Here is a 57,671-nt window from a genome sequence, read left to right as displayed (position 1 = left end):
AAGACACCGTATTTTTTTCGGTAAAAATCGTTTCCGATACCATACCGAGCAAAGTGATTTATGTTGAACTCATTTCGCCCGACCACAGCCTATTTGCCGAAAAAGTTTTGAAAAACGACGAAAACGTAGAAAGTTTTTTTGTCCTCCCTGCCGACAGCGGCACATTCACATTGCGGGCGTACACGAACTACTTGGCTGCTTTTGGAAGCAAAGCTATTTTTCATAAAAGCATCAAAGTTGTTAGCACAAAAAACGCTTTGCCTGAAGAATATCCAAAAATCGAAATCGGCGTAGAGAGTGGTATGTTGGTAGATAAATTGCCTGCAAAGGTTATTGTCAGCACCGAAAAAATGCACCAAAAAGGAAAATTGATTGATGAGGCGAATAACAAAATAGCAGATTTTGAAACAAATAAGGCAGGGTTAGCTGAAATCCCCTTTGTGCCGATGCAAAATCGTAATTACCGAATTTTGTTAAATTTTGCCGAAAACGATGTACGATATTTTGCCTTGCCCGAAGTGAAAAGTTTCGGAACTACGATGAATGTTTTTCAAAAAGACTCTTTGATTATAACCAAAATTTATAGTAGTCAAACTAATGCCGACAGTCTTTTGCTGGTGATTCGGTTAGGCGACCGCATTTTTGATTCTCGTTTTTTCAAAAAAAATGTGGTCAATACCATTAATTTCCCAATAAAACTTTTGCCAAAAACTCTTTTGACTTTTGAGGTTTTTAATGACCAAAATCAACGACTGGCCGAAAGACTTTTTGCGAATTTTGATACTGAAACTTTAAATTTTGATGCTGAAAAACACTTTTTTGATTTAGATTTTTATTTGAATCAGAAAGTTTCGCCATCAATTTTAACAAAAAGTGATTTGAATAATTACTTGGTTTTACGAACTGCCAAGAGTTTTGATATCAAAACATCTTGTAATAAAGAAATGAGTTTAGCAAGAACAGGTGTAGCTCTTGATGAAAATAAGATTTTGCTAAGAAAAACAGACTTGGTGGTAATAGGAAACTCAAAAACCTTTGGGATTCGTACTTTGAAAACCGACTCTTTGGGGCATTTTACCATTACAAATATTGAAGATGAGGGGATTTTGGAATTAAAAATTCAAACTTTTGACAATAAACTAATTAACGTACATTGGTTGCCAAGACCAATTCCACCTTTTCAGAATGATATAGCTCTGAAAAATTCAGATATTAGCAATTCAGGAATCGAAATGCCCTTTATTGATGGCAAGCTACTGGATGAATTGATTGTTAAGGGAAGAAGGAATTACGAAAAAGCCCAAAGACGGGCAGGAATTACATATCCTTATCCTGAACGCACCATTCTTGGCAATCAAATTATGGAATTAGCAGCGGCATCAGGCGATGTTTTAGATGCTGTTCAAGGTAGTTATGCAGGAATTTCATTTAGATATGACTTCCAAACAGGTATTAAAACAGCTTACAGAAGAGGTGATGTTATTGCAATTTTTGTTGATGGCATTAAAAAGGAATTTGGCTTACCAAACATTGAAATGGTTGAAAAAATTGATATTTTAAAGACTGCTATTCATATTTATACAAAGTCGTTCTTTGAGGTTTTTGGAGAGAATAATGGTAAAAAAGCTTTTGATGGAAATGCCATATTAAAGGGATTTGATAAAAAAGAGCTATGAAAATCGAAGTATGACAATTTGAAACATTGTCCTAATTTGAATTTTTGGCATAAGATTTGACTTATTTCGAGAAATTCTTGTAGCTTTGCGTTCCTAAAATGAAAAATTACTCCTACATATCACGTGCTTTTGGACTTTTGATGTTCACGATGGTGATGCTGACTAGCGTTTTCGGCAAGCAGCTACCCCAACAAAAACATGATAAGCCCAATAAACCAAAGCAAGAGAAGTCTGACAAAAAGCAACAATCTGAAAACCAAACAGTTGTTAGCGAGTTGTCGTTGGAGGTGGTTGTACCCAGCCATGCGTTCGACTTCAACCACGACGCCCTCATTTTACCTACTCCGCAAGTTATTTATCTGAATATCGAAAAAAAGGCTAAAGTTTTCACCAAGCCTATTTTCATACTTTCTTATTTCGAGAATCTCTACGAGCATTTTATTGCTCCCAACGCCCCATAAACCTTTCGCTTCGAGAGAAAACGCTTTTTTCTTTCTTAATTTTTCTGTCAAAATCATGACTCACTCATGATTCCATGTATTATTTTCTATTAAATTTTATTATTACAAACATTTCCCTAAAATGAGAAACAAAGGTGGTGTAGTCGCTCTATTGGTGGCTTTTTTAGCAATTAGTATTTATTTCTTGGCCCGTACTTGGAAAGCCAACGATATTAGAAAAGACGCAGAAGCGTATGCAACAGATAAATCTGGCAAAGTAGATTATACAAAAAAACAACGCTACTTGGATTCACTTTGGAAACAACCTGTTTTCTTAGGAATGACTACTACCGAAGACCTAATGAAACAAGAATTAGGCTTAGGTCTTGACCTTCAAGGTGGTATGAGTGTAATTTTGGAGGTTTCTCCTACCGAAATCGTTCGTGCATTGGCTGGCTCACGTGACCCTAAAGTAGCTGCGGCTATCTCGAAAGCACAAGAAAGAGCAGCAACAAGCAGCACAAACTTTGTTGATTTGTTTGCTGAAGAGTTCAAAAAAGTTGCTCCAGATACAAAATTGGCGAGCATTTTCTCAAATAGCTCTAACCGTGGTGTATTGAGCTTAGAGTCTTCAGATAGTCAAGTTGTTAGCTACATCAAAAAAGAAGTTGATGGTGCTTTCGACCGTGCGTTCCGTATTATCCAAACTCGTGTTGATAAATTTGGTGTTGCTAACCCTAACTTACAACGTTTGTCGGGTACTAACCGTATCCAAGTTGAATTACCAGGTGTTGACAATCCACAACGTGTGCGTAAATTACTTTCTGGTGCTGCGAAATTGGAGTTCTGCGAAGTTTATACAATGCAAGAAATCGCTCCAGCATTTGATGGTTTGGCGGCTATTTTATTACAAATGGATGCTGAGGCTAAAGCAGCAGATAAGTCAAATTTAAGCAAAATTGCAGGAAAAAGTGATAATTCAGCAACTGCATCTAACGATACTTCAAAAAACAGCTTAGCAGCTAAATTGGCTGGTGGAAGCAAAACGGATACTTCAAAGAAAGATTCGGCAGCTTTGGCACAACGCCAAACAAACGCATTCAGTAACTTATTTATCGGAACTGGCTACGGTGTGGCTGTACGTGTAAAAGATACTTCACGTGTGAACCAAATCATGCGTCGCCCTGATGTTCAGACACTTTTCCCTGCCAATGCAAGTGCAGTATATGATGTTAAGCCTCGTGCAAACGGTACAAACGTTAACGAAGAAATCGTTGATATGTACTTTGTAAAAGACTTAGGTAAAGCTCCGTTGGAAGGTGATGTTGTAACTAACGCAACACAAGATTTTGACGAAAGAGGCAAGCCAGCAGTTGAAATGCAAATGAATGCAGAAGGTGCAAGAAAATGGAAAGCGTTGACAGGTGCAAATATCGGCCGTCCGATTGCTATCATTCTTGATAACTTCGTTTATTCTGCTCCAAACGTAAACGGTGAAATTGGTGGTGGACGCTCAAGCATCAGTGGTAACTTTACTGTTGAAGAAGCCCTTGACCTTGCCAACGTATTGAAAGCTGGTAAACTTCCTGCTCCAACAAACGTAATCTCTGAAGATATCGTAGGTGCAACTGTAGGTTCGGAAGCGGCTCGTGCGGGTATCCTTTCTTCTGTAATTGGTGTATTGTTTGTATTGGCTTTCGTAATGATTTACTACAACAAAGCTGGTTTAATTGCAAATGTAGCTCTTATCGTTAACTTATTCTTGTTGTTAGGTGTAATGGCATCATTTGGTGCAACACTTACATTGCCAGGTATCGCAGGTTTAGTATTATCGGTTGGTATGTCGGTCGATGCGAACGTTTTGATTTACGAGCGTATCAAAGAAGAATTATTGTTGGGTAAAACATTCCCAGTTGCGGTGCGTGATGGTTTCCAAAATGCGATGTCATCAATCATTGACTCAAACGTTACGACTTTAATCACAGGTGCGGTATTATTCATCTTTGGTTCGGGCTTGATTCTTGGTTTTGCAACTACGCTTTTGATTGGTATTTTTACTTCGTTATTCTCGGCGATTTTTGTTTCAAGATTATTCTTCGAATACTATATCAGCAAAGGAAAAACTGTTTCTTTCTTCACTAAATGGACAGAAAAATTATTCAAAGATTCAAACTTTGATTTTGTATCGAAACGTAAATTGTACTACACAATTTCAAGTGCGATTATCATTGCGGGTATCGTTTCTATCTTCTTCAAAGGATTTGGTTTGGGGGTTGACTTCTTAGGTGGTCGTACGTATGTAGCGAAATTCGAGAAGACTGTAAACACAGAAGAAATCGACAATGCTTTGAAAGCAACTTTTGAAGGACAAGCAACTGAGGTAAAAACTTTTGGAGGTTTCGACCAAGTAAAAATCACAACTCCTTACAAAATCGAAAACACAAATCCAGAAGTTGAAAAACAAATCGAAACGAGTGTTAATGCTGCTTTAGCTAACGTAAACGGCAATAAAGGTAAAGTAACAAGCTCATCGAAAGTTGGTCCAACGATTGCAAATGATGCCATTGGCGGTGCTTTCAAAGCGGTTTTACTCTCAATTGTATTAGTATTCGTTTATATCTATGTTCGTTTCCGTCGATTAGCGTTTGGTTATGGTGCATTGGTTGCCTTATTCCACGACGTGGCTATTATCCTCGGTATTTTCTCAATCTTCCGTGGATGGTTACCATTCTCACTTGATGTTGACCAAGCTTTTGTAGGTGCGGTACTGACAATCATGGGTTATTCAATGAACGATACGGTCGTTGTATTTGACCGTGTGCGTGAATACTTGACCGAAAAACGTGGCGTAAAAGAAGATATTCCAACGGTTATCAACAATGCCTTGAACAGCACATTGAGCCGTACGGCCGTGACTGGTTTCTCTACATTGGTAGTACTCTTAGTATTATTGATTTTCGGTGGTGAAACTATCCGTGGTTTCGTATTTGCGATGTTCGTAGGGGTAATCGTGGGTACTTACTCATCATTATTCGTAGCAACTCCAATCGTTGTTGATGGAATGCAACGTGATATGAAAAGAGAAGATGCGAAATTGGCAGCAGTTCCAGTTGTAGCAACGGAAGAAGTTAAGAAAGGTGGTAAAAAAGCCTAATATCTTTTTTTCATAGCGTAGGGTTTGCAAACCCTACGCTATGAAAAAACAAAAAAGCCTCTTACTTAATTGTGAGAGGCTTTTTTGTTTAAAACCAATGATTTTGCCGCCCGAGTTTTATGGCTTCAAATTTTGTATGAACTTGCAGTTTTTCGTAGATATGTTCGATGTGTTTTCTCACGGTTTTGGCACTTATAAACAACTTATCGCCAATTTGTTGATAAGTAATACCTTCTGCAATTTTCTCTAAGATTTCAAACTCTCGTTTTGATAAATTAAACGATTCGGGAGAAGCAACCGAATCAAGGTTTTGGATAGTTTTTTCGCCAACCACTACTTGCTGACGTAGTATCTGGAGAGTTTTTAGGGCAATTGTGGGCGACATTGGAGCTCCACCCTCAACTGCTTCTTCGATGGCCGCTATAATTCTTGACGGTTTTTCATCTTTCATCAAATAGCCTGATGCTCCTGCTTTAATGGCTTCAAAAATTTTATCATCACGGTCAAAAACCGTCACCATGATTATTTTTATGTTCGGAAACTTCGCTTTTATGAGCCGAGTGGCTTCAATGCCGTCCATATCTGGCATTTCTATATCCATCAAAATCACTTCGGGTTGTTCGGTTTCGGTAAGCGAAACGGCGTCACGCCCATTCATAGCCTTAAAGACGAGCGTAACTTCTTCAAAATTTGAAAGATTCTGAGAAATACTTCGCAATAAATTGATGTTATCGTCTATGATGGCTATTCTGATTGGCATTTATTCTAATTTAGTGGTGTTTTGATTTTACAAAACTCAACAATCAATGAACAAAATTCAATACGTCATTTATCGTATTTAGAGAATCACTTCGATTTTTGTTCCTTCCCCAATTTTTGATTTTATAGTTAATTCTCCACCAATCTCATTCACTCTTTTTTGCATATTTAGCAAACCATAATGCGGGTCTTCTTTAGTTTTTTCTACATCAAAGCCCTTTCCGTTATCAACGATTTCTAAGCAAATTTGCTCTTTGAATATCTCTAAGTTTACCGAGATTAGTGTCGAGTTGGCATATTTTACGGCATTATTGAGGGCTTCTTGAATGATTCGAAAAAGGTTAAGCGTTTTTGTAGAATTCAGTGTTTTTTCGGTTTCATCGAAACTTACTATGATTTGACAAGTTTCAGACTGATAATATTTATGAATATATTGCTGCACTCTCGCCCGAAACTCAGCCAATGAAAAAGTTTCTTGATTAGTTGCCCAAATAGTATCTCTCAAACTTTGAATCGCTTCACGCACAAACTCATTGACGCTTTCTACTTTTTCGGAAGTTAGTTTTTGTTTTTCGGCTAAAAAACCGATGTTATCTAAACTTGATGAAATGACCGAGAGCTGAGAACCCACGTTATCGTGTAGGTCACGGGAAATATTAGCTCTTTCTTGAAGCAATTTTAGTTGGCCTTCATAAACGAGTTTTTGTTGGTATTCTTTTTCGTCTCGAAGTTTTTTATAGCGTATTCCCAAACCTATCGACAGAACCACGATTTCAAAAAGGTAAAATAACATGATTCCTTCGGTTTCGAGAAGCCAGTGATTGGGGAAAAGTCCGTAGTTGCGAGGAATCGAAAAAGTTGACAAAACAACCAATGGTGTAATACCAATGAGATAGATTTGGCTTCCTAAAACTTCTATTTTTTTGTATAAATTATAAAAAACTAAGAAAAAACTAAAAATAATTGGCAACAAAAAAGCAATCGGAAATAACACTCTTGCTGATGTTGGGATGAAAATATTATGTTCACCAGCGTATTTTTCATACCATAGCATGGGTATCGCAATGAGATTCAGAAAAATGCAAAACCTAAAACCAACAAGTATCAAGGGTGGGAATTTGTAATTGCCGTATAGGTAAGACCTAATAAAAAACAAAATAAAAAGCACTTGTAGGTTCAGAAATAACTGCCTAACGTTTTTACCGTAGATACCCCAAAAACCATTTTGATAATACTCCAAAAACAAGCCTTTGTTTAAAAAGATATAAAGCAACGACATCAGTACATAGAGGGAATAAAAAAGATATGTTTTTTGATGTAAAGCAGCGAAAAGTATTAAACCAAGTAATGTTGCAAAAGCTAAGATTCCTCCAAAACCACCCCAAAAGAACTTACGTTTAATTTCGTTTTCATAAAAATCTGCTTCGTTCCAAACTTTTATCGGAGCAATCATTGAAAGGGAATGTCGATAAATACGTAAATAGACTATTTGAGTACTTTTGGCTTCAATACTGATAGGAAAAACAGGATTATAGTGTTTGAAGATACGTTTATGATAAGGAAATGCCCAGCCAAGGGTATCTGATTCGTAGATTATTTGGTCATTTTTAAGCAAAAAAAGATTTACTTCATCTAAATACGCATAGTCAACTTCGAGTAGTTTCTTTTGGGCAACCGAATCTTCATTTTTTATAGCAACCTTAAACCAAAAAGGCACATTATCGTGCCCGAAACTATGCTCAACTTTTGGAAGAAAACTAAAATCTTTGTTTTTCTTTAAGAGGCTATCAATCGTAAAGTTTGAACGAGCATCTTTTAGATACCAAACTGAGTTTTTTTGCTCTTTTTGGGCTGAAACGAATTGGCAACCGAGTAAATATAAAATACAGAGTACAACAGTTATTTTCATGGAAAAGGACAAAATACGTTATTTGTCGTATTGAAGTCGAATGGTGAATTTATGAATTTTGTTGCATTAATCAAAATTCGTAAAACCATGAAAAAACAAATTACCCTTTATGTAACTTTCTCGATACTGCTTTTTGCTGCTGCTTGTAAGAAAGCCACAGAACCTACTCCTCCAACCCGTACTGAAATGCTTACAAGTAGTCCTTGGAAATGGGTGGCTGGGACGGTTACTCCTGCTTATGATATTTTTGGCGATGGAAAACCAATCAACGGTGATTATTTTACTAAAGCCCCCAAATGCTGGCAAGATGATATTTATACGTTTACTTCTGCCAATAAATTTACTCACGATGAGGGTGCCTCTAAATGCGACCCATCCGACCCGCAAATATACTCGCAAGGCACTTGGGCATTTGAAACAAGTGAGAGTGTAATTAGAATTAAGACAAGTTCTAATTCAAGCGATGATTCGATTTGGCAAATAAATGAGCTGACTTCTACCTCGCTAAAAGTTATTGAAACTTATGTAGAAAATGGCAAAACTTACACATTTGGTTATAATTTTAGTCGTTAATGAAATAAAACCAGCAATGTCAATATTAAATGACATTGCTGGTTTTGCTTAAAATTCCATAAAACTCTCGTTCAAAACCTGTGTCAAAACCTCCAGCATGTAATCGGCATTGGCTTTTGAAAAACACATGGGTGGCTTAATTTTAAGTACATTGTGCTGCGGGCCATCTACACTCATCAGAATCTTAAAATCTTTCATGCGGTTGGCCAAATAATTGGTTTCATCGGGTAATGGCGTTTTGTTTTCATCCACCAATTCTATTCCCAAAAACAAACCTTCGCCTCTCACATCTGCTATAATCGGATAGCTTTGTTGTAGGTTTTTAAGCTGCTTTTTTAGGTATTCGCCAACTTCTAAGGCATTTTCTTGGAGTTTGTCTTCTTTGATTACCTGCAAAACTTGTCGCCCGATAGCACACGAAACAGGATTTCCGCCAAAAGTATTGAAATATTCCATGCCATTGGCAAAAGCATCGGCCACCGCTCTTGTGCAGACAACAGCCGCCAGTGGGTGTCCGTTGCCGATTGGTTTTCCCATCGTAACGATGTCAGGCACTACACCTTGCAACTGAAAGCCCCAAAAGGCTTTGCCAACTCGCCCAAAACCAACTTGAACCTCATCGGCAATACAAACGCCGCCCGCCTCACGTACGTAGCGGTAAGCCTCTTTTAGATAGCCTTCGGGCAAATCAATTTGACCACCACAACTCACGATGCTCTCGGCAATAAAAGCCGCTACATTTCTATTTTTTGATTGTACTTTCAGAATCGCCTCTTCGACGTGTTTGGTGTATTTTTCTCCCGTGTTTTCGCCTTGATAGATTCCTCGGAAAGCATCGGGCAGCGGTACGATATGCGTATTTTCGGGGCAACCTTTACCGCCTTTTCCATCAAATTTATACGAACTGATGTCTATGCACCCCTGCGTGTTTCCGTGATAGCCAATTTCTAAGGCAATTATGTCTTTTTCGCCAGTCATGGCTTTGGCCATACGGAGAGCCAGTTCGTTGGCTTCGCTACCCGAATTTACAAAATGCAGCACCGATAATTCTTCGGGAAAAGTAGCGAGTAATTCTTCGGCAAACGCCAGTATTTCATCATTTAGATAACGAGTATTGGTATTCAAAACCGCCATTTGTTGCTGCCCAGCCTCTACAACTTTTGGATGTTCGTGACCCGCATGAGCTACGTTATTGACAGTATCGAGGTATTTTTGTCCAAATTCATCAATTAAATATTGCATTTCGCCTCTGACAATTTTCAGCGGTTTGTCATAAGATAAACTCAGACTTTTACCCAAATGCTGTTTTCGATAATTGATTTGGTCGAGCTGGTCGATGCGTTTTTTTGAATTAAGTAATGGCGTTTTGAAAAGAAGATTCGGGTCAGGACAAATACTCGAAAAAATCGGCCAATTACTCGGACTCGAAACGCCAATAAAGTCATTTTCATGCCCCAACATATCTAAAATTATCTGAAAATGTAAATGCGGTGACCACGCTCCATTCTCGGCTTCAACGCCAATTTGGGCTATTTTTTCGCCTTTTTTGATGGCTTTTCCTATAAATTTATCAGCTAAACTTTCTTTTGTCAGATGCCCATAAAGCGTATAAAACACCAAATCGTTGAGTTGATGTCTCAGAATAAGTGTTGGGCCGTAATCTTTTGGGTGGTCATTATTGTGGCAGCTAAAAACTTCACCATCTTCCAAAGCATGTACGGCCGTATGAGCTAACGTCCAAAAATCAACACCGATATGAATCGTGCGATGCTCGTAGCCTTCGTTGGTTTTTATCTTGAAAGCATCGGTTGTGTAAATCGGCCGTGCTTCGCCATAACCGCCCACCAAAAGCACGTTTTCTTCCCTCACTTTTCGACTGATTTTATCATCGAGTGCCACCGAATTGATGTAATTACTGAAGTTGCCAATAAAGGTCGAAGCTATGGATAAATCAAGCGGGGTGATGATTTTGTTTTTGCTTTCGGGAATCAAATCTTCAATTGTCCAATTGGAGTTTTGAGCATAATTAACAAACGTTTCGTAGGTGCTGCAAGGAGTCATTCCACAAGCACTTCTGAAAGTGTAATAGGCGTAACTTTCCGAAATATTTTTCCACTGCTCTAAAAGCCGCCAAGCAGATTTTTCGCTGATGAGCAAATAGTCATTTTCGGGTTCTTTCTTTTTATTAATGGCCGATTTCGTGACACTAATCACCAACCGCATGGCAGTTGTGGTGTAAAGCACCTGCAATTCTTCGTCTAAAAGCGGGAATTGCTGATGATAACCCGAGATGATTGCTTTTGCGGCTTCCAGAGGTTGCTCAAAATCCATGATTCCGTAAGCCAAAACGACCGATAAATCATTGATAATCTGCGAATAAACGCTATCACCGTAGTCGATAATAGCCTCAACGCTTGGATTTTGTAATTGATGCGAAACGATGATGTTATTATCATTGGCATCGTTATGAATCGTACTTTTTCTGAGTTTTTGATACTGTGGCTGAATAGCTTTGAATTTCTCAATGAAAAAACTGATGATTTCGAGTTCTTTTTCTGAAAATAGCCCAACATATTGTTCTACCCAGAGAGCATCAGCCAAATTCCAGTCGAAAGTTCGATGTGCCAACGCATGATTAAAGTCTAAAAGTGCGTTGGTTATTTGTCCGCATTTTTGGCCAAGCGAAAACCTCAGACTTTCACTTTTTGGGTTTACAGCCGAATATAAATGTCCATCAATCCATTCCAAAAGTCGTACTTTTCTGTTATTCCCGTGAGCATCAATATAGTCGAAAATGCCTTGATTATCAGTATTTCTAAAAGATTTTGGATACTTAAAATTGGGTGATTTTTTTTCGAGGTGTTTCAGTAATTCGTCTTGAAAAGTCAGGTATTCGAGAGCCGCATCGGGGCGACTTACTTTTAGAATATACGATTTCTCCGAACTGGTGATTTTAAAATTAAAGTCAATTTCACCCGCCAAAGGGCTTACAATTCCTTTAATATTGAAAAACTCAAAAGCAATTTGTTCGGCAAGTGAGGTTGATATTTGTAGTTGTTGATAAGTTGATTCGGTCATTGGATAGATTAGAGTTTTAACCGCACAAATTAAATGGTTTAGATTTAAAACTCGAAGATTTTGAGCAAAGAATCAGAAACTTAGCGTAAGCTGACGCCCAATCATTTCATCAGCAAATTCAAGATTTGAGAAAGATACGCCCATCAAACGCACACCCTTGGGCATCGGAAGTAGATTATTGAGCATTTCGTAAGCGATTTTCGCCAAAAAATCTTTTTCAAAAACCGCAATTTGCGTAGTGCGACTGCGAGTAATGCTCTCAAAATCGGCAAATTTTATTTTTAGGGTAATACTTTTTCCGAAAGCATTGGCTCGCTGCATTCTTCGCCAAAGTTGTTTGATAATATCATCGAGTTCGAGGTAAAGGTCATCGGGTTCGGTCAAATCTCGGTCGAAAGTGTTTTCTACTCCTACCGATTTTCTGATACTATCGGGGTTTACCGCTCGATTATCAACTCCACGAGCAATATCAAAATAATACCGCCCAACTTTTCCGAAATTATTGACCAAAAACTCTAAACTTTTTGTTCGTAAATCTTTTCCAGTGAAAATGCCCATTTTGTGCATTTTTTCGGCCGTAACTCTACCAATTCCATGAAATTTACTAATTTCAAGCGTTTCTACAAAAGCCTCGGCTTGCGAAGGTTTTATTACAAAAAGTCCATCTGGTTTGCGGTAATCGGAGGCGATTTTTGCCAAAAATTTATTAACCGAAACTCCCGCCGAAGCCGTAAGGGTGGTTTTTTCTTTGATTCTGACTTTTATTTCTTGGGCAATTTCGGTGGCGGTCGAAATTCCCTTCAAATTTTCGGTTACATCCAAATAAGCCTCATCGAGCGAAAGCGGCTCAACCAAAGGCGTGTATTCCAGAAAAATCTCACGGATTTCTCTCGAAACTTGTTTATAAACTTCAAAACGAGGTTTTACGAAAATCAGATTCGGGCATTTTTGCTTCGCAATCCGTGAAGACATGGCCGAACGAACACCAAACTTTCTGGCTTCGTAGCTGGCCGCCGCTACCACACCACGCTCACTACTTCCACCTACGGCCACGGGTTTTCCACGCAATTCTACAAAATCACGCTGCTCAACTGACGCAAAAAATGCGTCCATATCAATATGTATGATTTTTCGCTGCAAGGGCTGGCTTCAATTATTTATTTTTCAATACAACTTTTAGAACATAAATTTCATTAATAATAAACAAAGTATCTTTCTAAGGAAGGCTTCGCTTAAAGCGAAGCCTTCCTTCCACCATAAAACCAATTTTAAAAATGAAAACGTTCAGCATAAATAAAAGCATTTTTGCTTTCGGAATTATCGCCTTGATTTTGACTGGCTGTGCTTCGTCAAAAGATTTCGTTGCCGAAAACTTCTCTACCATCAAAAATACGCATAAAAAAGTCGCCATTTTACCTTTTGGGGTTCAGTTTCAGAATCCACTTGATTATTCAAAAGAGAAAAAAGGAATTCCAGTTCAACAAGTAAGACGCCCTTTCAGCAAACAAGAGCGAGAAGCAAGTCTTGATGCACAAAAAGAGTTTTTTATGAATGTTGCGAAACAAGTAGAAAAAGGTCGATACGAAATTGCGTTCCAAGACTTTACTCGCACCAACAAAGTTTTAGCAGAAAACGGTATTCGCTTAGAAGATGTAAAGTTTCAGAATAAAGCTGATTTGGCGAAACTTTTAGATGTTGATGCCGTTATTTTTGGCGAATTGGTTGTTAAAATCAGTCGCCCAACTGACCGATCGATGTCTATTTCGCCCGTAATGATGAACAATACAAGGTTCAACGATGGTGTAGAAACTGATGTAAAGCTTTTTGATGCCGCAAGTGGCGAATTAGTTTGGTCAACGGCTCTTTCTAACCAACCCAATAACAGAATGGATACGCCACACCAGCTTTCTACGAGTTTACTCAATCAAGTAGCTAAAAATTTACCTTATCGAACCAAATAAATTGTAGATATTCATATTTCCATAGCGTCGGGTTTGCAAACCCGACGCTAATGTAGGTTTAACCTTGCCAACATACACCAACGTTAAAATTATATCATCCCTTCGGGATTAATAATGTCGACTACTTATTTTTTTTATAATCATTTCATCCTTTTAGGATTTATAAATGGTTAAGAGCATTATTTATCAAAGAAAACTGCTAACTAAAGACTGTCGACTAAAAATATATTTGTGCGTTTTTGCGTAAAATTTCATAATTTCGCAGCAAAATTAAGACATACAAAATATTAGAATTTTCATAAATAATGGGAAGAGCGTTTGAATTTAGAAAAGCCCGCAAGATGAAACGTTGGGGGCAGATGGCAAAAACTTTTACAAGAATTGGTAAAGATATTGCGATTGCAGTAAAATCAGCAGGGCCAGACCCAAACAGTAACTCTCGTTTGCGTGCGATTATTCAAAATGCCAAGGCAGCCAACATGCCAAAAGCAAACGTTGAAAATGCCATCAAACGTGCTTCTTCAAAAGACCAAGAAGATTATAAAGAAATGGTGTATGAAGGCTACGGCCAACACGGTGTAGCAATTTTGGTAGAGTGTACGACCGATAATACTAACCGCTCCATTGCCAATATTCGTAGTTATTTTACAAAATGTGGTGGCAGTATCGGAACTTCTGGAATGTTGGATTTTATCTTCGACCGTAAATCGGTTTTCAAAATTGCGAATGATGGAAAAACTGACATTGAAGAATTAGAATTTGAACTCATTGATTTTGGTGCGGAAGAGGTATTTTTAGATGAAGAAGCCAACCAAATCAATATTTATGGCGAATTTACGGCCTTTGGTGCTTTGCAAAAACACCTCGAAGAAAAAGGCTACGAATTGCTACATGCCGATTTCGAGCGAGTTCCGACCGATACCAAAGTGCTTACAGAAGAGCAAGCAGCCGATATTGAGAAACTTATCGAGAAACTCGAAGACGACGACGACGTACAAAACATCTATCATAACATGGTTGTGGGTGAATAGTACATTGCATAAAAATCTATCAAATAGCCTCTTTTACGGAGGCTATTTTTTTATAATTCCATGAAAAACGCTCTATTTCTACTCTTTCTGATAAACTTTACGGCTTTTTCTCAACAACCTTCGCCCGATTCTCTCCGAAAAGATATTGAGCGAAGCCTACATTATTTAGCTCAAAACCAAACCACTCAAACCATCGAAGGCCAACAGTATGCAGGCGAATGGATAGCCTACATGCAAATGAAAGGCTTCTTTTTCCTGCTCGGAACAAAAAACCGTTACCGAGATTCTAACTGCTTCACGATGGCGGGCATCCATAATATTTTGGCCGAAATGTACTTGGGAGATACTACCCAAAAGCATATTTTGCCAATGTTACAGAAGGTGTATCCAGAAATTTTGAGTTACGGTACTCCTACCCCACTTGGTTATGAATTCAACTTTTGGAAGAAATTACCACCTCGCCGAGATTTGCGTTGGGGAAAAGAGCCAAATCCTGTGCCTTTAGTAAGACGACCAACTACTTTTTTACTCGAAGAACGCTTTATCAACAATGCCGCCAACGTAGCCAACGATGCCGATGATACAGCCCTCGGAAATTTGGCGATTTGGTATCATCAAAAGATTTTTGGAAAAATAGATTCAATTTCACCACTTAAATACAGCGTTTTCGACCAATTTCTTGATAAAAATCGTCAGAACCGACATTGGTATAATTATATGTATCATGGCTACAAGAAATCGGGAGCTTATATGACTTGGCTCGCACAAGAATCTACTTTCGAAAATTGGCGTTTCCACAAAACCGTGATGCACAATTTAGTGTTTTTTCTGCCTTTTAGTGTGTGTTATCCGCACCCGTATGTGCCATATATTCCGTGGGGAACAAATGATGTGGATGTGGTGGTAAACGCCAATGTGCTTACTTATTTAACAAAAAAAGGCTCACTCGATACGAGTAAAGGCAGTAAAGCCGCTCACCAACTTATCGAAAAACACACCAAGCGTGGCCGTTGGAATAGAATGGGCATTTATTACCCAAATCGTTATCATTTTCATTTTGCGGTCGGGCGAGCCTTAGCGGCGGGCGATACTGCCCTAAAAAACTCTGCAAAATTGCTGCTGGCTCACCTACAAAAAAGTCAAAAGCCCGACGGAAGTTATGAAAGCTGGAAGCACGTAAATAAGCGAGATATCTTACAATCAACCACTTATGCCTTACTGGCAATGCTTTATCTGAAAGAGTCTGGTTTGGATATTCCGCAAGAATCAATCAATCGAGCCATTGCATTTATTGATTCAAAGAAGAAAATCGAACAAAACCAAGCCTATTGGACAGGCGGTGTATTTTTTTCGGGCGGAACGGTTGTTCGGAATATTCTCTATTTTACTTCTGACGCTTATACAACTGCTTTGGTAGCAATGGCTTATCAGAAATATCATAAATTGTATTTCTCCCCAAATTAAGATAAATTCGGGCATTATATTCATCTTCATTCTTTACCCATGAAAAAAATCCTATTTGCTTTCATCATTTTATCATCGAGCATTTTTCCGAGCAAAGCCCAAACTATTACGTCTGCCGAAATTGATGCCTTGGTTGAGCGAACACTAAAAACCTTTGATGTGCCAGGTATTGCTGTGGCGGTTATCAAAGACGACAAAGTAATTCATGCCAAAGGTTATGGCGTTCGTTCGCTAAAAACTCAGCAAAAAGTTGATGAAAACACGCTTTTTGGCGTAGCTTCCAACAGCAAAGCCTATACCGCCGCTGCTCTGGGAATGTTGGTTGATGAGAAAAAGATTAAGTGGGACACAAAGGTGACCGACATCATTCCTGAGTTTAAATTATACAATCCTTACGTAACCGAAGAGTTTACTATCAGAGATTTGCTTTGTCACCGCAGCGGAATGGGCTTAGGTGCGGGCGATTTGATGATGTGGCCTGATTCGAGCGATTTTACTAAAACAGATATTATTCACAATCTTCGTTATTTAAAACCAGTATCGAGCTTTCGTTCAAAATACGATTATGACAATAATCTTTACATCGTAGCGGGCGAAGTGGTGGCTCGTGTGTCGGGAACTTCGTGGGAAGATTTTGTTGAAAAACGCATCATGCAACCGCTCGGCATGACAAAAACTGCGGCTTCGTTGAGCCGATTAAAAGATAAATCAAATGTGATTGACCCACATGCCCCAGTCAACGGAAAAGTACAAGCCATTGGCATTGATTGGAGCGAAACTGCCAATGCCGCAGGTGGAATTTATAGTAGCGTTTCGGACATGAGTAAGTGGGTTATTGCCCAAATCAACGGCGGAAAATACGGCGATGGCTCAAAAAGACTTTTCAGCCAAGAAGTTCACGAAGAAATGTGGACACCGCAGACGATTATTCCAGTTCGTGGGCCAACGGCTTATAATACACACTTTTCATCTTATGGTTTAGGTTGGTTTTTGAGCGATGTGAAAGGTTATAAACAAGCTACTCACACGGGCGGTTTGGCAGGAATCGTGACGCAAGTAACGATTTTGCCCGAAATGAAACTCGGAATCATTGTTTTCACCAACCAACAAGTCGGTGCAGCTTTTACGGCCATTACGAATACGATTAAAGATAGCTATTTGGGAATGCCAAAAGTTGACCGTGTGGCCGAATATCACGCTCGTGTAGTGGCAGGCAATGAAAACGCTAAGAAAATAACGGGTGAAATTTGGACAGCCATTGATACTCAACAAAAAAACAATACAAAAATCGACCTAAATCAGTTTGCCGGCACATTCCGTGATGCATGGTTTGGCGATGTGGTAATTTCGCTGAAAAACGGAAAATTGATGTTTGCATCAAAGCGTTCGCCCAGACTTTCGGGCGAAATGCTTTATTATAAAGGCAATACGTTTGTAGCGAAATGGAACGATAGAAGCCTCGACGCTGATGCTTTCGTAAAATTCAACTTAGACACCGAAGGTAAAGCAGCAGGAATGACCATGGAAGCGATTTCGCCATTGACCGATTTTAGCTTCGATTTTCAAGATTTAGAGTTTCATGTAGTCAAATAAATTTCATAAAAACAGCAATAATTCAACCTCAAAAATCCATTTTAAAACAAATGAATCTTAATTTAAGCGACAAAGTAATTATCGTAACTGGCGGGGCAAAGGGCATCGGAGAAGGCATCGTGAGAGTGTTGGCAAATGAAGGAGCAATTCCTGTAATCATTGGCCGTAACGAAGCCGATAATTTAAAATTGGTTAACGAAATAATTGCTTTAGGTCAAAAATGCGAGCAAGTTGTGGCCGAACTTTCGCAACCAAGTGAATGTGAAAAAGCTATTGCCGAAATCAATCAAAAATTTGGCAGAATTGATGGAGTTGTCAATAATGCAGGCGTAAATGATGGTGTTGGACTCGAAAGTGGTAATTATGAGCGGTTTATAGAGTCTTTGCACAAAAACTTGGTGCATTATTATCTGATTGTTCAGCACGCTTTGCCAGCTTTGAAAGCATCAAAAGGTTCGATTGTAAATATTGGTTCAAAAACTGCCGAAACGGGACAAGGTGGCACATCGGCCTACGCAGCAGCCAACGGTGGTAGAAATGCTCTCACTCGTGAATGGGCCGTTGAATTATTGAAATACGGCATCAGAGTAAATTCTTTGATTGTTGCTGAATGTTATACGCCTCTTTACGAAAAGTGGGTACAAACATTGCCAAATCCAGCAGAAACTTTGGAAAAAATCAATTCAAAAATTCCGTTGGGAAATAGAATGACAACCGCCGAAGAAATCGCCAACATGGTAGTTTTCTTACTTTCTGACAAATCAAGCCACACAACTGGGCAACTGATTCACGTCGATGGTGGTTATGTGCATTTAGATAGAGCTTTGTTGTAAAATTTTCTATATAAACTCCCTTTTTAACGTCGGCATGGCTCGAAGCCATGCCGACGTTCGCTTATTTAAAGTATATAAACTAAAAGGCTCAGCAGAAAATCTACCGAGCCTTTTAAACTGTCGTCAGTTGACTATCGACCGTTGACTAAAAAATCAATCTTTTTTGTCATAAATTGGGTCGTACTTCAAGCCGTATTTATCCAATACATCTTGTGGCACACCATCCCATTGATTCGGGCGATTTCCTACATAACCCAAAGCATCAAAACCCATTTGAGTGGTGAAATAACCTGCCACTGTCAAGTTTCTCATTTGTGTAAAAAACGATGCTCCTTGTGTATATTCTGGTTTTACATCATTCGGATAGGCAATTTCATCAACAATCTGGATTCTTTCTTTTGCCGAACACAAAGAAAACACCTTACCGAATTGCTTCAAACAAACATTATCCAACCATTTCAAACCACCACGAAGCGGAGTCTGATACGCAGGTTGGTCTTTTGCCATAAACTCGATATAAGCAGGTACGCCCGCTTGCGTAGCACTGCCCGATTTTGCATCAGCGGGCATAATAATATCGCACAAAATACCTATGGTTGTCAATTCAGCAGCCGTAAAAAACTTTTCGGCCATTAGTTTTTTATCACGTTCAATCTCTTCGGGTACACGTGCTGGCGTGGTTTTAAAAGGCTTTGGGTCTGGAGCAGCCGCTACCAAGTCGGTAGTTGGTAAAGCAGCCATCCCGAAAGTGCCTAAAGATATTGCTTTTAATGTATCTCTACGTTTCATGTTTTTTCTTGAAATTAAAAAGTCTTACAAATTCTTGGCTTTCACTTGGTCGATGATGTAATCTGAAGTACGCCACGAACTTGCCAAGATTGTCCAAGTAACGTTTTTATCACCTTGCGAAACAAACGGAGCCGCATCAACCACAAACAAGTTTTTCACATCGTGTGCTTGTTGCCATTTGTTCAATGCCGATTTTTTAGGGTCATTGCCCATACGAACCGTTCCAACTTCGTGGATAATCTCACCAGGTTGTGCCAAGCCATAGTTGGTACTCGCATCTGGCTTTTTACCTAAAGCAATACCACCCATTTCGTGGATAATCTGCTCAAACGTATCCTGCATGTGTTTAGCTTGCTTGATTTCGTTTTCACTCCATTTGTAGTTGTAGCGAAGCGTCGGAATACCGTATTTATCAACATTATTTGGGTCGATTTCGCAGTAGTTTGATTCTAATGGAATAGGTTCTCCACGTCCAGCCATACCGATATACGCACCGTACGTACGAATTACGTCTTCTTTCAAAGTCGAACCGTAGCCACCAGCACGTTTTTTATTACCATTTTTATCAGTATAAAGTCCGTTTACACGCTCAATTCCACCACCAAATCCACCACCTGGCATTCCCATACCACCACCATACTCGATGTGATAACCACGAGGGAAGTCCAATTTTTTGTTATCCAACCACCACGGAGTAAATACGTGCATACCACCAACACCGTCTTCGTTGTAGCGTTTTCTATCCATTAAGGCAGGAATAAATGCCGAACGGCTCGCACCAGTCGAGTCATTGAGGTATTTACCCACAACTCCACTATCGTTGGCCAATCCTTTTTGGAATCTTGAAGATTTTGAGTTTAAAAGAATACGGGCAGTTTCGCAAGTACTTGCAGCCAAAACTACAATTTTACCTTTGATTGTATATTCTTTCAAGTCCATTTTATTGACATACGAAACACCAGTTGTTAGGCCTGTGTTTGCATCGGTCAATACTTCACGCACCATTGCGTTATTTATCAAAGTCAAGTTACCTGTTTTTGCGGCAGGAATACAAAGTACCGAAGATGCCGAGAAGTCAGCGTAGGCTTGACAAGCACGACCACATTGACCGCAATAGAAGCACGAACCACGAGAATCGTTGATTGGCTTAGTAAGCATGGCCATACGAGAAGGAATTACAGGAATTCCGATACCCGTAGCTGCTTTTTTAAGCATTAATTCGTGCAAACGTGGTTTGGGAGGAGGTAAAAAAATACCATCTGGCTCGTTTCGGATACCTTCTTTTGTACCGAAAAGACCAATCATTTTATCAACTTTATCGTAATATGGAGCAAGGTCTTCGTAGTCGATTGGCCAGTCGTCGCCGATGCCAGTCAAAGAACCTCTTTTGAAATCATCAGGACCGAAACGCATCGAAATACGTCCCCAGTGATTGGTACGTCCACCCAACATTCTTGAACGAAACCAACGGAATTGCGTACCTTGAGCAGCCGTATATGGCTCACCTTCGATGTCCCAGCCTCCCCAAGCAGCATCAAAATCTCCAAATGGACGAAGACGAGTACTTGCTCCACGACGAGGCGATTCCCAAGGGTTTTTCATTTGAGTAATATACTTTGGGTCAGCGGGGTCGAAGTAGCCACCTGCTTCCAACAAACAAACTTTAGCACCAGCTTTTGCGAGTTGATACGCTGCCATACCACCACCGGCTCCCGAGCCAACAATGACAACATCATACACTTTAGCCTGCTCTTTAATCTCGAATAAGTTCATTTTTTATTAGGGATGAAATAGAAATTTAATTGCTTTTAGAATCAAAATACTAAAATAGAAACTTTTCTTTTTATTTTGATAAGAAGTAGAAATATTATTTTTTAAAAAAATTTAATTTAGACAATATAGATATTAAAAAAGGCTCAAATCGAGCCTTTTTGTAGAGCAATTTAGAAAATTGCTCCCAACACAATTTGGAAAATTGTGCTACTCTATGATTGTTAGATTTGCTTCGTTTTCGAGCTTTATTTGTGGTTTTTCTTTATAAATACTCACAATTCCCTTTACTTTTATTGATTTACCTTGCAAAGCAGCTTCTGTAAATTTCCCTTTTGAGATTACTTCGCCTTCAACAACTACGGTTACATCATTACTTGGGTGGGGTTTATCAATGTTCAATAAAAGCATATCGCCCGTTGGTCTTTGAAAAAGTCTTGAACCAGCAACTTTACCCGTCAAGAAAACTTCTTTACCAACAAAATCTTTGGCTTGCGAAGCCGTGATGGTTTCTTGTGAAAAAGCTGAGAAACCAATACAAACGAGTAATACCAGAAATAGATTTTTCATGTTAATTTTAAAAATGGCTTAGATACAAATTTTCCACAAAGCTATCATTTCAAAATCTCTCGTGCAATCACAAGTTTTTGAATTTCAGAAGTCCCTTCGTAAATCTGTGTAATTTTGGCATCACGCATGAGGCGTTCTACGTGGAATTCCTTTACATAACCGTATCCACCATGAATCTGAACGGCTTCGGTAGTTGCCCACATGGCCACATCAGATGCAAAAAGTTTAGCCATCGCTGCTGATTCTACGTAATCTTTGCCCTCATCTTTTTGGCGAGCGGCTTTATAAACTAACAAACGAGCGGCTTCGATTTTGGTTGCCATTTCGGCTAATTTAAACTGAATCGCTTGGTGTTCGCTGATGGCTTTACCAAATGATTTACGTTCTTTTGAATATTTTACGGCTAATTCATACGCACCTGCTGCAATTCCGAGAGCTTGTGCTGCAATACCTATTCTTCCACCATTGAGGGTTGTCATGGCAAATTTAAACCCAAAGCCATCAGCTCCGATTCGGTTTTCTTTTGGCACTTTCACATCAGAAAACATCAAAGAATGTGTATCTGACGAGCGAATCCCCATTTTATCTTCTTTCTTCCCAACCACAAATCCTTCTGTGCCTTTCTCAATAATCAAGGCATTGATTCCTTTGTGCTTGAGTTCGGGGTGCGTTTGAGCAATTACCAAACAAACCGATGACGTTCCACCATTGGTAATCCAGTTTTTTGTGCCGTTTACTAAATAATAATCACCTTTGTCTTCGGCAGTTGTTTTCTGCGAAGTTGCATCTGAGCCAGCTTCGGGTTCAGATAAGCAAAATGCTCCGATAATTTCGCCCGATGCGAGTGGCTTTAAATATTTTTGTTTTTGTTCTTCTGTTCCAAACTCTTCTAAACCCCAACAAACCAACGAGTTATTGACCGACATAGCCACCGAAGCAGAAGCATCCACTTTCGAGATTTCTTCCATCGCCAGTACATACGAAATCGTGTCCATGCCACCGCCGCCGTATTCGGGCGAAACCATCATTCCCATAAAACCCAGCTCACCCATTTTTTTGATTTGCTCATACGGAAACACAGAATGCGTATCTCGCTCGATGGCAGTAGGTAAAAGTTCGTTTTGGGCAAAATCACGAGCAGCGGCTTGCACTGCCAAATGTTCTTCGGTTAGGTTAAAATTGATACCTTCTATCGTAGTTGCTGCCATAGTTTTTATTTGGTTTTGTAGTTTGTATTGTTGATGAATCAAAGTTATATAAAAAAATATTAGTATGCAAGCATACTAATATTTTGAAGGTTTTTATGTTTTTAACTCTTATAATTTCGTCAAATGCTGTACACCATCTAAGAGTCTATCTAAATCTCGAAGTGAGGTATAAACGTGCGGGGTAACTCTCACGCCGTCGAGTTTTTCCCATTTGGTTGGCGAAGTATGTATTTTGAATTTGGCGAATAGCTCGCCTTCCATTTTTCCTGCTTCTAAGCCTTCTACACTAAAATGTGCCAATGCTCCCGAAAATTCGGGCTTTAGCGAAGTGTTCATTTTGATTTTAGGCATTTTTGTGGCTTCTTTTGCCCAATAATCTTTTAAGAAACGTAAACGAGCTTCTTTTCTTGCATTGCCGATGGCCAATTGAAAATTTAGGGCTTGTCCGATGGCTTGCTCAATCATGAATGGACGAGTGCCGAGGTTTTCAAATTTTCGGATATTGTCAGAGTTGGGTTTATCGTTGGGAATAAGCGGGAAAATTTTACTGATTTTTTCTTTTTTCACCCAAAGCATTCCAGAGCCGATAGGGGCAGAAAGCCACTTGTGCAGACTTGTTCCGTAATAATCACCCCCCAAATCAGGAATTTTGTATTCGAGATGAGCGAATGAATGGGCTCCATCAATCAAAACTTCGATGCCTCGTTTGTGGGCTTCGTCGGCAATTCGTTTGGCAGGAATAACTTGTCCATTCCAGTTCATAATGTGCGTTATATGCACAATTTTGGTGCGTGAGGTCATTTGCTCGACATATTTCTTGACGATGAGGTCTGCATCTTCGGCAGGTAGGTCAAGTTCTACATAATTGATTTTTAGTCCGTCACGTAATTCTCTTTGTCGCCATGCGTGTAGCATATTTGGGTAATCGTAGCGAGTCATTACTATCTCATCGCCACGTTGTAAAGGCAGTCCCATAATTACGGTGTCGATGGCTTCCGTTGCATTTCGGTTGATGGCTATTTCTTCGGGTGAAACTCCTGCATATTTTGCCAGATTTTCACGCAGTGGTTCTCGGCCTTGGTCCATGATTCGCCACATATAATAACTGGGTGCTTCGTTGGCGAGTTTATTATATCTATCAACGGCATTTTGTACTACCATTGGCGATGGACTCACACCTCCGTTATTTAGATTAATAATTTGTGGCGAAACGGTGTAGGCTTGCTGAATTTGCCACCAATAATCTTCGTCGGTTGCCAGTTCGAGGGCCGATTTTTCGGGTTTGTAAGCAGCCAAAGTCAGCAATTCTTCTTTTGAAAAAGCCTTTAACGATGGAATAAGTGAGGTACTGGCAAGCATGGCGGCTTTGCTCAAGAAACTACGGCGTGAGGGCATGGTTTAGGGAGGTTTTAGTTTTGATGAGTTTAGGGAAGTGAATTTATAGAATTATGCTGATAAAAAAATGAGTTGTACTCAATTTTTTGCTTTTGAAAGCTAAAATAGAGTACAACTCATTATGTTTTACGGCGAACAGGATGTTCGCCCCACAGGTATTTTACAAAAGTTTTTTCTTCAAATATTCGATAGCCATTCCGTAGGCTTCTTTGGCTTTGGCTTCATCGTATTTTGGATTACTTGGATTGGCAAATGCGTGGTCAGCTTCAAAGATTTTGTAATTGAGGGTTTTGCCAGCAGTTTTCATATTTGCTGCAAATTCTTCGATTACTGCTTTTGAAATCCATTGTTCAGTTGCGAAAAGACCAAGTACATCGGTGTTCAACGTTTTTAACTTTTCAACGTCTTTTACTGGCATTCCGTAGTACATTACCGAGCCAACAGTTTGCTTTCCACCAATGATAGCCGATTTTAATGACCAGCCACCACCGAAACACCAACCTACGTTAGCAACTTTGGCTTTTTTACCAGCAAACTGTAAGCCACCTTGCACAATGTTTTCGAGACGAGCCTCAACCACACCTTGCATATATTTTCCTGCTTCGCTGGCGTCAGTGGCTAATTTACCATCATACATATCAAGAGCTAAAACGTTTACATTTCCACCTAAATCTTTGTAGAAAACATCGGCTTGACGCTTGATGTGGTCATTTAATCCCCACCATTCTTGATATACAAAAAGCCATTTGTCCGATTTTTTCGTAGATTTTACAAAATAGGCATTTGCTTTTTTGCCGTCTGGTGTAGCAATCTCTATCATTTTTCCACCAACTTCGCTTGTGTGCTTATAAACGATTGGTGCCAAGTGAGAGGCAATAAAGGCTTTATCAGAAGCAAAAACGCCCATGTTGCCATCGTTGCTGGCAAAAACCAATTCGCAACAACTTTGTGAGAAACTAAGAGCTGAGATACTCGCAAAAGCAAGTGTAAAGAGGAGTTTTTTCATTTTAATATAAAATTAGATGTATATACATATATAAACGACAATTTGCGGCAAAAGGTTTATAATAAAAAGAGAGAAAACATCGAATGCCTTCTCTCTTCTTCTAAAAAACTAATATTTAATTTGATTATACTTTTCTTTTCGCCACTAATTTCTTTCCTGCATCAAGCAATTGGTCGATTTCGGTATAGCCCAAAAACATTTTTACTACTTTACCTGTATTTGGGTCAATGAAGAATAACGATGGATAACCTTGTACTTCATATATACTTGAAAGTCTTACACCTTCGTCGCTTTCCATATCAATGGCTGCATTAACAAAGTTTTGGTTGAAAAACTCTCCTAAGTTTTTGTCAGGAAAAACCCTCGCTTGGAGCATTTTACAAGGTCCGCACCAAGTTGTGTAAGCATCCATAAAGATAAGTTTCTTTTCGGCCTTCGCTTTTTCAAGAATTTTTTTCCAAGATGCTTCGGTAAATTTTATGCCTGTGGCACTATTGCTATGCTGTGCATAAGTAGTTACGCTGAAAAATAGGCCAATGAGAGCAACAAAAACGGTTTTCTTCATTTTAGTGTTAGTTTTTTCCCGACAGCCAAAAGGCCTTCGTGTGAAAGGTTAATAATTGATGTTAATAACGTACAGAAACAAGTTTTTAGTTTCTTTGATAACGAAAAAGCAAGATTTAGGCCAAAATTAAGTTTGATTTCACCCCGCCCAATTCTCTCTATCTAAACTACGGTACTGAATGGCTTCAGCTAAATGTTCGATTCTGATTTCATCACTTCCTGCCAAATCGGCAATCGTTCGGCTTACTTTCAGAATGCGGTCATACGCACGAGCCGAAAGACCGAGGCGTTCCATTGCTTTTTTGAGTAGTGCCTTTCCTGCTTCGCCAATATCACAAATTTCTTTTACCATTTCTGGTGGCATCATGGCATTTGAATGTATTTCTGAGTAATTCTCAAAACGCTTGGTCTGAATCTCACGGGCTTTTACTACTCGTTCTCGAATCTCGGCCGACGTTTCGTTTTTACGAGTTGAAGCAATTTGGTCGAAACTTACAGGAGTCACTTCTACGTGCAGGTCTATTCTATCCAAAAGAGGCCCAGAGATTTTATTCAAATACTTCCCAACAGTTCCTGGCGGACAAGTACAATCTTTTTCGGGATGATTATAATAGCCGCACGGACATGGGTTCATGCTGGCAATGAGCATAAAGTTAGCGGGAAAATCAACGGCCTGTTTTGTACGAGAAATAACAACCTTTCGCTCTTCGAGTGGCTGACGCATTACCTCCAAAACAGTTCGTTTAAACTCTGGTAATTCATCTAAAAACAAAACACCATTATGAGCCAAAGAAATCTCACCAGGCTGTGGAAAACTTCCTCCTCCAACCAAAGCTGCGTCAGAAATTGTATGGTGTGGCGAACGAAATGGACGACGAGCAATTAGGGTAGCTTTCACACCCAATTTTCCTGCTACCGAATGAATCTTTGTGGTTTCGAGTGCTTCGTGGAGAGTAAGTGGCGGTAAAATTGACGGCAAACGCTTCGCCAACATAGTTTTACCCGCTCCAGGAGGGCCAATCATGATTACATTGTGTCCTCCAGCGGCAGCAATTTCCATAGCTCGCTTGATGTTCTCTTGCCCCTGTACGTGCGAGAAATCGGCATCGTATTCGCCAACCGAATTGAAGAAGATATCTCGTGTATCGGTCACCAAAGGTTCAATTTCTTTCGTTCCTGTCAGAAACTCAATGGCTTCGGTGAGCGTATTTACTGGAATAACATCTAAGGCATTGACGATGGAGGCTTCCATTGCGTTTTCAGCAGGAAGAATAAAACCTTTGAGTTTGTTTCGACGAGCTTCGATGGCAATCGGCAAAACGCCTTTGATTGGTCGAAGTGTGCCATCTAAGGCCAGTTCGCCCAAAATAACGTATTCTTCTAAGTTTTTGCTTGTTCTGATTTGTCCTGAAACAGCCAAGAGTCCCAACGCCATTGGTAAATCATAGGCCGAACCTTCTTTACGAATATCGGCAGGTGCGAGATTAATGACAGTTTTTTGACGAGAAATCTGATAATTACAGTTTTTCAAGGCGGCATCTACTCGTTGTTGGCTTTCTTTAACCGCCCCATCGGGCAAACCAACAATTGCCATTCCTGTGCCTTGCACTACGCTTACTTCGACCGTAATTAAAGTTGCATTGACACCATAAACAGCAGCCCCGAAGGTTTTTGACAGCATAAGTTTTTGTTTTTTGTATGAACTCGAAATTAAATCATGATTTACTGAAATTGCAAGGTTTGGCAAAATTTATTATAAAAATGACCACATTCCGAACAACTGTTGATTAGGTTTTTATATTTGTATCTCATAAAATAATATCCTCATGAACTTTTTTTCGGGTCAAAAATTTTGGAAATTTATTGCAGGTTGTATTAGGTTTTGGTTGGGTTTTATCTTGCTTACGGCTGGTGTGGCCAAAATGTTTAATGGGCATTTTATTGGCATTATCGGCCCTGTTTGGTTAGAAACAGAACTGGAAAAATACAATTTGGGTATTTATGCTGTCTTTATTGCCTACTCGCAAATCGTTGTTGGTTTTATGCTTCTGGTGAAGCGTTTCGCTACTTTGGGGGCAATAATGGCGATTCCGATGTTTGCAAATATTCTAATGGTGACGATTTCGCTACACTGGCAAGGTACACCTTATGTGGTTGCGTTCTTTCTTTTGTGCAATTTGTATCTGCTTGTTTATGATTTTTATAAAATCAAATTTTTGCTTACCGATGAAGTTGCTCCTCTAAAAGTAATCCCCATCCAACGCCACGATATTCGGCTTGATGCACTTTATATCATCGGTTTGCTTATTATTTTGGTAGCGGTTTCACTCCGAAAATTTCTTGATAGTTTTGCCCCAACACTGGCTTATGTGGGGCTTGGCTCATTTGTCTTGGTTTATGCTTACGGCTATTGGAAAAACAAACGAGCATAAAAAAAGCCCCACCGAATTTTGTTCGATGAGGCCACGATTCTCTAAAATATCTCTTATTGTTCCCAACGCCAATCTTTGCCAATAATCAATTCGTTTTTGAGGTTTTGTTTAATCAAAAACTCTTTGGTTTCTTGGTCATTCATTTTTTTCACTGGTAAAGCCTCGGCTTCGGCCAAAGCATAAAGCATCATGGCCGTAAAGCGAACATTGTTATTGATTTGTTTTTTATCAATCAAATCGAAACGGTCGCAGTTTGCGTGATAGCAATTATAAGCTTTTACTGGAAAACTTCCCGATGGCGAACAAACTGGCACGCCCTCAATCATAAATGGCTGATGGTCAGAGTGCAAGCCCGCAGAGTTTGGATTTACGTTTGAAAAAGTAGAATCAACATCCTTGATTTTCTTACCGATTTCATCAAAAAACTTACGTAGCTCAGGGCGACCCATCGCATTGAAACCTTTGGCGTTATTGACCATATCAAGATTAACCATTAACTGAACTTGGTCGATTTTTCCTTCTTCTTTATATTTTTTCACCATTGCCTTCGAGCCAAGCAAGCCTTGTTCTTCACCCATAAACATCACAAATTCGATAGTACGTTTTGGTCGAAGATTCAATGATTGGAAAACTCTGGCAATATCCAATACCGTAAATGAGCCAATGCCATTATCCATTGCCCCAGTTGCCAAATCCCACGAATCTAAGTGACCACCGATAACAATTTTCTCTTTTTTGTATTTTTTCGAGCTTCCTGGAAGCGTCGCAATTACATTTCTGGCTCTGATTGGTCGGCTGAAATTTCGCATATCAATCACGGCCAACAAATTTGGTTCTTCTTTTATCCATTTGCGAATCGCTTTGCCACTTTCTACCGAAATACAAACCGCAGGAATTGGAATCAACTCGCCTGTTACTGAGGCTGTTCCTGTCAAAAGTACTCCACCATCAACCGCATTGGCGATAATTACACCCGAAGCACCGTATTTAATGGCCAAAGCTGTTTTTTCGGAACGGTGCAGATTCTTCTTTCCTTTATTTTCTGGCGATTGAATATTGATATTGAATAAGGCAATTTTTCCTTTTACTTCGGCTTTTACTTTCTCAAAATCAGACTCAACACCATCGCCACAATCAACGATTGGCCCTTGTAAATGCGAAGAAACTGGCGAGTGAGCCAAAGCCACTACTTCTACATCACGAAAATTATCACTTCCCTTCGGTACGATTGCCAAACTTACGGTATCTCTCGCCCAAGACTCTACTTCAAATGGCATATACTTTACATCTACAAAACCATATTCTTTAAATAATTTATAAGCATATTCTTCGGCTTTTTTGCCGTTAGTGCTTCCTGTAAGTCGATGGCCGATGGTTGATGTTGCTTCGCCGAGCGTTTCGTACGAACGGCCACGATAAAGCACATCTTGGTTGATTTTAATAAATACGTCTTCAAGACTATCTCGCTTTATTTTGAACGAAGAAAGAGCAGCAATGATTACTAAAATTATAATAACAAAACTCTGTTTTTTCATTAGATTTATTGATGGTTATAATTTGTATAGATGACAATTTTGGATTCTATCCGTAATATTAATTGTAAAAATCGTTATTTTTTTATTTTTCTACAAAATGTCTGCATTTTTTCCTTCAATCAGTATTTTCACACAAAATATTTTTAAGCAAACGATAGAAAATATCCTTTACTTTTGTTCTGTTTCTTTAAAATAGTGTTTCAAAAATATCAATATTCGATAATATATTCTTCAAAAATATGAGTATCCATTCAAGCATGACAAATATAGGCCTAACAGCCCCAAGTGTAGCAGTAAAACCCAAAGAAATAATTACCCACAACCACACTCGTATCGACAATTATTATTGGCTCAACGACCCCGAAAATCCTGATGTGATTGCGTATCTGAATGCCGAAAATGAGTATTTAGCTCAAGTAATGGCTCCTGTAAAGCCTTTGCAAGAAAAGCTTTTTGAGGAAATGAAAGGCAGAATCAAAGAGCAAGATGAGTCGGTTCCTGTAAAAGATGGTGAATACTTTTATTATGTAAAATATGTAGAGGGCGGAGAATATCCTATTTATTGTCGAAAAAAAGGCACTCTCGATGCCGCCGAAGAAATTCTGCTCGATGGCAATGAAATGGGAAAAGGCAAAAAGTATTTCAGTATTGGTGGCTACGAGATTACAGATAATGACGAAATCATTGCCTATGGTGTCGATACCGTAAGCCGAAGAAACTACACAGTACGCTTTAAAAATCTAAAAACTGGCGAAATTTATAAAGACCAAATCAAAAATACCGAAGGAGGAAGTTACGCTTGGGCAGCTGATAATCAAACGTTTTTCTACATTTTACGTGACCAAAAGACCCTATTGGGCTATCAAGTGTGGCGACATATTTTGGGAACTGACGTAAAAACCGATGTTTTGGTTTATGAAGAAAAAGACAACCAATACTACATGGGTCTTTACCGAATGAAATCGAAAAAATACATTGCTATCGGCAGCGACCATAACGGAATTGCATCTGAATATCAGCTTTTGGAAGCAGAAAATCCAACTGGCGAATTCAAAACTTTTCTCCCTCGTGAGCGTGGACACGAATACGATATTGAGCATTTTGAGGATAAATTTTACGTAAAAACCAACACTGACAGTGCTTTTAACTTCAAATTGATGGAAGTTGACGAGCAGGAAACAAGCGATAAATCGAAGTGGAAAACCGTTATTGAGCATCGTCCAGAGGTTTATTTAGAAGGAATTGAGGTTTTTAAAAATCATTTAGTAGTTCAAGAGAAAAATCAAGGTATTAGCCAGCTTCGTATCATCAATCATGCTACAAAAGCAGAGCATTATCTCAACTTTGGCGAACCTGCTTACGATGCAAATATTGGTTCAAACCCAAGTTTTGATACCAACATTCTTCGTTATAGCTATACTTCATTGACTACTCCAAACTCAACATTTGATTATGACATGAACGCCCAAACCAAAGAATTAAAGAAACAACAAACGGTTTTGGGCGGATTTGATAAAGAGAATTATGTTTCGGAAAGAGTATTTGTAACCGTGCGTGACGGAGCAAAAGTACCCGTTTCGATTGTTTACCGAAAAGGCACAAAACTTGATGGTACCGCTCCTCTTCTGCAATATTCTTATGGCTCTTATGGCTATTCGACCGATGCAACTTTTGGTTCGAGCCGCTTGAGTTTACTCGACCGTGGTTTTGTGTATGCCATTGCCCACATCAGAGGCGGCCAAGAAATGGGTCGTGAATGGTACGAAAACGGAAAGATGTTCAAAAAAATGAATACTTTCTATGATTTCATTGACTGTTCGGTTTTTCTAATCAAAAACAACTATTGTAGCCCCGAAAAACTTTTTGCACTCGGTGGCAGTGCGGGCGGGCTGCTGATGGGAGCCATCATTAATCTTCGACCAGACCTCTATCGTGGCGTGGTAGCAGCCGTGCCTTTTGTCGATGTCGTGACGACGATGCTCGACGAAACGATTCCACTCACAACTGGCGAATTTGAAGAATGGGGAAATCCGAAAAATAAAGATTCGTATGAATATATGTTATCTTATTCGCCTTACGATAACGTCGAGGCAAAGGATTATCCCAACTTGCTCGTAACCACGGGGCTACACGATTCGCAAGTACAATATTTTGAGCCAGCCAAATGGGTAGCCAAACTCCGAACCATGAAAACCGATAATAATTTATTATTGATGCACACTAATATGGAGGCTGGACACGGCGGAGCATCGGGCCGATTTGCCTCGCTTAAAGAAGTTGCAATGGAATATGCGTTCATTATTGACTTGGCAGGAATTTTTGAATGACATTAATGGCCGATTAATCATTTTTGGCAAAATAATATAGTTTTTTGTAGAAATTTCTAACAATTTTTTTTTTCTTTGCTAAAGATTACGTTTAGATTGTGACATAAAATCCGTTGATTAGTCCAATTTTAATATTATTTCTTAGAAGAAAACAATAAAATTCCCCCAACATGAAGAAGGTAACATTCCTTTTTGTAGCGTTATTGACATTATCGCTAACAACTCAGGCACAAGATTCTTGTAAGGTGTGTAAACCTTACAAATGGGAAGTTGGTATTCCCCTTGGTGTCAATCAGTATTTTGGTGATATGCACTGTAGTAAACCGTATGCTTCAGCAAACAGCATTATGATTGGTGCTTTTGTTCGTCGTCATATCAACGACTATTTTGCATTACGTGCCCAACTATTGTTTGGACGATTGGCAGGAAATGACCTTGACCAACCAGACGGCCGATGGAATTATCGTCGTTTGAAATTTACATCACCATTAACTGAATTATCTTTATTAGGCGAATTCTACCCTTTGAAAGAAAGAAGATATACTTGTGACGGAACTTTCCGTAAAACACTTTCTCCTTACCTCTTCGGTGGTATCGGAGCGGCGTTTACAAACCCAACAGTTGTTGCACAAAACGCAGCTTTACAAGACGACGACCCTCGTAAATATGTTGTAGCTCGTTTGTTCGACCAAGACCAAGCAAATTTGAAAAAAGCGGCTTTGGTTCTTCCTTTTGGTGTTGGTTTGAAATACAATGCTGCTGAAAGATGGACTATCGGTGCTGAAGTTGGCTATCGTTATGCTTTCTCTGATTACTTAGATGGTACAAAACTTTCTACAACAGCACTTGGAACAGGCACAGCATTTGAACCAAACGGAAAATCATATAACGATGGTTACTTAGTAGCTAACTTACTTGGTTCATACCGTTTTGGCGATAAAGACGGTGATAAAGATGGTGTTGTTGACCGTTGTGATGCTTGTCCAACTGAAAAAGGTTTACGCAAATTCCAAGGTTGTCCTGATACTGACGGTGACGGTATTCCTGATAAAGATGATGCTTGCCCAACTCAAGCTGGTCCAATGGCATTGAAAGGTTGTCCTGATACTGACGGTGATGGTATCGCTGATAAAGATGATGAGTGTCCAACACAAGTTGGTACAGTAGCATTGAAAGGCTGTCCTGACCGTGACAAAGATGGTGTAGCTGACAAAGACGATGCTTGTCCAGATGTTGCTGGTGTGAAAGCATTGAAAGGTTGCCCAGATTCAGATGGTGACGGTATCGCCGATAAAGATGATGCTTGCCCGAACGAAGCTGGTCCTGCTTCATTGAACGGTTGCCCTGATACTGACGGTGACGGTATCGCTGATAAAGATGATGCTTGTCCAACAATCAAAGGTGTAGCTTCAGCAAAAGGTTGCCCAGACCGTGATAAAGATGGTGTTGCTGATGCACAAGATAAATGCCCAGACTTAGCTGGTTTAGCATCAAACGATGGCTGCCCAGAGGGTTATGTAAATGGTAAATTAGTACCAAAAGGTTACAGAACAGCAAGTGGTTGTGAAATTTCACAAGCAGAATTGGATGAATTGACTTTCGCAGCTCAAGGAATCGAATTCTATAGCGGTACAAACAAATTGAAACCAGCTTCATACAAAAAACTTGACAGAGTTTGTTCGTTATTGCAAAGATGTCCAGATAGTATCTTACACATCTCAGCATTCAACGATGGAGCAAGTTCAGCAACAAACCTTCGTTCGGCTAAGCTTCGTGCTTGTGCGATTTACGCTTATTTCTTAAAGAAAAAATGTATCAGCAAAGCTCGTATGACTTATGAAGGTCAAGGAGATGAAGACCCAAGTACAGATTATACTACACCAGATGGTAAAAAATCTAATACTCGTGTTCAATTCCAATTGAGATAAGATGTAAAACAATTTTAAAGATTGTTTAGATATAGAAAAGAGCAGAAGCCAATGGTTTCTGCTCTTTTTTTGTGCAGAATTTATCCTACATTTGCAAACCAAACACCAATATGAATGGAGTACAAAATCCTCAGCGACGAACTATTAGTCAAACTCTTACGTGTAGGAGAGCAGGATGCGTTTGAGGAAATCTACCGAAGATACTGGCAAAAACTGTTGCGTTCGGCACAATTCAAGCTTCGTTCAAAAGAAACCATTGAAGAGATTCTGCAAGATTTGTTTATCAGCCTTTGGGAAAAACGAGAAAAAGTTTTGATTGAAAACCTTGAAGCATATCTAAATACTTCGCTCAGATACTTAATAATCAACCAAATCAAGAAGCAGATTTTGCAGGAAAAATTTGTTGAATATTCGCTCAAGAAAAACGAGCTAACCGATGATGTTGATGAATCTGTGGCATTTAATGAGCTTTCGGTAGCTATCGAAAAAGCCATTGAGCAACTTCCCGAAAAAACACAACAGATATTTCGCCTTAACCGACTTGAATATAAATCTGTCAAAGAAATTTCGGTGTTATTAGAAACTCCCGAACGCACCGTTGAGTATCACATCACTCAGGCTCTTAAAGCTTTACGAATTCATCTTCGTGAATTTATTACCCTTTCGGTGGTACTTTCTCTCCGTATTTTCGGCTTCCTCGAAAACTGATTTATTCATTTCCCCGATTGTACTTTTTAGAGAATTTTTCTCCTAATCTACCATTTTGTATAATTATTCAAAGAATTTATAAAACTATTTGCGGTTAACTGCGAATAAATTGACTTATACCTAAAACCAAGAAAAATAATATGAATCGTCAATCATTTGCTATTCTTCTAAATAAATACCTCAATGGAGAATGTTCGGACGAAGAGCAACAAGTTGTAGAACAGTGGTACGAACTACTTGAGGAAGTTCCCGATAGTAAATGGAATATCAAGGAATTAGAAGAAAAACTGTGGCAAAAGATTAAAGGGCAAGCTTTTGAAGAAGAAACCGAAGTTGTGTCGCTTAGTTTTTGGCAAAATAATCGTTTCAAAATCGGCATTGCGGCATCTGTTTTACTTATGCTCGGAGCTTTTGCTTGGTTATACACTCAAAAAGAGGCCTTTTCTACTACTATTTCCACACAACAAAGCACGCCAAAAGGTATGCTTGAAATTCAGAACTTTTCGAATCAAGCAAAGAAATTAACCTTAGAAGACGGCAGTCAAGTTACGCTTCAGCCCAAAAGTAAATTAAGTTATCCAGAACATTTCAATGCCGACAAACGAGAGGTTTATCTAACTGGTGAAGCATTTTTTGAGGTAGAGAAAAACCCACAAAAGCCATTTTTTGTGTATTCGGGCAAAGTCACTACTAAGGTTTTGGGTACGAGTTTCTATGTGAAAAACCTTGATGGGGTGAAGAAAATTGAGGTTGAGGTAGTTTCGGGAAGAGTTTCGGTTTATGAAAAAGAAGAAAATGAGGGCAAACAAGGCAACGGAGTGGTTCTGTTGCCGAATCATAAGGCCACATTTTTTGCTGAGAGCAATCTATTTGTGACCAATATCGTGGCCAATCCGATTATTCAAACAACTAAGATTCAAGATACGAAGGTCTTTTTTGAATTTGATGATACTCCAATGAGTGAAGTGTTGAAAAAACTTCGTGAAGCCTACGGCCTTGAGATTATTGTAGAAAACGAGATAATGAATAACTGCATTCTTACAGCTGATATTACGAAACAACCACTTTACACAAAACTAGATATTATCTGTGCCGCAGTTGGAGCAACTTACGAAGTAAAAGGAACAACGATTCTGATTAATGGCAAAGGCTGCGAATAAATCGAACAAATTAAGTAATCAATATTTTTCAACCTTAAAATTTAACCTAAACAAAATATGCAAACCTAAACTATGACAAACCTCTCCTTTAATTTTGGCACAAAAAAAGCCGACAATGTTACGAGCATTGCCAGCTTCAAATGTAAGCCCTCTTTGATTAGTTACGAGCTAATTTCTCACGCAAAATGAGTCGAGGGTGTGTTTTGCAAAATCTTCTAAAAATCTAACAAAACAGTTCAAAAGTATGAAAAAAACTCAACAAACCAGTCATTTACTACTGACTATTATGAAAATCTCGCTTTTACAGCTTACGTTGGCGGTACTGTTTGTGGGAGTTTCTTATGCCTTCGATAGCAAGGCACAAGAGGTACTCAACAAGTCGGTATCGCTCAAAGTTGAAGACATGAAGCTTCGCATGGTGCTAAGTCAAATCGAGCAGCAGACCGATGCCAAGTTTGTTTATAACTCGAAGGCTATTCAAGCCGACCGCAAAGTTTCGTTGAATTTATCGGATAAAAAACTATCTGATTTTTTAGAACTGGCACTTAAACTCTATCAAGTTTCGTATAAAATTATTGGCGGACAAATCATTCTTAGCCCAGTCGTTACCGAAAAGAACATTAAAACCAGTTCGGTAGAGCAACCGGCATCAAGAGAAGAGAAAGTAGCCACTGCGATGATTGACAAGTCAATAACAGGAACGGTAAACGATGAAAGTGGCTCGGGGATTCCTGGGGTTAGTGTAACGATTAAAGGAACATCGAAAGGAACAAACACCGATGGTAACGGAAAGTTTAAGATTGATGTACCTAACGAAAATGCGATTTTGGTTTTTTCGTTTGTTGGCTACTCTAATCAAGAGCTTCAAGTTGGTAATCAATCCGTTATCCATGTTACACTAAAAAATGATGTGAAATTACTTTCGGAAGTAGTTGTGGTAGGTTATGGTTCACAAAAGAAAGCCAATTTGACGGGTGCTGTTGATATGATTTCGAGCGAAGTGTTTGAAAATCGCCCGATAACTAACGTCAATCAAGGTCTTCAAGGGGTTTTGCCTAACCTTAATATCAAAATGGGCGACGGAAAACCAAATCAAGCACCAAGTTTTAATATCAGAGGTACAACCTCAATCGGACAAGGAGGAAACGCCTTAGTGTTGATTGATAACGTAGAAGGTGACCCAAGTTTGATTAACCCAAGCGATATTGCAACGATTACGTTGCTAAAAGATGCCGCCTCCGCCTCAATTTATGGAGCAAGAGGGGTATTTGGTGTGGTTTTGATTACAACGAAGAACCCAACTGCTGGCAAAACGAATATCACTTATTCGACAAATTATTCATTAAAGAAGCCGATTGCTGTACCGGATTTAGTAACCGATGGATACACTTGGGCATCGATGTTTGCCGAGTCGTTTGTGAACTTTCAAGGTACTTTTCCGCAAAATGTGAATAAAACGCTCAAATTTTCGCAAGCATACCTCAACGAAATCAAAAGACGCTCAGAAGTTGGTGGTTTGCCAGAAGTAGAGGTTGACCCCGTAACGGGCGAGTATATGTACTACGGAAGCACTGATTATTACGGTATTTTATATAAAGATTTCACGAACTCAAAAGAGCATAATTTGAGTATTTCGGGAAGCAGCGATAAAGCAAGTTATTTGCTAACTGGCCGCTATTTTGGTCAAGATGGCTTATTTAGATATAATTCTGACGATTATCGAGTATTAAACTTTACAGGAAAAGGTTCTATTCAGCTTTATCCGTGGTTGAAAATCAATAATATGTCGCAATATTCTGATATGAAATACCACAACCCACTCAATGTAGGTGAAGGTGGTGGTGTTTGGAGAAATATTGCCGATGAAGGCCACCCGCTTTCGCCATTAATGAATCCTGACGGAACGCTAACATTTTCGTCGGTTTATAGTATTGGTGATTTCTATTATGGCAAAAATGGTATTGATAACAACAAAAAAGTTTTCAGAAATACCAGTGGTTTTGCGGCTCAGTTTTTCAGAGATAAATTTAGAGTCAAAGGTGATTTTACGATTCAGAATACCGATAACAACGACCGAACGAAGGCTGTGCCAGTACCGTACAGCACAAAACCTGGTGTGATTTCGTACGTCGGAACTACAACCAACTATCTCAATGATGTTTATCGTGAAACGGCCTATATGACCACCAACCTTTATACTGAATACGAAAATACCTTCAAAAACGACCATTATTTGAAGTTTTTGGTGGGTTATAACTACGAACAATCAAATTTCAAGCGTCTTTCTACCCAACGAAATGGCCTTATCTTTGAAGATGCCAATGATATAAACTTGGCTTTGGGTCAAGCAATCGTAACGCAGGGCGGCTGGGAAAGATGGAAGATTCAAGGCGGTTTTTCGAGAATAAACTACTCGTACAAAGACCGTTATTTATTTGAAGTAAACGGACGTTATGATGGTTCATCAAAATTCCCTGCTAATCAACGTTTTGCTTTTTTCCCTTCTTACTCAGTTGGTTGGAGAGTTTCGAGAGAATCTTTTTGGAAAGTTCCAGAAAATATCATTTCTGATTTGAAACTACGTGCCTCTTATGGCTCGCTCGGAAATGGAAATATTGGCTCTTATGCTTATTTAGAGCAATTCGCTATTTCTCAATCATCAGTTATTTTAAACGGACAAAAGCCACAGCAAACAAGAAACCCTACGGTTTTGCCTGAAGGCTTAACTTGGGAAACAGCAACCACTAAAAATATTGGTATTGACTTAGCAATGTTATCGAATCGCTTGAATTTTGTAGCCGATGCCTACATCCGAACTACGACCGATATGTTTACTGTTGGTTTGACTCTTCCTGCTGTTTTCGGTGCTGATGCTCCAAAAGGAAACTATGCTGATTTAAAAACTAAAGGTTGGGAAATGATGCTTTCGTATCGTGATAAATTCTCGGTTGGGGCAAAACCTTTCAATTATGATGTGAGATTAACGCTTGCCGATAATACTTCGGTGATTACGAAATATAATAACCCACAAAAATTATTGAGTGATTATTATGTAGGACAAACTTTGGGCGAAATTTGGGGCTATACAACTGAAGGATTCTTCACATCGGCTGAAGACGTGAAAAACAGTGCCAGCCAAAACCTTTTCCGCACAGCTTCGAGCGGACTTTGGTTTCCAGGGGATATTAAATTTAAAGACACCAACGGCGACGGACAAATTACACCTGGTACAAACAGAATTGAAAACCCAGGAGACCGCTCTATTATCGGAAATTCTGCACCAAGATATACCTATGGTATTATGCTCGGTGCCGATTGGAATAATTTCTTTTTCTCGGCATTCATACAAGGGGTTGGCAAGCAACAGTGGTATCCAAGCCGTGAGGCCAATTTATTCTGGGGGCAATACAATCGACCTTACGGAGGAATTCCCGAAAGTCAGTTAGGTAATATTTGGACAGAACAAAACACAGATGCTTATTTCCCAAGATATGTTTCACGTATCGCAAGTAACGCTAATGGTACATTGGCTGCTCCGCAGACAAAATACCTACAAAATGTAGCATATATGCGTCTGAAAAACATTCAATTAGGTTATAATTTATCAAGAACAGTATCTTCAAAAATTGGAGCAGCGGCAGCAAAAGTTTATGTTTCGGCCGAAAACATCTGGTCTTTATCACCACTTTACAAAATCACCCGTGATTTCGACGTAGAAAGTGCAGTGGCATCAGACCAAGTATTCTCACCAGGTGGCAATGCCGGTGATGCGTACAATTATCCAATCATGAAAAGCGTAACGCTTGGTTTATCTATTACATTCTAATTCCGATACAATTATGAAACTCAGATATATATTCATTTTATTAACAGCAATACTCTTTATTGGGTGTGATTTGGAGGAGCTTCCCGAGGCAACCACTACTAAAGGGCCAATTTTTGGTAGCGAAAGTGGCTTGATTTTATACACAAATTCGTTCTATTCGATGCTGAATGGCAAAAACCTTCATCGTGCCGATGCCATGTCAGATTACTTAGCTCGCAAAGATACCCCAGCATTTATCACTGAGGGAAATTACAGTGCTCAAGTAAGTACGGGTTGGAGTTGGAGCGATTTGAGAAACATCAATTACTTCATTCAAAACTGCAATGACCCGAAAGTGCCAGTAGCCGTTAGAAAAAACTATCTCGGAATTGCTAAATTTTTCAGAGCTTGGTTCTATTTCGATAAAGTAAAAAGATTCGGCGATGTGCCTTGGATTGGCAAACCTCTTGATGTTTCGGATACTGATTTATTAATGAAAGGTCGTGACTCTCGTGTAATGGTTATGGACTCGGTTTTGGCCGATTTAGACTATGCTTGCTTAAATATCACGTCAAATAGTGAAGCAACCCGTAGTTTAGTTACAAAATATGTGGCTTATGCTTTCAAAGCACGTGTGGCTTTACATGAAGGTACATTCCGTAAATATCACAAAGGTCTTGGTCTTGAAGCATCGGCTGCGGGTTTACTTAATCAAGCTGCGGTAGCAGCCAAAAAGGTTATCGACGAAGCGGGTTATAAACTTTATGATGGTGCTGGTGTTGATAAGTCTTATCGTCAAGTATTCATTAATCCTGCCCCAATTGGTACAGAAGTAATGCTTTCGGCAGTTTGTGATTTGGCACTAAATAACCTAAACGACGGTAACTGGTACTGGACAAGTGGAACTTACGGCGATAAAGCCAGCTTTATTCGCACTTTTATCAATACATATTTGAAAGCAGACGGCACACCATATACCAACGACCCTGCTTACAAAACCATGTTGTTTAAAGATGAGGTAAAAGGACGAGACAAAAGACTTGCTCAAACAATTCGTGTAGGCGATTATAAACGCACAAACAATGGTGCTTTGGTTGCTTCTCCACCACTTTTCTCTTATACATTTACGGGTTATATGCCAATTAAATGGACGCTTGATGATATGTATTATGATACTCGTGACCTTAATATCAACTCGGTTACGATTTTCAGATACGCTGAAGTTCTTTTAGCTTATGCTGAAGCAAAAGCCGAATTAGGAACACTTACAGATGCCGACTGGGCATTATCTATTGGTGCATTGAGAAAAAGAGCAGGAATTACTGGTGGCTTGACAACCAAACCAACAGTGGTTGATAATTACTTAAAAACCAATTATTTTCCAGAGATTTCTGACCCTGTTCTTTTGGAAGTACGACGTGAAAGAGGCATCGAATTATGTTTAGAGGGCTTCCGTTTTGATGATATTGTAAGATGGAGAAAAGGTGAATTGATGAAAATGGAATGGAACGGTATGTATATTCCAAGCCTAAATACACCATTAGACCTTAACGAAGATGGTGTTTTGGATGTGGCTTTTTACAAAAATACCGCTCCAACAAAAGTTTCGGGAGTTACTTATGTGGAAGTTACACCAACGATTGCAGGAAAACCTAATTCGCAATTAATTTCGGGTGATACTTCAGGCGAATTGACTTGGTTGAATAATGTTCCGAGAATCTGGCTTGATAAACATTATTACTATCCAATTCCAACGGGCGATATCATCACTAATCCAAATCTGAAACAAAATCCAGGTTGGTAATTGATTCTTGACACTTCATCAACAAAAAGAAAGCTTACTGGAATTTTCAGTAAGCTTTCTTTTTATATAAATTTACAACGGATATTTATCAACCATAAACGTAAAAGCTATGTTATCAAAAATCTCGGTTTTAGCATTTTTTCTTTGTATTTGTAGCTACATTTCATCAAAAGCCCAAACTACGAACCTTACTCCACAAGAATTTATCGCTAAGGTAAAAACTACCAAAGATGCCCAACTACTTGATGTACGCACTCCGCAAGAGTGGGAAGCGGGCAAAATTGCCTCTTCTAATTGTATCAACTTCAATGATGTGGCATTTAAGCAGCAAATCGAAAAATTAGATAAAAACAAGCCTGTTTTTGTTTACTGTGCAGCAGGTGGACGCAGCAGTAAAGCTGCTCCAATCTTGCAACAAGCTGGTTTTAAGTATATCTATAATTTAACTGGCGGCGGCTATAAGGATTTAGCCAATGCTGGTTTAAAGTAAATTTGTTTAAACCACAGAGGCACCGATTACACAGAGTTTCACGGAGAATATGCTCTGTGTTTCTTCGTGTAATCCGTGCCTCCGTGGTAAACAGTTCCCTACTTCTCAGAAAGCAATTTTAATAAAACCCCATTGGTCCAACCATATCCATCTTGGCGGGGATAATCTTCACTCGATGAGCCAGACACATTATACTTATCAAGCATTTTGCCAGTTGTTTTATAAACATTGAGGTTGTTGGCAACCCAATTTTGCTTAATTCGATTGGCCAAATCATTAAAACCGTAATTTCTTAAACCTTGAATAGCCAAATATTGCAAAGGGGCAAAACCATTGGTTCCATCCCATTGCTGGCTTGTCTGATTTAAGGTTGTCATTAAACCTCCCGCTTGCAAAAACTTAGTTTCTAAAACTTTGGCAACTTTTTCGGCCTGTGCTTGGCTTGCTAATTTGAAAAATAAAGGATAAACCGCCGCCAAAGAATAAACATCGGTTTGTTTTCCTGCCACAAAATCATAATCAAAGTAGAATCCCGCAGACTCATTCCAGAAGTATTTATTAAAAACCACTTTACGCTTGTTGGCTAATTGCCTCATACTCTGAGCGTATTCGGTTTGGTTATTTGCCTCATAGATGCTCGCAAGCGTAAGCTCAAAATCATATAAAATAGCATTTAGGTCAACTGGTAAAATATCAGTCGTGTGAATTGTACTTAAATTTTGCCCATCACGCAACCATCTGCTCGAAAAACTCCAACCCGATTCTACGCCCGAGCGTAAATCTCGGTAAACTTGATTGGCTTTGCGTCCGCTTATTTTACTGGCGAATAATATATCTTCTCGATACGCTTCGGGGCGAGGCGTATCATTATCATCAAAATAGCGGTTCAACATATCGTTTTTACCCACAAACACTACTTTTCTGTACGCTTTTTCACCTTTCTTACGGGCTTCGTTTTGTTTCTGGGCATCATCAGAGCCTTTATCTATCGCCATCCAATATTGATATTCCTTCTGTATTTGCGGTAAAGTTTTGATTAATTTATCTTCATAACCTTTTGTTTCGGCCAGCATTTTTACCATTGAAGCAAAAAATGGTGGCTGCGAGCGACTAAAATAATAGCTACGATTACCCGTTGGAATATGCCCATAATCTTGAATCAATTGAGCAAAGTTCAAGACCGTATTAGCCATCAAAGTATCTTTTCTAGCGGCTTGTAAACCCAACATCATGAAGTAGTTATCCCAATAATAAGTTTCAGTAGATGCTCCACTTTGAACAAGATAAGGCTTAACCAACGGAATGAGCGTACCCGACGATTCCTTCGTTCTTCTTGTCAAAACACTCCATAATTCATTCACGTGTTCTTGTGGAGAAAGTGCTGCGTTGCTTACATATTTCGAGTTGGGCGTAGTGAAAGTGAAGTTTTCCATCACAAAACGCTTCAAATTAAAATTGGGTTTTGTTTTTTCTTCCTCATATCGCTTCATTACATCTTCTGCTTTGCCTTTTGGGCTTGCATCGGCAAATATTTTAGAATCAGAAAATATCGCCTTTAATTGTACTTCTTTGAAAAGCTCACCAAATTCTTCATCGGGCGATTTATATTCCTTTTTCGATACCGAATCTCCACATGCCAATATCACTACTGTTAAACCGAGCGTCAAAACCGATTGCTTCAAAAACTTTGTTGTCATTCTATTCGTTTAAAATTTGTGTTACGTATGTCTTAAAATTTGTCTAAATAATATAATCTTTGCCGTTGAATAATATTCGATTGTAATGTTTGTGTTAAAAGTAGTAATTTCGTATTAATAAAAGCCAAAAATATCTTTTGGGCGTGATTTAGAACTGCGATTCGGCGAATCGTTCCACAATATTCAAATAGACATGAAATTCATCAAAATAGTTTTAAGTTTTGTTCCTTTTCTCGCAACCGCACAAGTTGATTTACAAGCCGTTGGCACTTGTCCCGAAACCAGTTATTCTTTTTTCCGTCAAGGTATAAAAGAGCAAGAATTTACAAAAGCGTATGACGCTCAAGGGCGAATTTTGAAACAAACCAGTAATTTTTCGAGCAAAAATACGGGAAATTATACAGAAGAATATACTTACGAATACGATGCTGCGGGAAATAACACAACTATTACATACAAACGCAATAATGAAGTTAAGAGAGTCATCAAAAAAGCATTTGATGCTACTGGTCAATTACTTCAAGAGTCGGCCAGTGCGGGCGTAAATCTTCTTTCGGTCAATACACCTTCATTAAACGGTACGCAAAAAACGCAGGTTTTTTATGCTGAAGATGGAAAAACCGAAACTATCCGAGAAATTACAACTATCAACACGAAGGGACAGTTGCTAAAAAAAGAGGTGAAAGACCCTTCTGGAAAAGTTTTGATGTCTGATACTAAAACCTACAATATTCAAGGAAAAATTACCCAAGATGTGCATTTTGATGCGACCGACAAGGTTACTACTCAAACAGATTTTGTGTATGATGCCGCAGGAAATTTAGCAAGAGATAAAACCTTGAGAAATAACGTAACTTTTGCCGAAACCAAGCACGAGTACGACGCTACTGGTAAACTAATGCAAAAAACTCGCCTTAATGGCAAAGGTCAAATTGATTATTATTTTACCTACGAATACGATACTAATGGCAATATGACAAAAGAAAATTATTTCTATAATAATCAAGTCATAAGTGTTCGTACATTTGAATATGATTCTAAAGGAAACAAAATCAAAGAATCGTATCTCGACAAACTCGGGAGTGTAAGTATGTACAAAACGTGGGAGTTTGCTTGTAAATAGTTTAGTCCACGGTCGACAGTCTATAGTCGATAGTCCACAAAAACACAAAATATTGGTTATAATGTTTTTATTGTGTGTTTCTTACTCATTCTGAAATCAAAATAGTTTCTATTTTAAAAAAATCAAAAACAATCATAAAAATCTGATAAATCATAGTTTAAGATGGTCGCTGAAAAAATTGATTATGTTGCCGAAATCGCTCGGTTGAAAAAAGAAAAAAATGCAGTTTTGTTGGTTCACTATTACCAAACTGCTGATATTCAAGATATTGCTGATTACATTGGCGATAGCTTGGGGCTTTCGCAACAAGCAGCCAAAACCGATGCCGATATGATTGTTTTTGCGGGAGTGCGTTTTATGGCCGAAACAGCCAAGATTCTTTCTCCAAGCAAAAAAGTGGTTTTACCAGATTTCAATGCAGGTTGTTCGCTCGAAGAATCGGCTCCTTATGCCGAGTTTAAGGCATTTAAAGACCAACATCCCGACCATATTGTTATTTCTTACGTCAACTGCTCAGCAGAGCTTAAAACGCTTACCGACGTAGTTTGTACGAGTAGTAATGCCGTAAAAATCGTGGAAAGTTTTCCGAAAAACCAAAAGATTATCTTTGCTCCCGATAAAAATCTGGGAGGCTACATTAACCGTGTAACTGGACGTAATATGTTGCTTTGGGATGGTGCTTGTATGGTTCACGAGACTTTTTCGGGAAAAATGATAACCGATTTGAAAGCCAAACACCCAAATGCCGAAGTAGTGGCTCACCCAGAAAGCGAAGAGTCGGTTTTGAAATTGGCTGATTACATTGGTTCAACAACGGGTCTTTTGAAATATGTTATCAATAGTCCTCAGCAAGAGTTTATTGTGGCTACTGAGTCGGGTATTTTGCACCAAATGCGTAAATCGGCTCCAGGGAAGAAATTTTATGTAGCTCCAACCTCAAAAAATGGTCATGCGTGCAAGGCCTGTTCTGATTGCCCACACATGAAACTCAACACGCTCGAAAAACTATATTTGTGTTTGAGAGATGAAACACCAGAAATAAATCTTCCAGCCGAAATGTTGGCTGATGCCCGCAAACCAATCGAACGAATGTTAGAACTTTCGGCAAAATTCGGACTGTAATCTGTGGGGCGAAGTTCCACTTCGCTGATAATAAAAGTAAAAGGGCGAGATTTAGGTCTCACCCTTTTGTTTTTTTTGAAAATCTTATTCTACGCTATCGACAAGGTTGACCGCAACTCCGATAAAAACTTGTCCTACAATTATTTTACATTCTTCTCTCTCAATGCTTTTACATTGATGGCTCGCACAACTTCTGATTTTTTCAAGATAATACTCCAAATTGCAAAGCCCGAATCATCGCTAAAACAAAGTTTTCCTACACCTTTATCATAAGGAATCGGCGAAGTATAAACAAACAACGAATCACCTATTTTCTGAATATTATCACTCATTTCGAGCTTTTTGGCGGCGTTATCGGCGTATGCTTCTAAAACTTCCTTTTCTTTTACATATAACTGATTATTGCTACCAATATCAGGCTGCCCCAAAAGCCTGATTTTTAAACCATATCTTTCTGATAATGAATCAATTAAAGTCATGTTTTTCAACTGACAAAGTTCTTCGCCACGAGCCGCACTTACATTTTTCATTTGTTTCGCAAAATCAGCCGTTAAAGCTTTCGAAATCTCTGCCCCCATTTCTTCTACCTGATAAGCGATTTGTGTAGGCGATACTCTCTTTACTTTATAATCTTCCATTCTCCCTAAAATACTACTACCAGTATTTGTTTTCTCACCATTCGAGCAAGCACAAGCTACAAAAAAAGATAAAACTATAATAATGTTGTTTTTCATTGTTAATCTAAATTTTTCACAAAACTACAAACGGTAATTCGTTTAATCTTGAAAAAGAATAAAAATCTCTGTAAACCAAACAGAATAGCCATAAAAAAACAGTAAGGTCTTTTCTGACCTTACTGTTTTCAATCTTAGACAAATCCAAAAAAAGTAGCCGAACAAAGCCGAGTATCAACCGTAACCACCTCTAAACTTATAGGTACTTGCTACTTTATCAATGGCCACAATGTAAGCTGCCAAACGTAGAGAAACACCGTGTTTTTGTGAAGTTTCAAATACGTTATCGAAAGCGTCTTTCATCATACGGTCAGAACGACGGTTGATTCTGTCCAGAGCCCATTTATAACCAATACGATTTTGTACCCATTCAAAATACGAAACCGTTACGCCACCCGCATTTGCCAAAATATCAGGCACAACCATGATTCCTTTTTGGTTGATAATATCGTCGGCACTGGCCGAAGTCGGGCCATTTGCACCTTCTACGATAAGTTTTGCTTGAATATTTCCTGCATTTTCGTGCGTAATTACGTCTTCTTTGGCCGCAGGCACTAATACATCCACATTCAAGGCCAGTAATTCTTCGTTGGTAATCAACTCAGCATCTTTGAAACCTTCGAGCGTTCCGTTATTAGCATTGCGGTAAGCAATGGCTTTTTCTACATCAATTCCTCTCGGATTGTAGTATGCTCCCGAGATATCGCTCAAACCACAAATCGTTACGCCTTTTTCTTGCAAAAGTTTCGCTCCCCACGAACCAACATTGCCAAAACCTTGCACAGCCGCCGTTGCACGATACGGGTTCAATCTCAATTTCTCCATACCAGCCAATGCCGAAACCATTACGCCACGACCAGTAGCTTCCGTACGCCCCAACGAGCCTCCCAAAACCAATGGTTTTCCTGTAACTACTGCATTTACGGTCATTCCTTTGGCTTTCGAGTATTCGTCCATCAACCAAGCCATCTCACGAGGGCCAGTTCCCATATCAGGTGCAGGAATATCTTTATCTGGCCCGAAAATATCAAGCATCGCAATGGTGTAGGCACGCATCAAACGCTCCATTTCTCCAGCCGACATTTCACGTGGGTTGCAGGCAATTCCGCCCTTTGCACCGCCGTAAGGAATATCAACCACGGCACATTTCCAAGTCATCCAAGCCGCTAAGGCTCTCACCTCATCAATATTTACGGCAGGGTCGAAGCGAATACCGCCTTTACTTGGCCCCAAAATCGTTGAGTGAATCACTCGGTAGCCTTCAAAAACTTTAATTTGTCCGTTATCCATCGTAACGGGCAAGCCTACCGTCACCTGACGAGCAGGTACTTTCAGAATATAATACATTTCATCGCTGATACCGAGAATCTTCACGGCAGCATCGAATCGTTGCATCATTGACTCCAACGGATTCTCTTTATCCTTGATTGGAGCTGGTTCTATATATGTCATAAACAGAATAATATTTTGTACGTGAATGTGGTTTCACGGTGCAAACTTAGAAAAAATAAAGTATTTCTTAAAATCGTTAAATTTAACACTAATTTTTTATCAGCTTATTTGGCAGATATACCTTATCAGCCTTTTGCATTTTTTAACAAAACCAAATAATTTATTGTTTTTCTAAAATTACCTTTAAATAAATTTTTTTCGGGTTATTTTAAGAAATTGTATCTCGCTATTGTTTCAGCCTACCAAAACACTATATTTGTGGGATTTTTGAAAAACCCCAAAATATAAACGTTTACTGCTTTACAATTATGGCCGCAGTTGAAGAAAAAACCCGATATTCGGAAGATGAATTAAAGGAGTTTGAGGTAATTATTACTCAAAAACTGGAAGCAACTCGCAACGAACTGAATTTTATCAGAGAAACGTTGAGTAGAAAGAATGACAACGGCACAGAGTACACTGCCAATAGCACAAAGCTAATGGAAGACGGTGCCGATGTAAGCGAAAAAGAGCAATTGAGCCAGTCGGCTGGAAGATTGCAGAAGTTTGCTCAGCAGTTAGAAGCAGCCTTAATCAGAATCAAAAATGGTACTTACGGCGTTTGTCGTGATACAGGAAAATTGATTCCGAAAGAACGTTTGAGAGCAGTACCGCACACGCAACAAACGATTGAAGCAAAACTAAAGGCTTCTAACTAAAATTTTAAGGAAAAAACATCTATAATTTCTACCTTGTAAGGCGTTCAAACCGTTTTTCACAAGGTTATAGGGATTGTTGTCTATAAAAAAAGCCTCTACGTCAGAGGCTTTTTTGTTTTACAGGTTTTTCTACATTTCTTTGTTTGAACAATATAAACTTCTCGACATGAAAAAAAACACTCTACTCTACCTATTATTCTTTCAACTACTTATTAGTCAAGCTTTTGGGCAGGTTGCTGATAGTTATTATTTGCCTCAAAATGTTACGTATGATGCCAAAATTCCGACACCTCAGAAGTTTTTGGGTTATCAAGTCGGCGAACAGCACGTAACTCCTTATGAGACAGTTACTTATATGAAAGAATTGGCTCGTTTATCTAATCGCTTCAAGATAGAAACTTATGCCAAAACTTTTGAAAACCGTGAGTTAGTTCTCGTTACGGTTACTTCTCCCGAAAATCACGCTCGCCTTGACCAAATCAAAGCCGAACACCAAAAATTAGTTAATCCTTCACAATCAGGTGGTTTAGACCTACAAAAAATGCCAATTGTGGTCTGGATGGGCTACTCTGTACACGGAAATGAAGCCAGTGGCACCAACTCAAATCTGATGTCGGCTTATTATTTAGCCGCTGCTCAAGGTGCAGGTGTTGATTCTTTATTGAAAGAAACAGTCATTTTAATCGACCCCGTAATTAATGCTGATGGGGGAAATCGTTTTGCAACTTGGGTAAATATTAACCGCAGTACCAATTTAGTAAGCGATGTAAACAGCCGTGAGTTTAGCGAAACTTGGCCTGGTGGCCGCTCGAATCACTACTGGTTCGACCTTAACCGTGACTGGCTTTACCAACAAATGCCCGAAAGTAAAGGACGTTTGGTGAAGTTTTATGACTGGCGACCCAATATCTTGACCGACCACCACGAAATGGGTTCGGCTTCAACGTTTTTCTTTCAACCTGGTATTCCTGCACGCACGCACCCGCTTACGCCCAAGAAAAACATTGATTTAACCATCAAATTCGGAAAATTCCAAGCTGTTGGACTCGACAAAATAGGTTCGGCATATTATACACAAGAAAACTACGATGATTTTTATTACGGAAAAGGCTCTACCCTTCCCGATGTAAATGGCTCGGTGGGTATTTTGTTTGAACAAGCCTCCTCTCGTGGACATTTGCAAGAAACTGCTAACGGGATTTTAAGTTTTCCGTTTACGGTTCGCAACCAAGTTACGGCAACTTTCTCAACGCTTCGTGCGGCACGTGAAATGCGTGTCGAGTTGCTCGAACACATGAGAAGTTTTTACAAAGAAGCCTCAACTGATGCTGTAAAAGGCTATGTTTTTGGTGGTGGAAATGATGCTATAAAAACTTGGGAAATGGTAAATATGCTCAAACGCAACCAAATTGATGTATATCGTTTAGGAAAAGACGAAAACCAAGATGGGATAGCATTCAGCAAAGAAAACGCCTACGTTGTACCGATGAATCAGCCACAACACCGCCTTATCAAATCAATGTTTGAAAAGCGTACAAAGTTTGAAGATAGTTTATTCTACGATATTTCGGCATGGTCGCTACAATATTGTATGAATGTACCTACGGCGGAAGCAAAAACGGCAGTTTCATTGGGCGAAAAAGTTGATAAAAATGATTTCCCGAAAGGCAAGGTTATTGGCAAAAGCCAATATGCCTATCTGTTTGAGTGGAATAGTTACTACGCTCCACGTGCCGCTTACGAATTATTGAAAAAAGGCTATAACCTAAAAGTAGCAACCGAACCACTTTCGGCAGTGATTGATGGAAAAGAACGCACGTTTGATTATGGAACAATTCAGATTTTCAGCAATGGCACCGACCCGTCGGCTTTACTTCAAACTCTTGCCGAGCGTGATGGTGTAGATTTCTATGCCGTTCCGACGGGTCTTACACCACAAGGAATCGACTTTGGTAGCGAGAAATTTAAAAAAGTACGTTTGCCAAAAGTATTGATGTTGGGTGGTACGGGTGTGCAATCGACCGATGCTGGCGAAATTTGGCACTTACTTGACCAACGTATTAATATTCCGCTCACAGTTGCCGACATCGAAACGGCCAACCGCACGAGTTTAGAAAAATACACACACATTGTTTTGGCTGGTGGTAACTACAATGCACTTTCTGACGAAAAAATCAAACGTTTTGTACAAAGTGGTGGTGTTTTGGTAGCCATGACCGATGCGGTGGAGTGGGTTTCGGCAAAAAAAATCGCTAACATAAGCGTTAAAGAAAAGCCTGATAATAATGGAAATGGGGAAAAACGCCCATACAACCTACAAGAAAAATATACAGGTGCTTTAGAAACCGCAGGAACAATCTTCGAGGCAAAAATCGACCCGACGCACCCATTATGTTTTGGTTATCAGCAAAGCAAATTGGCCTTGTTTAAGGATAACAACATCTTTATGGAAGATACCAAAAATCCGTACAATACACCGATGATTTTCACGGCAAATCCTTTGTTGGCGGGCTATGTTCATCCAAAAAATGAGAAACTAATCAAAAACTCTCCAGCCGCTATTACACTAAATGTGGGTTCGGGTCGAGTAATTGCATTATCTGAAAACCCAAATTTTAGAGCGTTTTGGTATGGCACAAACAAACTTTTCTTAAATACTCTTTTCTTCGGAAACATAATCGGCGGTGGTCGTTTTGGTGGTGAAGAAGAGTAGTTATTAGTTTATTGGTTACTGGTTATTAGACGCTACGAAACTAATTTGCCAGTAACTAATAAACGGATAACCATTTTGCCAAAACCCACGTTTTTTCTACCTTGCAGACATAACTGTTAAATTTACGAGTATGAGAAATCGAAAATCGTAAATCGTAAATCCAAAATCGTATGTCTGATTTTTTGAAAATAGGTGAGTTAAAAGAAAATCTCGTAAAACTCATCGAGGCAAAATTTGAATTAACCAAACTTAATGTTCAAGATAAAATTGAGGGTATAGCAGTAAAAGCCGCTTACGCCCTCATTACGTTTATACTCAGCATTGTAGTAATTATTTTTCTGAGTATTCTGATTGCCCTCGGCCTCAACCATCTGATTGGTAGCTCTTGGCTGGGTTTTCTTATCATGTTTGGCTTTTATGCCATTATTCTTGCCATTTTTATTTTTGCAAAAGATTCCGTTCAACACAGCATCAAGAAAAAAGTAGAAGAGGTGGTTGATGAGCATTTAAACGAAAAATCTTAACCAAATTTCATATTTTTCGCTTACAGAAATTATCTCCGTAAGAATATTCTACTGTATTTTGCTGACTACCAATATTAAATTCCTACGGAATAATTACTTCTTCTTAAAGCACTTATTCTATCGTTTTTATTACACTTTCAGCTAAAAACCATAAATTTGTAGATTAATAGAAACGTGGTTTTCTCAATGGCAAAATTTTTGCCACTGCATCAATAAAAATCCTTCATGAAATACGAAATTGTCATTGGCTTAGAAGTTCACTGCCAACTTGCAACAGAGAGTAAGATATTTGCTTCCGATACGAATCAATTTGGTAGCGAGCCAAACACCAATATTAGTGTAATCACGCTCGGACACCCTGGTGTTTTACCAAAACTCAATAAAAAAGCAGTCGAATATGCCATTCGTATGGGCTTGGCTTGTGGCTGCGAAATCAATAGAAACAATTATTTCGACCGTAAAAATTATTTCTACCCTGACCTTCCAAAAGGCTATCAAGTTTCACAAGATAAATATCCGATTTGTAAAGGTGGTGAAATTAAAATTCGCCTGAAAGATGGCAAAACATTCAAAGAGCGTGCTTTAGAACTTCATCATATTCACCTCGAAGAAGATGCAGGAAAATCGGTTCATGATGGTAGCGATGCTTTTACACTCTTAGATTATAATCGTGCTGGAACGCCACTCGTAGAAATCGTTTCGGAGCCTTGTATGCGTAGCCCTGAAGAAGCAGGTGCATATCTGACCGAAATCCGCAAGATTGTTCGTTATTTGGGCATTTGCGATGGAAACATGGAAGAAGGCTCGATGCGTGCCGACTTAAATATTTCGATTCGTGAAGAAGGCACAACCGAATTTGGTACGAAAGTCGAAATCAAAAATATGAATTCGATTCGTAACCTACAACACGCTGCCGAATACGAATACAAGCGTCAAGTGGCGTTACTCGAATCGGGTGGAAAGGTTATTCAAGAAACACGTATGTTTGATGCCGATAAAGGCCAAACTTATAGTATGCGTGTAAAAGAAACCATGAACGATTATCGTTATTTTCCTGAGCCTGATTTAGCTCCGCTAAGAATTTCGGATGAGTGGATGAACGAAATCAAATCGAAAATGCCCGCACTTCCGAGCGAATTATTTGAGAAATTCACGAAAGAGTTTGGGATTCTCGAAGAACACGCCGTTACGATTACCGACAGCAAAGAAATGGCCGATTATTACTTGGAGGTTTGTAAACTTACACAGAATTACAAAGCAGCATCGAACTGGCTTACTTCAACAATCAGAGGGTATTTGAACGAAAATAGCCTCGAAATAACGGAGTTTAGTCTAAAACCAAGTCAATTAGTTGAAATCATCTCGTTGGTTGACGAAAACAAAATAAGTAGCTCGGCAGCGGCTCAGAAATTATTTCCGCTGATGCTCGAAAATCCGAGTGTTTCGGCATTGAAATTGGCAGAAAGCAACAATTTGATTCAAGAAAGCAATACCGATACACTTCAAGCGTTAATCAACGAAGTTCTGGCAGCCAACGAAGCAAAAGTAAGAGAATACAAGAGCGGAAAGAAAGGTTTACTTGGCATGTTTGTTGGAGAAGTAATGAAAAAATCGAAAGGCTCGGCCGACCCAAAACGTACGAACGAGTTATTGATGAAAGCTTTATCATAAGCATTAAAAGAAAATATTAATAAAAAATACCTTTATGAAACACATCATTATTGCTATATGCTTGGTAATCAGCGGAATGGCTTGCCAGTCGCAACCACAAGCGAATACGCCAACGGGTACAGAAAGTACGTATAGCATCAGTGGAAAAGTAAAATCTGCTGTAAGTGGTAAAGTATATTTGGAGCGAATGAACGACCGTAATATTCCTTTTAGGGTAGATTCGGTAGCCCTTTCGCCCGATAATAGTTTTTCGTTCAAAGGAAAAATGACCGAACCAGCTATCTATCAAGTAAACATTGCCAACCAACAAATCATTGGTTTGATTCTTGATGGTGGCGAAACATTGACTATTGTCGCCGATGGCTTTAATACCCCCGAAAAACCAGGGAGTTTTTCGGTAGATGGCTCTCCGATGATGGCCAAGTTCAATCAAGTTGTAGCCGAATCTCAGAAATTCCGTCAAACTCAAATGGATTTGCAAAATCAATTTGATGCCGCTACTCAGAAAAAGGACGAGAAAAAGAAAAAGGATATTCAAGTAAGCTACCAAGCAGCCGAAGAAAAGTACAACTCTACCATCAAACCGATGATTGGTGAAATGGGTACTTCGTTGGCGGGTTTGATTGCTATCAATAATTTTTTGAATCCAGAAAAAGACTTTGAAATATTTGCTAATGCAGCCAAACAATTAGAAAAAGAAGGTAAAAATCATTTCTTTGCCAAGCTTTTTATTCAAGATGTAAAACGTAGAAGTGCTGGCTCGGTTGGTGCTGATGCTCCTGATTTTTCGTTGGTTGATTTAGATGGAAAAAGTGTAAAACTATCAGAATTGCGTGGAAAAGTTGTTGTTCTCGACTTCTGGGCTACTTGGTGTGGACCATGTATCATGTCGTTTCCAGGTATGAAGTTATCAATGGATAAATTTAAGGATAATCCAAACGTAAAGTTTTTATTTGTGAATACCTACGAGCGTGTGAGTGCCGACCAATGGAAATCAACAGTTAGTACATTTGTGAAACAAAGGGGTTTCACTACCTTCCCAGTTATTTTGGATGTTGGTGGTGAAGTTGCCGGAAGTTATGGCGTAAATGGTATTCCTGCTAAATTCTGTATTGATAAAGAAGGCAAAATCAAGTTTAAAAGTACTGGTTATTTAGGTTCAAACGATGCTATCGTAACCGAAATGACTCATTGGATTGAAGAAGCGAGTAAGTAATAGTGGTTCTATAAAATATAACGACGGCATGGTTCAAAACCATGCCGTCGTTGTTTTACTGATATAGCTATAAACTCTCAAGTATTACTTCTCATTCGATGGCAAAACTACACGCTTTACATTGCCATCATCACCTTGTGTAATCATCACGAAAACCGTTCCGCTTTTTTGTTTGCCAATATTAATTTGACCTACATATTCGCCCGAAAAGTCTTTGATTTCTTCTTTGGCAATCACATTGCCTTTTACATCCAAAACTTTGATGCTTACATCGCCTTTTTGTGGAGCGTTGAAACGCACATTCAAGATTTCAGTTTTAGGGTTATTCGGAAACACCTCAACGCTTTTGATAGTTTTGCTGCCCGAACTTCCTCCATCAAACATCATGATATTATCTGGAATCGAACGAAATTCAAACTTTAGGTCTTTGCCCATTTGTTTCATATTCTCACGAAGACTTTCCATGTTGCCATTAAATTCGTGAGAGAAATCTTCGCCATTGAAGAACTCCGTTTCGCCCTTACCGTCTCTTTTATAAACTCTTACTTTCGGGCCTCTTTTGATTACAATATCTTCATTTCCGCCGCCATCACTATCATTAAACTCATAGCGTCTTACAATCTTTTTACCGTCGTTTCGCTCGATATTGATATTTGAGTTTGAATCGTTGTCTATCTCAATCTTTACTCCTTGTGCTTTGCCCTTGTTAAGAGCCAAAACCGAATCTTTAAACTTCTCAATCATTTCATCTTTTTGGCTACTCGATAAGCCCGAAGCATTGATTACTTTTTCGCTGATGGTTGTTTTTCCATCAACTTCTTGCTCTATACGAATACGTACTCTTTCTTTTTTTTCTTGTGCAAATGAAACAATAGGGGCAATAAATAATATCAATAACGCCCCTGCTTTGGAAATAGCCTTCATAATTTTAAGTTTTTAAAATGTAAATAATGGTTAAATGACATTTCTGAGATTAAAATGTTGCACAAACTTAGCCGAAGTATGGGTATAATTGACGTTAAAAAGTCTTAAAAAATGTTAAATACCAGCTATTAGTTGAGCGGCAGTGGCCGAAGGATTATTTTCGGTAACTTTAAATGTGGTAATTTTTGAAGGGTCTCTTTTAGAAAGACCGTGTAGATAGGTTTTATCGTAGTAGTTGAGTGCAATATCTGTCCCGAATGAAAAATCACCATTTCCGAGGGCTTCGATGGCTGCTTTGTGGTGTTGCCCGCCGAGACGTTTCAAAATTCTATCAGTGGCAGCCTTTAGTTCATCGAACGAAAAATGTGCGTATTCTTCTATTAAACGTTGTACTCTTATCTCTCGGTCAACATCAATGTATGCCACTTGGGTTTTTCGCATTTGTTGCCAGAGAGCATCGGGAATATTACAGCACCCGATATTTCGGCTTTCGTCTTCAACCCAAATGCGGCGGGTTGGGTCGAGTTTGGCAAATTCGGCATAAAGCATATTTTCAAAATGCTCGGTCATTGGTTGTGGAGCTTGTCCGAGCATTCCGAAGGCAGAGCCTTTATGATTTGCCAAGCTCTCCAAGTCTAAAATTTGTTCGCCTTGTTTTTGAAGTTCGTACAAAATTTCTGTTTTTCCACTACCTGTTTTTCCACCTAAAACAATGATATTCAGTGGCTGACTTAATTCTTCAAGAATAAAGTTTCGGTACTTTTTATATCCACCGATTAAGGTTGAAACCTTCATTCCGGCCGAACTAAGAAGCGTCGCAAAACTTCCGCTTCGCATTCCACCTCGCCAGCAATGAACCAAAACTTCACCTTCGGGAGCAATTTTCTTCGATTTTTTTACAAATCCTGAGAGTTTTGGGCCAACTATATCAAGTCCCAATAAAAAAGCGGATTCTTTTCCCACTCTCTTGTAGCGTGTTCCTACTTCTGCTCGTTCATGATTCTCGAACAATGGAATATTCAACGCCCCAACAATGTGGCCACGCTCAAATTCTCCTGGCGAGCGTACATCAATAATGGGGAGTGTTTTTGCTTTTTCAAGAAAATGCTCTATTGAAAGTGGTTTTATCATTTTAGGGGCTTTTGGCTATTAGCATTTAGCTATTAGCTTTATTTAAACGAAATCAATTCTTAGAGGTATAAAGGTATTTTTGCTAATAGCTAAACGCCAAAAGCTAATAGCTAAACTACTCCAATTCTCGCAAATATAGCTGAATAGTATTCTCTAAGCCAAAATAAAGAGCATCGCAGATAAGTGCGTGACCGATGGAAACTTCGAGCAGATTAGGAATATTTTGCTTGAAATAACGCAGATTCTCCAAGCTTAAATCGTGGCCAGCATTTACGCCAAGACCAACCCGCTCGGCTACTTTTGCGGCACTTACGTAGTCTTTTATGGCAGCTTCACGGTTTTGGGAGTAATTATGAGCGTAACTTTCTGTGTAAAGTTCGATTCGGTCGGTGCCTGTTTCGGCAGCTCCTTCAACCATTGCTTCGATTGGGTCAACAAAAATAGAAACTCTACAACCTGCACTTTTGAAGGTTGCAACCAAATCTTTTAGTCTTTCTCGGTGAGCGATGGTGTCCCAGCCTGCGTTTGAGGTAATGGCATTGAGTGCATCTGGAACGAGCGTTACTTGCGTAGGTTTATTGGCAAGTACTAACTCCACAAATTTCTTTTCGGTAGGATTTCCTTCTATGTTAAACTCTGTCGTAACAATTTCTTTCAGGTCATAGACATCCTGATAGCGTATATGTCTTTCGTCAGGGCGGGGG

Annotated in this window: 43 protein-coding genes (2 of these 43 cut by a window edge); 24 read left to right on the top strand and 19 right to left on the bottom strand. The window is 39.1% G+C overall.

Features of this window, described 5'->3' with window-relative positions; genetic code table 11:
* The 3 genes from IEX65_RS16970 to secDF form a co-directional block, all read left to right on the top strand.
* Positions 1-1,676: the 3' portion of a hypothetical protein gene (locus IEX65_RS16970; protein ID WP_188767561.1), read on the top strand. The gene continues 124 nt to the left of window position 1, outside the view; the window shows 1,676 of its 1,800 coding nt (coding positions 125-1,800); its start codon lies off the left edge, out of view; its stop codon occupies positions 1,674-1,676.
* A gap of 98 nt (positions 1,677-1,774) precedes the next feature.
* On the top strand, positions 1,775-2,137 hold the full coding sequence (locus IEX65_RS16965) for a hypothetical protein (RefSeq protein WP_188767559.1): 363 nt from the start codon (positions 1,775-1,777) through the stop codon (positions 2,135-2,137).
* 121 nt (positions 2,138-2,258) lie between these two features.
* Positions 2,259-5,270, top strand: a complete 3,012-nt coding sequence (gene secDF, locus IEX65_RS16960; RefSeq protein ID WP_188767557.1) for a protein translocase subunit SecDF — start codon at positions 2,259-2,261, stop codon at positions 5,268-5,270.
* An 88-nt stretch (positions 5,271-5,358) separates the two neighbouring features.
* Here secDF and IEX65_RS16955 read toward each other — a convergent pair whose 3' ends face one another.
* Together IEX65_RS16955 and IEX65_RS16950 are read right to left on the bottom strand one after the other, a co-directional pair.
* Positions 5,359-6,030: a response regulator gene (locus tag IEX65_RS16955; RefSeq protein WP_188767555.1), complete on the bottom strand. Its 672-nt coding sequence runs from the start codon at positions 6,028-6,030 to the stop codon at positions 5,359-5,361.
* A gap of 78 nt (positions 6,031-6,108) precedes the next feature.
* Positions 6,109-7,938: a sensor histidine kinase gene (locus tag IEX65_RS16950; RefSeq protein WP_188767553.1), complete on the bottom strand. Its 1,830-nt coding sequence runs from the start codon at positions 7,936-7,938 to the stop codon at positions 6,109-6,111.
* Between the two features lie 87 nt (positions 7,939-8,025).
* On the opposite strand from IEX65_RS16950, the gene IEX65_RS16945 reads away from it, so the two are divergent.
* Positions 8,026-8,511, top strand: coding sequence for a hypothetical protein (locus tag IEX65_RS16945; protein ID WP_188767552.1), 486 nt, complete (start codon positions 8,026-8,028; stop codon positions 8,509-8,511).
* 48 nt (positions 8,512-8,559) lie between these two features.
* On the opposite strand, the gene IEX65_RS16940 is transcribed toward IEX65_RS16945, so the two are convergent.
* Positions 8,560-11,589 (bottom strand): aminotransferase class III-fold pyridoxal phosphate-dependent enzyme, encoded by a 3,030-nt coding sequence (locus IEX65_RS16940; RefSeq protein ID WP_188767551.1) that lies wholly within the window; start codon positions 11,587-11,589, stop codon positions 8,560-8,562.
* 72 nt (positions 11,590-11,661) lie between these two features.
* The gene (gene dinB / locus IEX65_RS16935) at positions 11,662-12,702 is read right to left on the bottom strand and encodes a DNA polymerase IV (RefSeq protein ID WP_229250731.1); all 1,041 of its coding nucleotides are present in this window, start codon (positions 12,700-12,702) and stop codon (positions 11,662-11,664) included.
* A gap of 161 nt (positions 12,703-12,863) precedes the next feature.
* On the opposite strand from dinB, the gene IEX65_RS16930 reads away from it, so the two are divergent.
* The 5 genes from IEX65_RS16930 (at position 12,864) to IEX65_RS16910 (ending at position 18,471) form a co-directional block, all read left to right on the top strand.
* Positions 12,864-13,550 carry a hypothetical protein gene (locus IEX65_RS16930; RefSeq protein ID WP_188767546.1) on the top strand — a complete coding sequence of 229 codons (687 nt, stop codon included), beginning with the start codon at positions 12,864-12,866 and terminating at the stop codon, positions 13,548-13,550.
* A gap of 305 nt (positions 13,551-13,855) precedes the next feature.
* Positions 13,856-14,581, top strand: coding sequence for a YebC/PmpR family DNA-binding transcriptional regulator (locus IEX65_RS16925; protein ID WP_188767544.1), 726 nt, complete (start codon positions 13,856-13,858; stop codon positions 14,579-14,581).
* A gap of 60 nt (positions 14,582-14,641) precedes the next feature.
* Complete coding sequence (locus tag IEX65_RS16920) at positions 14,642-16,045, top strand: prenyltransferase/squalene oxidase repeat-containing protein (RefSeq protein WP_188767542.1); 1,404 nt, start codon at positions 14,642-14,644, stop codon at positions 16,043-16,045.
* A gap of 39 nt (positions 16,046-16,084) precedes the next feature.
* Positions 16,085-17,638 (top strand): serine hydrolase, encoded by a 1,554-nt coding sequence (locus IEX65_RS16915; protein WP_188767540.1) that lies wholly within the window; start codon positions 16,085-16,087, stop codon positions 17,636-17,638.
* A 50-nt stretch (positions 17,639-17,688) separates the two neighbouring features.
* Positions 17,689-18,471 carry an L-fucose dehydrogenase gene (locus tag IEX65_RS16910; RefSeq protein WP_188767538.1) on the top strand — a complete coding sequence of 261 codons (783 nt, stop codon included), beginning with the start codon at positions 17,689-17,691 and terminating at the stop codon, positions 18,469-18,471.
* Between the two features lie 153 nt (positions 18,472-18,624).
* On the opposite strand, the gene IEX65_RS16905 is transcribed toward IEX65_RS16910, so the two are convergent.
* The 8 genes from IEX65_RS16905 to IEX65_RS16870 form a co-directional block, all read right to left on the bottom strand.
* The gene (locus IEX65_RS16905) at positions 18,625-19,260 is read right to left on the bottom strand and encodes a gluconate 2-dehydrogenase subunit 3 family protein (RefSeq protein ID WP_188767536.1); all 636 of its coding nucleotides are present in this window, start codon (positions 19,258-19,260) and stop codon (positions 18,625-18,627) included.
* A 24-nt stretch (positions 19,261-19,284) separates the two neighbouring features.
* A complete protein-coding gene (locus tag IEX65_RS16900) occupies positions 19,285-21,033 on the bottom strand; it encodes a GMC oxidoreductase (protein WP_188767535.1) in 1,749 nt (582 codons plus the stop codon).
* A gap of 207 nt (positions 21,034-21,240) precedes the next feature.
* On the bottom strand, positions 21,241-21,600 hold the full coding sequence (locus IEX65_RS16895; protein ID WP_188767534.1) for a hypothetical protein: 360 nt from the start codon (positions 21,598-21,600) through the stop codon (positions 21,241-21,243).
* Positions 21,601-21,644: 44 nt separating this feature from the next.
* On the bottom strand, positions 21,645-22,784 hold the full coding sequence (locus IEX65_RS16890) for an acyl-CoA dehydrogenase (protein ID WP_188767615.1): 1,140 nt from the start codon (positions 22,782-22,784) through the stop codon (positions 21,645-21,647).
* Between the two features lie 132 nt (positions 22,785-22,916).
* The gene (locus IEX65_RS16885; protein ID WP_188767533.1) at positions 22,917-24,203 is read right to left on the bottom strand and encodes an aminotransferase class V-fold PLP-dependent enzyme; all 1,287 of its coding nucleotides are present in this window, start codon (positions 24,201-24,203) and stop codon (positions 22,917-22,919) included.
* A 160-nt stretch (positions 24,204-24,363) separates the two neighbouring features.
* Positions 24,364-25,209 carry a dienelactone hydrolase family protein gene (locus tag IEX65_RS16880; protein ID WP_188767532.1) on the bottom strand — a complete coding sequence of 282 codons (846 nt, stop codon included), beginning with the start codon at positions 25,207-25,209 and terminating at the stop codon, positions 24,364-24,366.
* A 124-nt stretch (positions 25,210-25,333) separates the two neighbouring features.
* Entirely contained in the window at positions 25,334-25,774 is a 441-nt protein-coding gene (locus IEX65_RS16875; protein WP_188767531.1) for a thioredoxin family protein, read from the bottom strand.
* Positions 25,775-25,912: 138 nt separating this feature from the next.
* A complete protein-coding gene (locus IEX65_RS16870) occupies positions 25,913-27,454 on the bottom strand; it encodes a YifB family Mg chelatase-like AAA ATPase (RefSeq protein ID WP_188767530.1) in 1,542 nt (513 codons plus the stop codon).
* A gap of 145 nt (positions 27,455-27,599) precedes the next feature.
* On the opposite strand from IEX65_RS16870, the gene IEX65_RS16865 reads away from it, so the two are divergent.
* The gene (locus tag IEX65_RS16865; protein ID WP_188767529.1) at positions 27,600-28,205 is read left to right on the top strand and encodes a hypothetical protein; all 606 of its coding nucleotides are present in this window, start codon (positions 27,600-27,602) and stop codon (positions 28,203-28,205) included.
* A 53-nt stretch (positions 28,206-28,258) separates the two neighbouring features.
* Here the strand turns inward: IEX65_RS16865 and IEX65_RS16860 are convergent, their stop codons facing one another.
* Complete coding sequence (locus IEX65_RS16860; protein WP_188767528.1) at positions 28,259-29,740, bottom strand: M20/M25/M40 family metallo-hydrolase; 1,482 nt, start codon at positions 29,738-29,740, stop codon at positions 28,259-28,261.
* Between the two features lie 239 nt (positions 29,741-29,979).
* Between IEX65_RS16860 and IEX65_RS16855 the strand changes: the two genes are divergently transcribed.
* From IEX65_RS16855 to IEX65_RS16825, 7 genes are all read left to right on the top strand, one after another.
* Positions 29,980-32,067 (top strand): S9 family peptidase, encoded by a 2,088-nt coding sequence (locus IEX65_RS16855; RefSeq protein ID WP_229250729.1) that lies wholly within the window; start codon positions 29,980-29,982, stop codon positions 32,065-32,067.
* Positions 32,068-32,237: 170 nt separating this feature from the next.
* Entirely contained in the window at positions 32,238-33,995 is a 1,758-nt protein-coding gene (locus IEX65_RS16850) for a DUF6089 family protein (RefSeq protein WP_188767526.1), read from the top strand.
* Between the two features lie 114 nt (positions 33,996-34,109).
* Complete coding sequence (locus tag IEX65_RS16845) at positions 34,110-34,703, top strand: sigma-70 family RNA polymerase sigma factor (RefSeq protein WP_188767524.1); 594 nt, start codon at positions 34,110-34,112, stop codon at positions 34,701-34,703.
* Positions 34,704-34,843: 140 nt separating this feature from the next.
* A complete protein-coding gene (locus IEX65_RS16840) occupies positions 34,844-35,863 on the top strand; it encodes a FecR family protein (protein WP_188767522.1) in 1,020 nt (339 codons plus the stop codon).
* 244 nt (positions 35,864-36,107) lie between these two features.
* Positions 36,108-39,689: a TonB-dependent receptor gene (locus IEX65_RS16835; protein ID WP_229250727.1), complete on the top strand. Its 3,582-nt coding sequence runs from the start codon at positions 36,108-36,110 to the stop codon at positions 39,687-39,689.
* A gap of 13 nt (positions 39,690-39,702) precedes the next feature.
* Positions 39,703-41,472: a RagB/SusD family nutrient uptake outer membrane protein gene (locus IEX65_RS16830; protein ID WP_188767520.1), complete on the top strand. Its 1,770-nt coding sequence runs from the start codon at positions 39,703-39,705 to the stop codon at positions 41,470-41,472.
* 109 nt (positions 41,473-41,581) lie between these two features.
* Positions 41,582-41,962, top strand: a complete 381-nt coding sequence (locus IEX65_RS16825; RefSeq protein ID WP_188767518.1) for a rhodanese-like domain-containing protein — start codon at positions 41,582-41,584, stop codon at positions 41,960-41,962.
* A 98-nt stretch (positions 41,963-42,060) separates the two neighbouring features.
* Here the strand turns inward: IEX65_RS16825 and IEX65_RS16820 are convergent, their stop codons facing one another.
* A complete protein-coding gene (locus IEX65_RS16820; RefSeq protein WP_188767516.1) occupies positions 42,061-43,659 on the bottom strand; it encodes a trehalase family glycosidase in 1,599 nt (532 codons plus the stop codon).
* Positions 43,660-43,852: 193 nt separating this feature from the next.
* Here IEX65_RS16820 and IEX65_RS16815 point away from each other — a divergent pair, with 193 nt between their 5' ends.
* Both IEX65_RS16815 and nadA read left to right on the top strand, forming a co-directional pair.
* Positions 43,853-44,782: a hypothetical protein gene (locus tag IEX65_RS16815; RefSeq protein ID WP_188767515.1), complete on the top strand. Its 930-nt coding sequence runs from the start codon at positions 43,853-43,855 to the stop codon at positions 44,780-44,782.
* A gap of 162 nt (positions 44,783-44,944) precedes the next feature.
* The gene (nadA, locus tag IEX65_RS16810; protein WP_188767514.1) at positions 44,945-45,904 is read left to right on the top strand and encodes a quinolinate synthase NadA; all 960 of its coding nucleotides are present in this window, start codon (positions 44,945-44,947) and stop codon (positions 45,902-45,904) included.
* A 140-nt stretch (positions 45,905-46,044) separates the two neighbouring features.
* Here nadA and IEX65_RS16805 read toward each other — a convergent pair whose 3' ends face one another.
* Both IEX65_RS16805 and IEX65_RS16800 read right to left on the bottom strand, forming a co-directional pair.
* Positions 46,045-46,638: a hypothetical protein gene (locus IEX65_RS16805; protein WP_188767513.1), complete on the bottom strand. Its 594-nt coding sequence runs from the start codon at positions 46,636-46,638 to the stop codon at positions 46,045-46,047.
* Positions 46,639-46,812: 174 nt separating this feature from the next.
* Positions 46,813-48,090: a Glu/Leu/Phe/Val family dehydrogenase gene (locus IEX65_RS16800; protein WP_188767512.1), complete on the bottom strand. Its 1,278-nt coding sequence runs from the start codon at positions 48,088-48,090 to the stop codon at positions 46,813-46,815.
* Between the two features lie 308 nt (positions 48,091-48,398).
* On the opposite strand from IEX65_RS16800, the gene IEX65_RS16795 reads away from it, so the two are divergent.
* From IEX65_RS16795 to IEX65_RS16775, 5 genes are all read left to right on the top strand, one after another.
* Positions 48,399-48,788, top strand: coding sequence for a TraR/DksA family transcriptional regulator (locus IEX65_RS16795; RefSeq protein WP_188767511.1), 390 nt, complete (start codon positions 48,399-48,401; stop codon positions 48,786-48,788).
* A 166-nt stretch (positions 48,789-48,954) separates the two neighbouring features.
* Entirely contained in the window at positions 48,955-51,501 is a 2,547-nt protein-coding gene (locus IEX65_RS16790; protein ID WP_229250725.1) for a M14 family zinc carboxypeptidase, read from the top strand.
* A gap of 170 nt (positions 51,502-51,671) precedes the next feature.
* Positions 51,672-52,025, top strand: coding sequence for a phage holin family protein (locus tag IEX65_RS16785; protein WP_188767510.1), 354 nt, complete (start codon positions 51,672-51,674; stop codon positions 52,023-52,025).
* A gap of 225 nt (positions 52,026-52,250) precedes the next feature.
* Positions 52,251-53,696 carry an Asp-tRNA(Asn)/Glu-tRNA(Gln) amidotransferase subunit GatB gene (gene gatB / locus IEX65_RS16780; RefSeq protein ID WP_188767509.1) on the top strand — a complete coding sequence of 482 codons (1,446 nt, stop codon included), beginning with the start codon at positions 52,251-52,253 and terminating at the stop codon, positions 53,694-53,696.
* Positions 53,697-53,730: 34 nt separating this feature from the next.
* On the top strand, positions 53,731-54,912 hold the full coding sequence (locus IEX65_RS16775) for a redoxin domain-containing protein (RefSeq protein WP_188767507.1): 1,182 nt from the start codon (positions 53,731-53,733) through the stop codon (positions 54,910-54,912).
* A gap of 84 nt (positions 54,913-54,996) precedes the next feature.
* Here IEX65_RS16775 and IEX65_RS16770 read toward each other — a convergent pair whose 3' ends face one another.
* The 3 genes from IEX65_RS16770 to IEX65_RS16760 form a co-directional block, all read right to left on the bottom strand.
* On the bottom strand, positions 54,997-55,836 hold the full coding sequence (locus tag IEX65_RS16770) for a T9SS type A sorting domain-containing protein (RefSeq protein ID WP_188767505.1): 840 nt from the start codon (positions 55,834-55,836) through the stop codon (positions 54,997-54,999).
* 114 nt (positions 55,837-55,950) lie between these two features.
* Complete coding sequence (mnmH, locus tag IEX65_RS16765; RefSeq protein WP_188767503.1) at positions 55,951-56,967, bottom strand: tRNA 2-selenouridine(34) synthase MnmH; 1,017 nt, start codon at positions 56,965-56,967, stop codon at positions 55,951-55,953.
* Positions 56,968-57,082: 115 nt separating this feature from the next.
* Positions 57,083-57,671 carry the 3' portion of a pyridoxine 5'-phosphate synthase gene (locus IEX65_RS16760; protein ID WP_188767501.1) on the bottom strand. 128 nt of this gene lie beyond the right edge of the window, so the window shows 589 of its 717 coding nt (coding positions 129-717); its start codon lies beyond the right edge, outside the window — the gene reads right to left on this strand; its stop codon occupies positions 57,083-57,085.

Origin of the sequence: Emticicia aquatilis (assembly GCF_014644295.1) — a bacterium.
GTDB classification, from domain to species: domain Bacteria; phylum Bacteroidota; class Bacteroidia; order Cytophagales; family Spirosomataceae; genus Emticicia; species Emticicia aquatilis.
This window is presented reverse-complemented; position numbering and strand designations above follow the sequence as displayed.

Bases quoted from the DNA above. Each gene is read 5' to 3' on its own strand.
- IEX65_RS16965 (WP_188767559.1), top strand. From the start codon at position 1,775: ATGAAAAATTACTCCTACATATCACGTGCTTTTGGACTTTTGATGTTC.
- secDF (WP_188767557.1), top strand. From the start codon at position 2,259: ATGAGAAACAAAGGTGGTGTAGTCGCTCTATTGGTGGCTTTTTTAGCA.
- IEX65_RS16955 (WP_188767555.1), bottom strand. From the start codon at position 6,030: ATGCCAATCAGAATAGCCATCATAGACGATAACATCAATTTATTGCGA.
- IEX65_RS16950 (WP_188767553.1), bottom strand. From the start codon at position 7,938: ATGAAAATAACTGTTGTACTCTGTATTTTATATTTACTCGGTTGCCAA.
- IEX65_RS16945 (WP_188767552.1), top strand. From the start codon at position 8,026: ATGAAAAAACAAATTACCCTTTATGTAACTTTCTCGATACTGCTTTTT.
- IEX65_RS16940 (WP_188767551.1), bottom strand. From the start codon at position 11,589: ATGACCGAATCAACTTATCAACAACTACAAATATCAACCTCACTTGCC.
- dinB (WP_229250731.1), bottom strand. From the start codon at position 12,702: ATGGACGCATTTTTTGCGTCAGTTGAGCAGCGTGATTTTGTAGAATTG.
- IEX65_RS16930 (WP_188767546.1), top strand. From the start codon at position 12,864: ATGAAAACGTTCAGCATAAATAAAAGCATTTTTGCTTTCGGAATTATC.
- IEX65_RS16925 (WP_188767544.1), top strand. From the start codon at position 13,856: ATGGGAAGAGCGTTTGAATTTAGAAAAGCCCGCAAGATGAAACGTTGG.
- IEX65_RS16920 (WP_188767542.1), top strand. From the start codon at position 14,642: ATGAAAAACGCTCTATTTCTACTCTTTCTGATAAACTTTACGGCTTTT.
- IEX65_RS16915 (WP_188767540.1), top strand. From the start codon at position 16,085: ATGAAAAAAATCCTATTTGCTTTCATCATTTTATCATCGAGCATTTTT.
- IEX65_RS16910 (WP_188767538.1), top strand. From the start codon at position 17,689: ATGAATCTTAATTTAAGCGACAAAGTAATTATCGTAACTGGCGGGGCA.
- IEX65_RS16905 (WP_188767536.1), bottom strand. From the start codon at position 19,260: ATGAAACGTAGAGATACATTAAAAGCAATATCTTTAGGCACTTTCGGG.
- IEX65_RS16900 (WP_188767535.1), bottom strand. From the start codon at position 21,033: ATGAACTTATTCGAGATTAAAGAGCAGGCTAAAGTGTATGATGTTGTC.
- IEX65_RS16895 (WP_188767534.1), bottom strand. From the start codon at position 21,600: ATGAAAAATCTATTTCTGGTATTACTCGTTTGTATTGGTTTCTCAGCT.
- IEX65_RS16885 (WP_188767533.1), bottom strand. From the start codon at position 24,203: ATGCCCTCACGCCGTAGTTTCTTGAGCAAAGCCGCCATGCTTGCCAGT.
- IEX65_RS16880 (WP_188767532.1), bottom strand. From the start codon at position 25,209: ATGAAAAAACTCCTCTTTACACTTGCTTTTGCGAGTATCTCAGCTCTT.
- IEX65_RS16875 (WP_188767531.1), bottom strand. From the start codon at position 25,774: ATGAAGAAAACCGTTTTTGTTGCTCTCATTGGCCTATTTTTCAGCGTA.
- IEX65_RS16870 (WP_188767530.1), bottom strand. From the start codon at position 27,454: ATGCTGTCAAAAACCTTCGGGGCTGCTGTTTATGGTGTCAATGCAACT.
- IEX65_RS16865 (WP_188767529.1), top strand. From the start codon at position 27,600: ATGAACTTTTTTTCGGGTCAAAAATTTTGGAAATTTATTGCAGGTTGT.
- IEX65_RS16860 (WP_188767528.1), bottom strand. From the start codon at position 29,740: ATGAAAAAACAGAGTTTTGTTATTATAATTTTAGTAATCATTGCTGCT.
- IEX65_RS16855 (WP_229250729.1), top strand. From the start codon at position 29,980: ATGAGTATCCATTCAAGCATGACAAATATAGGCCTAACAGCCCCAAGT.
- IEX65_RS16850 (WP_188767526.1), top strand. From the start codon at position 32,238: ATGAAGAAGGTAACATTCCTTTTTGTAGCGTTATTGACATTATCGCTA.
- IEX65_RS16845 (WP_188767524.1), top strand. From the start codon at position 34,110: ATGGAGTACAAAATCCTCAGCGACGAACTATTAGTCAAACTCTTACGT.
- IEX65_RS16840 (WP_188767522.1), top strand. From the start codon at position 34,844: ATGAATCGTCAATCATTTGCTATTCTTCTAAATAAATACCTCAATGGA.
- IEX65_RS16835 (WP_229250727.1), top strand. From the start codon at position 36,108: ATGAAAAAAACTCAACAAACCAGTCATTTACTACTGACTATTATGAAA.
- IEX65_RS16830 (WP_188767520.1), top strand. From the start codon at position 39,703: ATGAAACTCAGATATATATTCATTTTATTAACAGCAATACTCTTTATT.
- IEX65_RS16825 (WP_188767518.1), top strand. From the start codon at position 41,582: ATGTTATCAAAAATCTCGGTTTTAGCATTTTTTCTTTGTATTTGTAGC.
- IEX65_RS16820 (WP_188767516.1), bottom strand. From the start codon at position 43,659: ATGACAACAAAGTTTTTGAAGCAATCGGTTTTGACGCTCGGTTTAACA.
- IEX65_RS16815 (WP_188767515.1), top strand. From the start codon at position 43,853: ATGAAATTCATCAAAATAGTTTTAAGTTTTGTTCCTTTTCTCGCAACC.
- nadA (WP_188767514.1), top strand. From the start codon at position 44,945: ATGGTCGCTGAAAAAATTGATTATGTTGCCGAAATCGCTCGGTTGAAA.
- IEX65_RS16805 (WP_188767513.1), bottom strand. From the start codon at position 46,638: ATGAAAAACAACATTATTATAGTTTTATCTTTTTTTGTAGCTTGTGCT.
- IEX65_RS16800 (WP_188767512.1), bottom strand. From the start codon at position 48,090: ATGACATATATAGAACCAGCTCCAATCAAGGATAAAGAGAATCCGTTG.
- IEX65_RS16795 (WP_188767511.1), top strand. From the start codon at position 48,399: ATGGCCGCAGTTGAAGAAAAAACCCGATATTCGGAAGATGAATTAAAG.
- IEX65_RS16790 (WP_229250725.1), top strand. From the start codon at position 48,955: ATGAAAAAAAACACTCTACTCTACCTATTATTCTTTCAACTACTTATT.
- IEX65_RS16785 (WP_188767510.1), top strand. From the start codon at position 51,672: ATGTCTGATTTTTTGAAAATAGGTGAGTTAAAAGAAAATCTCGTAAAA.
- gatB (WP_188767509.1), top strand. From the start codon at position 52,251: ATGAAATACGAAATTGTCATTGGCTTAGAAGTTCACTGCCAACTTGCA.
- IEX65_RS16775 (WP_188767507.1), top strand. From the start codon at position 53,731: ATGAAACACATCATTATTGCTATATGCTTGGTAATCAGCGGAATGGCT.
- IEX65_RS16770 (WP_188767505.1), bottom strand. From the start codon at position 55,836: ATGAAGGCTATTTCCAAAGCAGGGGCGTTATTGATATTATTTATTGCC.
- mnmH (WP_188767503.1), bottom strand. From the start codon at position 56,967: ATGATAAAACCACTTTCAATAGAGCATTTTCTTGAAAAAGCAAAAACA.